This is a genomic window from Nocardia pseudobrasiliensis NBRC 108224 (assembly GCF_001613105.1).
GTDB lineage: Bacteria > Actinomycetota > Actinomycetes > Mycobacteriales > Mycobacteriaceae > Nocardia > Nocardia pseudobrasiliensis.
The window spans coordinates 1-40,879 of the sequence record NZ_BDBS01000072.1 but is presented as its reverse complement, the minus strand read 5'-3'; the positions used below and the strand labels follow the sequence as shown (position 1 = coordinate 40,879).

The window sequence follows — 40,879 nt, the reverse complement described above, 5'->3', positions numbered from 1 at the left end:
CGCGGCTCCGGCCGCCGGAATCGACCCCGAGACCGCCCGGCGCGTGGTGTTCGACATCGTCGCCGACAAGACCGGCTATCCCACCGACATGCTCGAGCCCGGTATGGAGATGGAGGCCGACCTCGGCGTCGACTCGATCAAGCGGGTGGAGATCATGGGCGCGATGCGCGATCAGTACCCGGCCGTGGGCGAGGTGCCGATGGAGGAGATCGGTGAGATCCGCACGCTCGGCGAGATCACCGACTTCCTGGCCCGATACGGCGGCGGCGCGAGCGCCGGCGCGACCGTGGCGGACGCGGCCCCAAAAGCCTGATCGGGCGGTCGTTCGCACACCTCGGCGAACTGCCGGTTCCCGATCGCCTAGAGGGTGGGTTCCGCGATCGGCCGTGCGCCCTGATCACGGGGTGCGCGGGCGAGCTGTCGGAAGGTTTCGCCGCGGCCCTGCGCGCGGCGGGCTGGCAGATCCGCGACGGCGAATCGAGCGATCCGCTCGATCTGGTCGTCTGGTTCGCACCGACGAATCCGGCCGACGACGTCGCCGCGGTCGCGGCCCTGACCGAGGTCATGCTGCTGGCGCAGCGCACCAGGCCCGTCCTGGAACAGGCCGCGCCCGACGGCCGGGCCGCGTTCCTGGCGGTCACCCAGTTCGACGGCGCGTTCGGTCTGACCGAGGTCGCGGCCGACGAAAGGGCAATCCTCGGCGGCGTTTTCGCCCTGGTGAAGACCCTCGGAATCGAAGCGCCGGCGCTGTTCTGCCGCGGCGTCGACGTGTCGAGCGAGCAGGACGTGGATGATCGCGTGGCCCAGCTGATGGGCGAACTCTACGATCCACGCACCGAACTCACGCAGGTCGGCTGTGCCGCCGGTGGGCTGCGTCGCACGCTCGAGTTCATCGAGGATCATCCGGGTCCGATCATCGACGCCCCCGAGGTCGCCGAACCCGGACCCGGGGATCTGCTGGTGTTCACCGGCGGCGGCCGTGGCGTCACCGCGGCCTGCGCGGTCGCGGTCGCGGCCCGCTTCCACAGCGGCCTGCTGCTGCTGGGCCGCACCGAACTCGCCGACGAACCGGAGTGGGCCGCAGGGGTTCCGGATGCCGAGTTGATGAAAGCGGTGGCCGCGCACCGCAAGTCGACCGGACAATCCACCACGCCGCTGGAACTGCGCGATATCTCCGGAAAGCTGCTCGCGCAGCGCGAGATCCGGGCGACCCTGGCACAGATCGGCGCACACGGCAGCGCGGTGGAATATCTCGCGGTGGATGTGAGTGATGCCGACGCCGTCCGCGCGGCACTGGCCCCGTATCGGGATCGGATCACCGGAATCGTGCACGGGGCAGCGGTATTGGCCGATCAGCTGATCGACGGCCTGACGACCGAGGCGATCACGAAGGTGCTGACCACGAAGATCCACGGCTGGTCCGCGGTGCTCGGCGCGATCGACGCCGACCGGCTGCGCTTCGCGGTCATGTTCGGTTCGGTGGCGGCGACCTTCGGCAATCGCGGTCAGGCTTCCTATTCGGTGGCCAACGACGCGCTCAATCATCTGGCCTGTGCGCTGAAGTCGCGGCATCCAGCGGTCGCGGTGACCTCGATCAACTGGAGTGCACTGGCCGGTGGCATGCTCCGGCCCGAGCTGCAGAAGTTCCTGCTCATGCGCGGTATCACCCCGATCACGCTGGAGGAGGGCGGTGTCCTGTTCGCCGAACAGCTGACCGCGCCGCGCTCCCGGGACGTGATGTGTCAGATCGGGCCGTGGCCGCCCGCGCCACTGGAACTGCCCGATGCCGTGGTACCCGGCCGGGAGATCCGGATCAGTCGGGATATGCGGCCGATCGCGGAGAGTCGGGCGCTGGGCGATCACAAGGTCGACGGCTATCCGGTGCTGCCCGCGACGGTCGCCCTGGGCGCCATATTCGATGTGGTCGGGCAGACCCATCCGGGTATGGACATCCGCTCGGCGCGAGATCTCAAGGTGCTCAAGGGACTCGTCTTCGATTCGCCCGCGCCGCGGTTGTACTTCACCATCCGCGATGTCGGACCGACCGAGGTGTCGGTACTGGTCACCGACGAGACCAAGCGGCCGCGGTATCGCGCGACCGTCAGTTCGGTTCTCCCGGAACCGGATTCGTTCACCGTCGACCACTACACCGACCTCCCGCCGCTGACCGGCGGCGTCCCGGTGACGTGCTATGAGGACGGGACCCTGTTCCACGGGCCATCGATGCGGGGTTTGCAGGCCGTCCTCGCCGACGGCGAGCGGCTGATCCTCTCGGCCCGGCTGCCCGTACCGGATTGGGGCGGCGGCTACTGCGGCACCGATCGGTATCGGCCGCTGACCGCCGATGTGGTGGCCCACGGTACGGCGCTGCGGTCGTATCTGACCGTCGGCGTGCCCGCGCTGCCGACCGGCTGCGTCACGACCGAACTGCTCGGGCCGCTGCCCGATGCAGAGCAGATGTATCTCGTGGTGCACCGGCCCGAGGTCGCCCTGCCGCTGGTGCGCTGCACGGTCGAGGCGTGCGATCCGAGCGGCCGGGTGCTGCTGCGGTTCCGCAATATCGAATTGATCACCAGCGCAGCGCTTGTCGAGAAGTTCAAGAACGCCGAGACGAGGCAGGGCGATGGCTGAGACGTCCTCGGTGCGGATCGCCGGGACCGCGTGGCGGCAGTCCGCCCCGGACGGGGACGCGACCCTGTCGGCGGTCGGCGATGCCGCATTGGCCGACGCGGCCGGATTCCACTCCGATGCCGTCGCGGTCCTGTTCGCCGGCGTCGATATCGAATCGGCGTGGCGGTTCGCGGACGAACGCGGCCTCATCGGTCCGGTCGAGGCGGTGCCCGCCGGGGCGGATCGGACGGTCTCGCTGCTGGACCGGGCCCGGACTTTATTGTCCGGCAACAGGTTCGATGCCGTCCTGGTCGGCGAGGTCGGATCCGGCGAGGCGGCGGCGGTGGTACTGACCCACGCCGACGAGCAGCGCTATGCCCTGCTGGATGCCGTGGCCATCGCGACCGGCTTCGACGCGGTCGGTGTGGCCGCCCGAACGGCCCTGCGGCAGGCCGGAATTCGGCCCGCCGAGGTCGGCTGGCTGGGCCTGTGCGGCGTCACGGACACCGCCGAACTGGCGGCGGCGTATCCGGCAGAGGGTCATCCGCTCTCGACCGTGGTCGGCGCGCCCGCGCGCACCGTACTCGCGACCGTGGTGGCGGCCGCGCGCAGCGCCTACGCGGCCATGCTGCCCGCCACCCCGCCGGAGCTGAGCATCCGAGCGGCGGAGGAAATCCCGACCGCGCTGTGCCGCACCGAGGACGGGCAGCCGTGGGTGTGGCGGGGGCCGAGCGGCCGTCGCCGCGCGGCGGTCGCGGCCTACGACGGTTCGACGGCCGTGCATCTGGTGCTGTCCACGACCGCCTCGAAAGGTCGGGACGTACCGATCGATTGGATCGCGGGCGGCGGCCCGCTGCTGCTGGTACTGACCGGCGACGGCGGTCCGGAGCTGGCGCAGGCCGCGCGAGATCGCCTGGCCGAGTTGGCCGATGGCGTCGACGCGCTCGAACTGTGCCGCCGAGCGGCCGCGGCGACCCCGGGCCGCCGCACGGCCGTTCTCGTCGCCTCCGGCGAAGCGCGGCTACGTAGCGAATTGCAGGCCGCGATTCGGGATCTGCCGGATGCCATTGCCCGGCAAGCCGATTGGCTCACACCCGCCGGCAGCTTCTGCACCGCGAGGCCGATCGGGCCGGACGGTCGGGTCGCCATGGTCTATCCGGGCACCTTCTCCACCTATCCCGGCGCGGGCCGCGATCTGCTGCGCCTGTTCCCCGTCGCGTCGACCTGGCTCGACGACAGCGGACAGGCCGAGATGCTGCGCCGCCATCTGGTGTGCCCGCGCTCGACCGCCGGACTGGACCGCCGGGCCATGAAGTACTACGAGACCGCCATGCAGGACGATGTCGCGGGCCTGCTCAGCACCGGCATCACCTTCGGCATCCTGCACACCGCGCTGATGCGGGATCTGCTCGGCATCCGGGTCGACGGGGGCTTCGGCTACAGCCTGGGCGAGTGCAGCATGCTCATGGCACTCGGGGTGTGGGATCACAGTGCGATCGTCGATCTGATCAGCCCCGCGCCCGGACTGTTCACCGAACGCCTCGGCGGGCGCAAACAGGTGGTGCGCCAGGCATGGTCGCTGCCGGAGGATATGCCGGACGAACAGGTGTGGACGGTCCAGGTACTGCTCGGCGACGCGGACGAAATCGCCGCGGCCGTAGCGGAATTCGACCGGGTGTTCATCACCCATGTGAACACCCCGCGCGAGGTGGTCGTCGCCGGTTGTCCGCGGCAGTGCCGGGCGGTCGCCGAACGCGTTGGCTGCCGATCGGTCCCGGGACCCGCCGCCCTGGTGGCGCACTGCCCGCCCTCGGAGGTCGAGGCCGAGGCGCTGACGCGGGTGGCCGACCACCCGATCATCGCGACCGAACACCCGGGCGATCTGCTGACCGCCTACAGCTACGACCGCGTGGATATCGGTGACCGGGAGCGGCTGGCGGGCCATGTCGCCGACGTCGTCTGCCGCACGGTGGACTTCCCGAGGCTCACCCGGGTCGCCTACGACCGCGGGTTCCGCTACTTCGTCGACGTCGGTCCCAGCGCCAATTGCGCACGGTGGGTGGACGATTCGCTGGCGGAGCGGCCGCATCTGGCCGTGTCGATGGATCGGCGCGGAATGTCTCAGGGATCGGCGCTCGCCCGCGCCCTCGCACAATTGGTGAGCCACGGGGTGCGCGTCGATCTGAACCAATTGCTGGGCCGGCCGCGGCCCGCCGACACATCCCAGCGCGCCCGGGTCCGGGTACGCGGCCGGAGGAGGTCTCTCGTGCGCGAGGAATACCACGACATCATCACCTTCGACGGTGTGCCGATCGGCGACTACCTCGCCACATCCGCCCCGTCGATCGATTCCGATCCGGCGCCGGCCCTGTCGGCCGCGCGCCCGGAACGCGGCCTCGGCCGATCGCCCGCGGCGGTGGCCGTGGCGGCGATCGCGCCCAGCGTGGCCGCGAGTGATCAGGCCTTCCAGACCGCGTACGCGGCGATGCGGCAACTGCTGAGCGAGCAACCGGTTGGCGCGGCCCCCGTGCCGGATACGCCCGGCGGCCCGGCGGTGCGACCGGATGCCTCGCTGTACCAGTTCATTTCGCGGGTCGTCGAGATCCGCGGTGATCGCGGACGCTTCGCCCCGGCCTCGATCACCGCCGAATACGACATCCCCGAACACGCCTGGTACACCCTCGACGGCGTCATCCCCGCCGCCATGGTCGTCGAGACCACCCAGTGCGTGCTCACCCTGCTGCGACACCTCGGCCTCGATATCGGCGACGGGAAGGTCTACCGGCTGCTGTCCGCCGATCCGATCTTCCACGACCGACTGCCCCGCGAGGGGCAGACGCTCCGATTCCGTGCCGAGACAACCCGATTCGAGACGCGCGGCAGCGGTCTGCTGGTGTATTTCACCTTCCGATGCCATGCCGGTGACACCCTGCTCATGGAGATGGCCGAGGCCTGCGCGGGCATCGGAACCCCCGCCGAACTGCTGACCGGACGCGAATCCGCGAAGGGCGTCCGTGGCAAGCGCGAGCGCGTGGTCACGATGGGCGCGCCGTTCAAACCCCTCGAGCGCACCGATCGGGTGAGCCTGCTGTCCCAGGACGTGGACCTGCTCACCAAGGGTGAGCTGGGAACGGTATTCGGACCGAATTGGGATCAGCGGGCCGACGGCTGCAATACCTCGATCCGCCTGGCCCCCGGCGGCATTCGCATGCTCGACGACGTCACCATGATCGACCGGCTCGGCGGTCCGCGCGGTATCGGCGAATTGACCGCGCGGCGGACCGTCGATCGCAACGGCTGGTATTTCCACACGGGCGCGCCGGGCGACGATGTGCTGCCCGCGACGCTGGTGGCCGCGGGCGCCGCGCAACTGCTGCAGGTCTATGTGATGTATCTGGGCCTGCATCTGGTGTTCCCGGACGGTGAATTCCAGCCCGCCTACGACCTGCCCCGCCGAATCCTCGCCTTCGGGCAGGTGACCCCGGATATCCGCACGATCTCCTACCGGGCCGAGATCACCGACATCACCCTGGTGCCCCGCCCGGCCGTCTTTGCCGATGTCACCGTCTACGCCGATTTCGAACCCATCATGCGGATAACCGATCTCGCCGTCCAGGTTCGGGAGCGGCCGGGCACGGCCAGCGGTGCGGCCCCCGACGGCGCGGTGCAATTCCTCGGGCGGCGCAATCACGAGGGCGAGGTGAGTATCGGCACCGAATTCCATCTCGCCCACTCCGCGCGCGGCGAGGCGTCCACCGCACTCGGACAGGATTTCGCCCGCTTCAACGATCGCGTCATGCCGCGACTGCCCAACGGAATCTTCCAGTTCGTCGATCGCATTCAACGCCTGCCCGCCACGCGGGGCGAATTCGGCCGGGGCATCGAGCTGGTCACCGAATTCGACGCGGCGCCGGAGGACTGGTACTTCAAGGACAACGGATCGGCGAGTATGCCGCACTGCGTCCTGATGGAAACGTCGCTGCAGTCGGCGATTCTGCTGGGTGTGCAACTCGGCGGGCCGCTGTGTCTCGAGAACGAGCCGGATGTCTACGTCCGCAATCTGGACGGCGTGGCGACCGTATTGCGGCCGATGGATCTGCGCGGCAAGACGATTCGGCAGGAATCCATCCTGCAGATGCATCAGAGCGTGCCCGGCGCGGTGCTGGAGAAATTCTCCTATCGGCTGTTCGCCGACGGCGAGCTGTTCTACGAGGGCGAATCGCTGTTCGGATTCTTCAGCGCCGACGCGCTCAGCCGTCAGGTCGGGCTCGACGCCGGCAAATATCAGCCGCCCTGGCTGGCGGAACATCCGAATCCGCCGGGTGCGCACGCCGTAGCCGTTCGATCCGACGATCGCTGGTTCCAGCCGCAACCGGGCACCGGGCTGCGACTGGGTGACGGCCATCTGCGAATGATCGAGAACGCCACCGTGGTTCGCGACGGGGGGCCGTTCGGTAAGGGCTACGTGTACGGCACCCGGGTGATCGATCCCGCCGACTGGTATTTCGCCTGCCATTTCCATCGGGATCCGGTGATGCCCGGATCGCTCGGCGTCGAGGCGCTCATCCAGGCCCTGCAGCTGTATGTGATCGACAGCGGTATCGCTGCGGATATGGGACCGGTGACCTTCGAACTGGCCGTCGGCGTGCCGATGAGCTGGCGCTATCGGGGGCAGGTCGATCAGGGCGATCGAGAAATGCCCTTCGACGTCAGCGTGAAGGAGATCCGGCGCGAACCGGATCGACTGCTGATCATCGCCGATGCCAATGTCTGGAAACCCGGACTGCGCATCTATCAGCTCACCGATATCGCGGTCGAGGTCCGGCCGGTGGCTCGCTAGGGAGAAAACTCATGCTCGACGAAGGTCTCATCACCACCGCCGTGGGCGATCGGCCACTGGTCGCCGCGCAGTTGGCCATGCAGCGCAGGCTGCTGGAACAGCTCGATCGGGTCGCGGGCCGCTCGTCCGCGAAATCCGACGATGTGCAGTCGCCGGATTCCCCGCTGTACCGATTCGTCTCGCGGGTGCTCGAAATACACGGTGAGCCGGGCAGATTCGAGCCGCCCGCCTCCATCACCGCCGAATACGACATTCCCGAACACGCCTGGTACACCCTCGACGGTGTGGTCCCGGCCGGTGTGGTCATCGAAACCACCCAGTGCGTGCTCGCCCTGCTCGAGCATCTGGGCGTGAAAGTCGGTACGGGACAGGTCTATCGGCTGCTGTCGGCCGATCCGGTCTTTCACGACCGGCTGCCACGCGAGGGTCAGAAAATCGTGTTCCGCGCGGAGGCCACCGGATTCGAAGCCCGCGGTGACGGCCTGCTGGTGCACTTCACTTTCGAATGCCACGTGGACGGCGTACTCGTCATGGAAATGACCGACGCCTGCGCCGGTTACGGCATGCCCGCCGAATTGCTCTCCGGCCGCGCGGAACTGGCCGATACTCGCGGGCAGCACAGGCGCGATCGCCGAGCCCCGACGAAATTCAAACCGTTGGAACGCACCGATCGGGTGAATCTGACGGCCGAGGATATCGATCTGCTCACCCGAGGTGAACTCGCCGCGGTGTTCGGGCGCTACTGGGACCAGCGGGCCGATGGCTGCAATCGGTCGATTCGCCTCGCCACGGGCGGTATCCGCATGATCGATGAGGTCACCACGATCGACCGGTTCGGCGGCTCCCGCGGATTCGGCGAGTTGATCGCGACGCGGGCCGTGGATGCGAACGGCTGGTATTTCCACGGCGCGCTGGGGAGTGCCATGCCCGCGACGCTGCTCGTCGCGGGTGCGACGCAGCTGCTGCAGGTGTATCTGATGTATTCGGGTCTGCATCTGGTGTTCCCGGACGGCGAATTCCAGCCCGCCTTCGATATTCCCGCGCGCGTGGAGATTCTCGAACAGGTGACCGCGCAAACGCGCGCGATCACCTACCGCGCCGATATCACCGATTCCGCGCTGCTGCCGCGGCCGAATGTCGTCGCGGACCTCACCGTGTACGCCGACGGTCGGCCGGTGCTGCGGATCACCGATCTCGCCGTCCAGGCGCGGGAGAAGCCCGGTACCCCGATCGGCCCGGGCGCGGACGGTGTGATGCCGTTCCTGGGCCGTCGCAATCACGCGGGTGAGGCCACGCATTCGAACGAATTTCACCTCGCCCTGGCCGGGGACGGCAAATTCGCCGCGGCCATGGGTTCGGAGTTGAGCGCGGCCACCGGCGTCGGTAATCGGGTGCCGCGCACGCCCGGCGGCGACTATCAGCGGTTCGACAGAATTCAGCAATTCCGGGGCACGCCCGGGGTATTCGACGACGACGCGCTGCTGGTGACCGAATACGATTCGGACCCCGAATGGTGGTATTACCACGACAACGGGTCGACGACCATGCCGAATTTCATCTATCAGGAGATCGCGCTACAGTCCTCGCTGCTGCTCGGCTATCTGCTCGGCGGGCCCCTGCTGTTTCCGGAGGACGATCTGTTCGTCCGCAATCTGGACGGTTACGCGACCCTGACGCGGCCGGTGGATCTGCGCGGCAAGACGATCCGGCACGAGACCGTGCTGAAGACGCATCTGCCCGGTTCCGGCGTACTGCTGCAGCGATTCGGGTTCCGCCTGTTCACCGACGGTGAGCTGTTCTACGAGGGGCAGACGATGTACGGCTACTTCCCCGGTGAGTGGCTGAAACATCAGCGGGGGATGGACGGTGGCAAATATCGGCCGTCGTGGCTGGAGGAGAATCCGAATCCGCCCGGGGCGCACAGCCTTTCGATCCGATCCGACGATCGCTGGCGACAGCCCCAACCCGGCACCGGGCTGCGGCTGGCCGACGGCCGACTGCGGCTGGTCGACGAGGTCACCGTGGCGCCGGACGGCGGCGTCTTCGGTAAGGGATATGTGCACGGCGTGCGGGCGGTCGATCCGAGTGACTGGTACTTCGATGTCCACAACGATCTCGACAAGGTGATGCCGGGCACGCTCGGTATCGAATCGCTGGTGCAGGCCCTGCAGATCTTCGTACTGGACGCCGGACTGGCCGCCGATATGGGGCCGGTGCGCTTCGAGGCGCCGGTGGGCGTTCAGGTGCGCTGGACCTATCGGGGGCAGGTCGAGATTCACGACAAACAGATGAGTTTCGACCTGAGCGTCAAGGAGATTCGCCGGGAACCGGGACGGCTGCTGGTCGTCGCGGACGCGAATGTCTGGAAGCCGGGTCTGCGTATCTACGAGGTCAGCGATGTCGCCGTGGAGGTTCGCCCGAGCGGTCAGGGCCTGGAGGAGGCAGCTTGCGTAACCACGCAAGGCCCCCGATCGGGCGACGTCCAGCACAGCCCGAGCGGTCAGGGCCTGGAGGAGGCAGCTTGCGTAACCACGCAAGGCCCCCGATCGGGCGAGGGCCAGCACAGCGCGAGCGGAGAGGTGGTGTCGTCGTGACCGTCGAGGCGATCGCGGAGCGCACAGGCTCCGAAACCGTGGATCCGTATCCGATTCTGGGCCGCCTCGACGCGCCCTGCTATGTCGTCGAGGGTCCCGACGGCATCGCGCTGAGCAACGATCCGCCCGCTGCCGGGGCCCGGATGCTCACCGTGGCCGCGCCGCTGCCGCCGGAACGGCTGGGCTCCAGCGCGTTTCGTGACGCGCACGGGGTCCGGTACGCGTACATGTCCGGTGCTATGGCCGGAGGTATCGCCTCCGCGGATCTGGTGATCGCCATGGCTCGGGCGGGATGTCTCGGATCGCTCGGCGCGGCCGGGCTTTCCGTCGATCGCGTGGAGGCGGCGCTGGAACGTTTCGCCGCGGAGATTCCCGGTCTTCCCTACTGCGTCAACCTCATTCACAGCCCGCACGAATCGGCCATGGAGACGGCGCTGATCGAACTGCTGCTGCGCCGCGGCGTCGGATGTGTGGAGGCCTCGGCGTTCATGGACCTCACGCCCGCCCTCGTACGCTATCGAGTGGCCGGCCTGTCGCGGCGACCCGACGGCGGAACCGATATCGCCAATCGCGTGATCGCCAAGGTGTCGCGCGCCGAGGTGGCCGCCAAGTTCCTGGAACCCGCGCCCGAAACCCTGGTCGCCGAACTGCTCTCGGCCGGATTGATCTCCGGCGCACAGGCGGAGCTGGCCGCGACCGTGCCGATGGCCGACGACATCACCGTGGAGGCCGATTCCGGCGGACATACCGATCGCCGTCCGCTGGCGGTGATCGTGCCCGCCCTCGTCGCCCAGCGCGACGCGATCCAGCGCGAGCGTCGCTACGCGCGGCAGGTGCGGGTCGGCGCGGCCGGTGGGCTCGGCACGCCCGCCGCGGTCGCCGCCGCCTTCGCCCTCGGCGCGGACTATGTCGTGACCGGGTCGATCAATCAGGCGTGCGCCGAATCGGGAACCTCCGACGCGGTACGCACACTGCTGCGCGCGGCACAGGTCAGCGACTGCGAGATGGCCCCTGCCTCGGATATGTTCGAACTCGGCGTCGATGTCCAGGTCCTCAAGCGGGGCACCATGTTCGCGATGCGGGCCAAGCATCTGTACAACCTGTATCGCGGCTACGACGGAATCGACGCGCTGCCCGCCGCCGAGCGGGACAAACTCGAGAAGCAGATCCTGCGCCGTCCCGTCGAGGAGGTCTGGGCGGACGTGGTCACGCATTTCCAGCAGCGGGATCCGGCCCAGGTCGAGCGCGCGACCGGGGACGCCAAACGGCGGATGGCCCTGATCTTCCGGTGGTATCTGGGTCTGGCGTCGCGGTGGGCGAGCACCGGCGCGGCCGATCGAGTGGCCGATTACCAGATCTGGTGCGGGCCTTCGATGGGCGCGTTCAACGAATGGGCGAGCGGCACCTACCTGGAACACGATCGCCGCGCGGGAGACGTCGCGATGCACCTGATGCGGGGCGCGGCCTACAGTGCGCGCGTCAATCAGCTGACCCTGCTCGGTGTGGGACTGCCCGGACGCCTGCGCCACTATCGACCCGAGGGGCCGATTATCGCGGGGGTGGCGTGATGGCGATCGCGCAGGCGCACATGGATATTCGCGACGGCGGCGCGAGCTGGTCGCGGCGGCGGGCGCTGCTGGCCGTGCTGGCCTGCTCGATACCCGAATTCATGGTGGCGCTGGACAATCTGGTGGTCAGCAATGCGCTGGTGCCGATTTCGCGCGGCCTGCACGCCGATGAGGCGCAGCTGCAGTGGGTGGTCAATGCCTACACGCTGTCGTTCGCCAGCCTGCTGTTGACCGGGGCCGCGCTCGGGGATCGGTTCGGCCGTCGGCGCGTCTTTCTTGCCGGGCTCGCGCTGTTCATGGCCGGATCGATCGTGTGCGGGCTGTCGGGCACGGTGCAGATCCTGATTCTGGGCCGGATCATCCAGGGTGCTGGCGCGGCCGCGGCGATGCCGTTGTCGCTGACTCTGATCGCGGAGTCGGTGCGGCCGGAAAAGCGCAGTGCCGCGGTCGGATTGTGGAGCGCGATGACGGGTCTGGGCACCGCCCTGGGTCCGGTCATCGGCGGGGCGATTACCCAGGGCCTGGCCTGGCAGTGGATCTTCTGGATCAATATTCCGGTCGGTGTCGTCGCGTTCGCGCTGATCGTGGCGGCGGTGCGGGAGAGCGAGGGCCCGGACAAGGCATTGGATCTGCCGGGTGTGGTCATGGGCGGCGGTGCGGTGCTGCTGACGGTGTGGGCGATCGTCAACGGCCACCGCTACGGCTGGGGTTCGCCGCTGATCGATGGGGCCTTCGTCGCGGCGGCGGCGCTGCTGATCGGGTTCGTGCTCTGGGAGCGGCGCACCCCCGATCCGCTTCTGCCGCTGCGGTTCTACCGGATCCCGAGTTTCGTACTCAGCAATGTGGTGTCGGCGACCATGTACTTCGGACTGTTCGGGGCGATCTTCCTGATGGTGCAGTATCTACAGACCGCGTTGGGCTACAACGCGTTCGAGGCGGGCCTGCGCACGCTGCCGTGGTCGCTGGGTCCGCTGATCGCCGCGCCGCTGGCCGGTCTGGTGACCGATCGGGTCGGCGGCGGGCGCTTGATGGCGCTCGGCATGACCCTCGACGCCATCGCCCTGGGCTGGCTGGCGCTGATCGGGCGCGCGGATCTGCCCTATACGCATGCGATTCCGGCACTGGTGATCGGCGGCATCGGGATGGGCATCGTATGGACGCCGGTGACGGCGGTGGTGCTGGCCTCGGTCCGCCCGAGCGAACAGGGCAAGGCCTCCGGCGCGAACAGCACCGTGCGCGAGGTGGGCGGCGCGCTGGGCATCGCGGTGTGCACGTCGGTGGTAGCGCACTATTCGACGCCGATTCATTCCTTCGCCGATATCGGCATCTCGTTCAGCAACGGTATGCGTCCGGCGCTGTGGCTGTCGGTGTGTGTGCTGCTGGTGGGCGCCGCGGCGGGAGCCGCGATCCCACGACGTATCAACCAACCTCAGGAGGTGCGCCAGTGACGGTCGACGAATCTCGTTGGGACGCGATAGTTGTCGGCGCGGGTCTGGGCGGGCTGTCCAGCGCCGCGTATCTGGCCGCGGCCGGACAGCGCACCCTGTTGCTCGAGCGCTACAAGGTGCTGGGCGGTTTCTCGCATGTGTTCCGCCGACAGGGCAAGTGGGAGTTCGATATCGGGCTGCACTACATCGGCGACTGCGGTCCCGACGGTCTGACCTCGCGCGTACTGCGGGGGCTGGCGCTCGAGGAGCGGATCAACTTCCGCCGATTGGACCGCGACGGCTACGACATCGTGCTGGGTCCGGACTTCGAATTGAAGATTCCACAGGACTGGGATGCCTACCTGGACAATTTGATCGCGGCCTTCCCGAAGGAGGAGCGCGCGCTGCGCCGCTATATCTCGATCGTCCGCAGGCTGGGCAGCGGCGTCGACCGCAGTCGTGCCTCGGCCTCGCTGCGGGGTGAGTTCGGGGCCTGGCGGCACGCCGGCGCTGCCGCGGCCTGGCGCTATGTGCCGCACGGGGCCCTGCTGACCGCATGCGGTTTGAGTCCCCGTGCCATACAGGTGCTTTCGCAGTACGCGGGGGCCTACGCCTCGGCCCCGACCGCCGCGCCGTCGGGACTGCACGCCGGGTTCATGGACACCTTCATCTCCGGCGGCGCGTGGTATCCCGAAGGGGGCGCGCAGTCGCTGGCCGCCAACTTCGCCGATGTCATCCTCACCCACGGCGGCGAAATTCGCACCGGCGCAAGCGTTGCGGAGATTCGGATCGAGGGCGGGCAGGTGTGCGGCGTGCGGCTCGAGGACGGTGAGATCCTGCACGCGCCGGTGGTGGTGTCGGATATCGATATCAAGAAGACCTATCTGGATCTGGTCGGTCGTGACCATCTGCCGTGGCGGCTGGCCAGGCGGGTGAATCGCTGGAAGATGGCGACGCCGTATCTCGGCACCTATTTCGGGCTCGAACTCGATCTGCGCCAGCAGCGCAATGCCAACTACTACGTCATTCCGAGCTGGGAGGATGCCACGAGCGTCCGCAACCTCTCGCGGATCATTCCGGATCTGGCGACCGATGCCCAGCGGCGCGTGCCCGAGGAGTGGGCGCGCGATCACGCGGCCAGGATGCCGGGCATGGTGTTCTCCGGGACGACCCGGGATCCGGGGAATTCGCGGTCCGCTCCGCCCGGCTGGGGTGCGGTGGAGGTGCTGTCGATCGTGCCGCCGGTGGGGCCGGTGTGGGGTATCGAACCGGAGGAGCTGGCCGACGGTTCCTACAGTCGGTCGGGCCGGTATCAGGAGCTCAAGGAGATCCTCATCGAGGGCATGCTCGATCGGGTCGAGCGGGTCTATCCCGGTGTGCGGCCGCTGGTCCGGTTCCGCGAGGCCGCCACCGCGGCAACGCATTACCGCTACACCGGAACCCAGAGCGCGGCCGGTCTGCAGTTGCGACCCAGTCAGTTCGGGATGTTCCGGCCGCGATCGGCCACTCCGATCCGAGGACTGTTCCTGGCCGGGGCGAGTACCGCCTGGGGCCCGGGCACGCTCGGCGCGATGCTCAGCGGAATGCATGCCGCGGGTGCGATTCTCGGGCGCGATCTCGACGCCGAAATACAGGCGGGCCTGGTGCTCGCCGACCGCGGACGGCTGGGTGCGTATCGCGACGCCGATCCGCTGCGGGCCAGCCGCGGGTTCGGCCGCGCGGTTACCGAATCGGCCTCAGGAATTCGGTGAGCACGCGAGCGACCTCGGCGGGGCGCTCGACATTCGGGGAATGTCCCGCGCCCTCGATGATTTCGACGCGGGCCCCGGCGGCGCGATAGCGCGCGGCGGCGATGTGCCAGGCGTAGAACCGGTCGCGATCGCCGTGAATGACCAGGGTCGGCAGGCCCAGGGTGCGGACCTGGACGTCGAGTGGGCGGGCCGCCAATCTGCGCCGTCGCTCGACCAGGACCGTGCGGGCCATCCGCGGGCTCATCGCTCGATGGTCGAGCACGCCCTGATCGGGGTGGTCGAAGGCGTCGATGAGGTCGAAACCCCGTGCGACGCCGTAGCGCAGGCCGATTCGGACGAAGGCGGGCAATGCCATTCGATGCAGCACCGGGCCCAGGATGCCGTGCCCGAGCAGGCCGTTGCCCGGCGGGAAGCGGGCGTGATCGTAATCGGGGGCCTGGTCCACCAGGATCACCTCGCGAACCCGATCGCTGCGTTCGGCCGTCGCCAGCGCCACATCCGCGCCGAACGAATGGCCCAGTACGGCAACATCTTTCAGGTCCAGGGCGGTGATCACCGCGGCAACGGCCGCGCCCTGCGAGGGCGCGTCGAGGCCCAGATCGCCGCCGGTGTGGCCGTGGCCGCGCAGATCGAGCCGGACCACCTGGAACCGGGGGGTCAGCAGCGGGGTCAGCCGGTCGTACCAGTGCAGCGAACCGGCGAAACCGTGCAGCAGCACAATGGTTTTCGCGGTCGGATCGCCGTCGCGGCGCAGATGCGCCCGGGTGTCGCCGATATCGACGAATTCGCCGATCGGGGCGCGGGCGGGCGGGAAATTCAGCACGGTTCGCTGTAGGCCAGTACCACGCGGTGGAACAGATCGACGCGCTGTTCGCGCGCGACGGTGCTGTCGGGTTCGAGCAGGCACTGGGTGGCGGTGCCGTCGTGTACGGCCACCAGCGCCCGGCCCAGTGCGGCGGTATCGGTCACCCGGCGGCCGACCAGGCGTAACAGGGCCTCGACCATCGGCAGCAGCGCCGCGGAGATCGCCTCCTCGCGGGCGGCCATGGTCCGGCGCAGTTCCGGATTGCGCAGGGCGTGGGCGGTGAATTCGTAGGTGATGCGAATCCACTTGTCGTCCAGGGGGACCGTGCGTAACGCGCGCTCGACGCCGTGGCGTAGATCGATCACCTCACCGGCGTGTGTCTCGTCGAGTAATGCGGTCACCTCGCTCAGCATGCGTTCGGAGCGCTGCTCCCACATCGCCAGGAACAGTTCCTCGAGGGAGGTGAAGTTGGAATAGAACGCGCCGCGGGTGTAGCCCGCGCGTTCGCAGATCTGCTCGACGGTGCAGCGTCCGAAGCCCTCGGCGGCGAAGGCGTCGAAGGCCGCGTCGAGTAGTCGCTGGCGCGTCTCGGCGCGGCGCTTGGTCATGCGCACGCCACGCTGTGCGGTCGGCCGATCGGCCTCGGTGGACGTCGCCATGCGCAAGTCCTCTCCATCGGAGATCGAATACATGAGCGTATCAAACCTCGGTTACGCTGATTTCGTGGATGTTCTCAGCGACACCATCGCCGCCGTGCGCACGGGTAGTCCGGCCTCCGGCCGGTTCGTCCGGCACGCGCCCTGGGGCCGGCGGTATCCGCTCGTGCCCAGTGCCGGATTCCATGTGGTGCTGCGCGGGGCGTGCTGGTTGCTGACGCCGGAGCGGGAGCCGGTGGCGCTTGGGCCCGGGGATGTGCTGTTCATGCCGCGCGGTGCGGCGCATGTGCTGGTCAGCGATCCCGAGGCCGCGGTGACCGAGATCGCGATGCCGGGTGAACCGCGCGAGCTCGAGGGGCCCGGCGAGCGGACCGAATTGCTCTGCGGCGCATATGAACTCGGTCGACGGCATCCGCTGCTGGACGGGCTGCCCGAATTCGTCCATCTTCCGGCGCATTGCGATGATCCGGCCTTGCGCGGTGCGGTGGGACTGCTGAGCGCCGAACTCGCGCGACCGCGCCCGGGCGCGGACGCCGCACTGCCCGCGCTGCTGGACATGCTACTGCTGTTCATTCTGCGCGCCTGGTTCGAACTGCCCGAAAGTCGCGGCGGCATGGGGGTTTTCGACGATCCCGCGGTGGCGGCGGCGCTGCGGGCGATGCACGAGGATCCGGCGCGTCCGTGGACCGTGCCGGAGCTGAGCGCGGTCGCGGGGGTTTCGCGGGCGACGCTGGGGCGGCGGTTCACCGCGACCGTCGGGGAGGCTCCGCTGGCCTATCTCACCCGGTGGCGCATGCTCACCGCGGCCCGGCTGCTGCGTGAGACCGATGCGGGTCTGGCGGCGGTCGCGCGCCGGGTCGGCTACGCCTCGGAATTCGCCTTCGCCAAGGCGTTCAAGCGCGAATTCGGTCAGGCGCCCGGACAGTATCGCCGCGCCCAGGCCCGGCCGGCGGCCTAATCTGGAAGTCATGACCACAGGCTGGCGTCGGCGCACCGGGCCGATCGGCGTGCTCACCGGGGCCGGAATCTCCACCGACTCCGGCATTCCCGATTTCCGCGGCCCGCGCGGCGTGTGGACCGAGGATCCGATCGCCGAACTGCTGTCGACCTATCAGAACTACGTCGCCGATCCGGAACTGCGCCAGCGCGCCTGGCTGGCCCGCCGCGACAATCCGGCCTGGCAGGCCCGGCCCAACGACGCGCACCGCGCACTGGTCCGCCTCGCCGAACAGCGCGAGGTTCGCATCATCACCCAGAACATCGACCGCCTGCATCAGCGCGCCGGTTCCGCGGACGAATCGGTGGTCGAGATCCACGGCAATATGTTCGACGTGGTCTGCATCGGCTGCGACTACACCTCGACCATGGCCGCCACCCTGGACCGCGTGGCCGCCGGCGAACCCGACCCGCCCTGCCCCACCTGCGGCGGCATCCTCAAGGCCGCCACCGTCATGTTCGGCCAGCAGCTGGTCCCCGAATCCATCTGGCTCGCAACCGATATCGCCCGCACCAGCGATATCTTCCTCGCCATCGGCACCTCCCTACAGGTCGAGCCGGCGGCTTCCATGTGCGCGGTAGCCGTGGAAGCGGGCGCCGACCTGATCATCATCAACGCCGACCCCACCCCCTACGACCACTACGCCACCGAGGTCATCCACGACCCGATCGGCGCCGCCCTACCCAAACTGGTCGACGAGATACTGACCGTCAGCTGAACGGGCTTTTCGGGCGGTCCTGGAGGACGCCGTCGATGAACAGGTCGACCTTTTCGTTGTAGAAGCAGACCAAACCCGCTACCTTCTGGCTTTCGGGGAGGGGTGTGCGGTAGAGCCAGACGAGGTCGGGGTAGTCGGCGTCGCCGATTCGGATGGTGAAGTATTCGGCGGTGCCCTTGTAGGGGCAGGAGGTTCGCGTGGGGGAGGGGGTGAGCAGGTCCATGCGGACGTCGGTCATGGGGAGGTAGTAGCGCGGGGGGAGGCCGGTTTCGAAGAGGATGTGGGGAGCGTGGGATTCGGCGACGGTCTGGCCCGCGATGGCCACGCGGACGTGGCGGGAGCTGGTGAGGACATCGACCCGGGTGTAGGGGTTGCGGGGATGGACGTAGACGGGCTCGTCCTCCTCGAACCATTCGTCCATCAGGTTCCAGTCCAGGCGGACCAGGTCGCGGAGCTCGGGGATGGGAGAGTCCGGATAGCGCAGGGCCGCAGCGGATTTGGTGACTCCGTCGACGAGCACGTCGTATTGGACGCCCTCACCGCGGCTGGGGGAGTGCCGGGTGGAGCCGGACGGCTCCAATTTCGCGTGGAGATCGGCGACCGGCAGGTAATAGGTTGGGTAATAAGGGCTTTCCCATACCAGCAGTGGCGTCGTACTGTCGGCCACCAGGTGACCCTCGACGTAGGTCCGGACCCGTTTCGGGCTGGGTTCGATCCGGACCCGCCCCCGATTCGTTTCGGTCATACCACCCGACGGTACTCCGGGGCCGTGAACAGGGGCTGGCTACGCTGTGACCGCAACATCTGGGCGAACAGAGGGTAACTGCATGACGAAGACGAGCGGCGCCGAGCGCGCGGGCGGACTGCGCACCGGTCTACGCCGTCGGCACATGACCATGCTCGCGATCGGCGGCGCGGTGGGCGCGGGGCTGTTCGTGGGAAGTGGCTCGGTGATCAAAACCGCCGGTCCGGCCGCGATTCTGTCGTACGCGGCGGCGGGCGCGCTGGTACTGCTGGTGCTGCGTGCGCTCGGGGAGATGGTGGTGTCGCGACCGGTCGCGGGCTCGCTGGCCGGATACGCGCGCCTGTCGCTCGGGCCGTTCGCCGGATTCGTGGTGGGCTGGCTGTACTGGTACATGTACGTCGTACTTGTCGGCGCGGAGGCGACCGCGGGCGCGGCGATTCTGGGGCAGTGGATCGAGCTGCCCGCCTGGATGCTCTCGGCCGCGCTGCTGATCGTGATGACCGCGGTCAATCTGATCTCGGTGCGCTCGTTCGGCGAGTTCGAATTCTGGTTCGCCTCGATCAAGGTGGCCGCGATCGTGGTGTTCCTCGTCCTGGGCGTGCTCTACGTGCTCGGGCTGTGGCCGAACGGCCATGCGGGACTGGACAATCTGACCGCGCACGGCGGCTTCCTGCCCAATGGCGTGACCGGGCTGCTCTCGGCGATCGTGGTGGTGATCTTCGCCTTCGGAGGTACCGAGATCGTGACCCTGGCCGCTGCCGAGAGCGCCGAGCCCGGCAAGGCCGTGGCCCGGGCCACCAGCAATGTGCTCTGGCGGGTCGGGCTGTTCTACGTGGCCTCGATCTTCCTGGTGGTGGCGATCCTGCCGTGGAATGACGCGAAGGTGCTGACCAGCCCGTTCGTCAGCGCGCTGGACAAGATGGGCGTGCCGGCGGCGGGCGCGATCATGCAGGTGGTCATTCTCACCGCGGTGCTCTCGGTGCTCAATTCGGCGATCTATGTGACCTCGCGCATGCTCTATGTGCTCACCCGCGACGGGGACGCCCCGGCCGCGCTGGTGAAGGTGAACCGGCGCGGCGTGCCCGCCCGGGCGGTGCTGCTGGGGACGGTCGCGGCGTGGTGTGCGGTGATCGCGTCCTACGTCTCGCCGGACCGGGTGTTCACCTTCCTGGTGAATTCCATCGGCGTGCTGCTGGCCTTCATGTATCTGGCGATCATGCTGTCGCAGTTGCGGTTACGGGCCCGCCTGCGCCGTGAGGATCCGGCCGCGCTCACCTTCCGGATGTGGGGGTATCCGTATCTGAGCTGGCTGGTGATCGCCGCGCTGATCGTGGTGCTGATCTCCGCGGCGGTGATGTCCTCGCTGCGCCCGCAGCTGATCGCGTCCACGGTCAGCCTGCTGGTAGTGGCGGCGGTCTATCCGCTGCGCGTGAAGTTCGGGCGCAAGCCGCCGGTGCGCGAGGTGGAGATCATTCGGCCGTAGGCGCGGCGGACACGATCGGGCTGTGATCGCGCCCGCTCACGCCTACTCGACGACCACGGCATTGGAGCCGCCGGTGGCGACCGGCGCTCGGCCGGTCCGGGCGGACCGATGGTGGATCGAATGCCCGCCCCGAATATTTACTTTACTACGCTAACGATTGTAGTGGGGGTCGTATCGGCTCAGGCGGGCCGAGCGAGCGGGCGCGGCGGGACCCCGAACAGCTGGGCGTCGGCGTGGGCGCGCTTGAAGTACAGATGCGCGTCGTGCTCCCAGGTGATGGCGATTCCGCCGTGCAGCTGGACGGTTTCGCCGACCACCGTGCCGAAGGTTCGCGTGCAGTGGATGCGGGCGGTCGCCAGATCCAGTGCCGCGGCCGGACTCTCGTCCGGCAGCGCCGCGATCGCGGTGTAGGCCGCCGAGCGGGCGGATTCGATCAGCACGTACAGATCGGCCATTCGGTGCTTGAGCGCCTGGAAACTGCCGATCGGCCGCCCGAACTGCACGCGCGATTTGGCGTATTCCACCGTCATGTTCAGGCAGTGATCGGCCGCGCCGACCTGTTCGACGGCAACCGCGACCCAGGCGATCTCGCGCAGCTTGGCGACGGCGGCGGCATCGCCGCCGAGGGCCCGGGCGGGCGCGGCGTCGAAGGTGATCTCGGTGAGTCGCCGCGTGGGATCCATGGTCGGCGCCACGGTGCGCGTGACTTCCGCTGCGGTGGCGTCGATTTCGAAGAAACCGTCGGCGGTCACCACGATCAGCGTATCCGCGATGCTGCCGTCGAGAACGTAATGCGCTGTGCCGGTGAGCCTTCCCTCGTTCACCCGTACCCCCGGCGTGTCCCAGCCCCGGGCGTCGGCCCAGCATACGGCCAGTATGCGCGCGCCCTCGGCCACCTCGGGCAGCAGCCGGGTGCAGGCCTGCTCGTCGCCGGACAGCAATACTGCCTGCACGCCCAGCACCGCGGAGCCGAGCATCGGCGGCGCGTGCAGTGTCCGGCCCAACTCCTCGACCACCACCAGCGCGGCATCGAGCCCGGCCCCGATTCCGCCGTATTCCTCGGGAATCGCCAGCGCGCCCACGCCGACCTGCTCACACAGCAGCTTCCACAGCTGATCGTCGTAACCCGGTTCGCTGTCCATCGCCCGGCGCAGCGCGTCCCGGTCGCCGTGTTTGGTCAACACGGCCCGCACGGTGGCGGCGAGTTCGCGCAGTTCCTCGGGATCACTCATGGCCGGACTCCTGTGTGATTGCGAGACGGGGATCGCAGGGCGTCGGCCACCCGGCCGCGATGGTAATCGGCTGTGCCCCAGGCGCTTCGGAGCGCGGTCACCTTGGTCAGCCACAGCGACAGGTCGTATTCGGCGGTATAGCCGATCGCGCCGTGGACCTGCAGCGCGGTGCGGGCGGCCCGGTGGGCGGCATCCGAGCACGCGATCTTCGCGGCCGAGACGTCGCGGGCGCGATCGGGACCGTCCATGGTGAGCGCGGCGCGCAGCAGCAGCGGCTCGGCCATGTCCAAGGCGATCAGCACATTCGCCAGCTGATGTTTGACGGCCTGGTACTGCCCGATCGGTTTGCCGAACTGCCGGCGCTGTTTGGCGTAGGCGACCGCGGCGTCGAGCAGCGCTCGGCCCGCGCCGAGCAGCTGCGCGGCCGCGGCCAGCGCGCCCGCGTCGAAAGCCGCGGCCAGCGCCTTCCGTACCGAATCGCCCTCGGCGACAAGGTCATCGGCGATCACATCGTAGAGGCGTCGGGCCGGATCGATCGAGTGGACGCGCTCACCGCGGTGCGCGGTGTAGAGCCGATCGTCGTCGGCCAGCAGCACCACCTCGGCGATATCGGCGTCGAGCGCGGGCAATCCCGGTTCGAAGGCGAGGGTCGCGAGTTCGCGACCCTCGGCGAGCCCGCCAAGCCATTGCCGCGCCGGGCCGTCCTCCGAAAGCCTTTGCAGCAGTGCGGGAATCGCCGCCGCGGTCTCGACCAGCGGACCGGGCACCGCGGCCCGGCCGAATTCCTGGGCCGCCACCACCAGATCGGCGGGTTGCGCGCCCATGCCGCCGTACTCCTCGGCGATCGCCAGGCTCAGCGCGCCCGCGCCCGCCAGCTGGCGGATCAGGGCGCGCCCGCCGCGATGTTCACCGGCGGCCCAGGCCCGGACGAGGCCGGGGGTACCCGCGGCATCGCACATCTTGCGCAGACTTCCGGCGAAGTCGCGCTGTTCGGGTGCTAAGGCAAATCTCATCGACAATCCGTTCGAGGGATGTTCAGCGGGGCAGGCCGAGCAGGCGTTCGGCGATGATGTTGCGCTGAATCTCGTTGGTACCGGCATAGATCGGGCCCGCCAGCGAGAACAGATAGCCGTCGGTCCAGTCGCCCGCCCGTTCGGCGGCCGGTCCCAGCAGATCCAGGGCGGTCTCGTACATGGCGATATCCAGTTCGGACCAGAACACCTTGTTCACCGAGGATTCCGCGCCCAGCTTGCCGCCCTCGGCCAGCCGGGTCACCGTGGCGAAGGTGTTGAGCCGATAGGCCTCGGCCCCGATCCAGCTGTCCACCACGCGATTCCGCGCGTCGGTATCGGCCGGATCGGCGGTATCGCGCCATAGTTCGACCAGCCGCGCGGCGGTGGCGTTGAACCGGCCCGGACTGCGCAGCGACAGTCCGCGCTCATTGGACGAGGTACTCATCGCCACCCGCCAGCCGTCGTGCGGCTGCCCGATCACATCGCGATCGGGTACGAATACCTCGTCCAGGAAGATCTCCGCGAACCCCGGTTCGCCGTCGAGCTGCGGAATCGGCCGCACACTCACTCCGTCGGCGGTGAGCGGGAACATCACGTAGGTCAGTCCGCGATGCCGCTCGGCTTCCGGATCGCTGCGGAACAGCCCGAAGGCCCAGTCCGCGAACGACGCTCGCGAACTCCAGGTCTTCTGCCCGTTGAGAATCCAGCCGCAGTCGGTGCGGCGCGCGGTGGAGCGGATACCCGCCAGATCGCTGCCCGCCTCGGGTTCGGACCAGGCCTGGGCCCAGATATCGTCGGCGCGGGCCATCCGGGGCAGGAATCGTTGCAGCTGCTCCGGGCTGCCGTGCTCGAACAGCGTCGGCGCGAGCAGGAAGATGCCGTTCTGGCTGACCCGCCCCGGCGCACCGGCCGCGTAGTACTCCTCCTCGAACAGCACCCACTCGAGCAGCGAAGCATCCCGTCCGCCATGGCTTTCCGGCCACGAGACCACCGACAGCCGCGCCGCGGCGAGGGTGTGCTCCCACTGCCTGTGCGCCTCGAAACCCGCCTCGGTATCCATCGACGGCAGCGGTTTCGCGGGCACGTTCGCGCGCAGGAACTCCCGCACCTCGAGCCGGAATCGCTGTGCGGCGGCATCGAATTCGAGATCCATCTACTTCGCACCGTCCGTCCCGGCGCTCGCCTTCATGGACTTCGCGTTCATGCCGCCCAGCGAATCGGCCCCGACCTCGGCATTGTGGGCGTGCGCGAAATGATGCAGCCCGAATACCGAATCCATCCCGGCCCGCATCCCCATCAGATCCTCGCACTGATTGACGGCCTTCTTGGTCAGCGCCAGCCCGAATTGCGGCATGGCCGAGATCTTCTCGGCCAGCGCCAAAGTCTCGGCTTCCAGATCCGCGCGCGGTACGACCCGATTGAGCATGCCCCATTCATAGGCCTGCGCCGCGGTGAAGCGGTCGCCGGTGAACAGGATCTCCTTGGCGCGCCGGGGGCCGAGCACCCATGGGTGGGCGAAGTATTCGACGCCCGGAATGCCCATACGCACCACGGGATCGGAGAAGAATGCGTCCTCGGACGCCACGATCAGATCGCAGATCCACGCCAGCATGAGCGCGCCCGCGATACACGCGCCCTGCACCATCGCGATCATCGGCTTGGGGATCTCGCGCCAGCGCCGGCACATTCCGAGGTATACCTCGAGTTCGCGGGCGAAGCGTTGATCGCCGCCCGGCCGGTCCACATGGTCCCACCACAGCGCGGCCTTGTTCTCGTAGTGCACGTGATGATCGCGGCCCGGAGTGCCGATATCGTGTCCGGCGCTGAAGTGTTTTCCATTGCCCGCCAGCACGATCACCTTGACCTCGGCGTCCTCGACCGCGCGCGTGAACGCCGCGTCGAGCGCGTAGGTCATCACCGAATTCTGCGCATTGCGGTAATCGGGCCGATTCATCGTGACGATCGCGACCGGTCCGCGCCGTTCGTAGGTGACGACCTCGCCCTCGTCGGGAATCGGATCGTTGGTCACGAAATCTCCTCACGTAGTTGCCGCTTGAGCACTTTTCCGGCCGCGCTGTAGGGCAGGGCGTCGCGGAATTCGACCCGGCGCGGGACCTTGAAATTGGCCAGACTGCCTCTGGCGTGGTCGATCACGTCCTGCTCGGACAGCGTCGAACCGGCTCTGCGCACGACATAGGCCTTGCCGACCTCGCCCAGCCGCTCGTCCGGCACGCCGATCACGGCCGCCTCCGCCACCCCGTCCAGCCGCGCCAAGACCTGTTCCACCTCGGCGGGATACACATTGAAGCCGCCGCTGATGTACATATCCTTGAGCCGATCGGTGATCTTCAAATAGCCGCGGTCGTCGACGATTCCGATATCGCCGGTGTGCAGCCAGCCGTCGGCATCGATCGTCTTCGCCGTGCTTTCCGGATCGTCGAGGTAGCCGACCATGACATTCGGGCCGCGCAACAGCACCTCGCCGTTGTCGCCGACGCGGAGTTCGAATTCGGCGATGGCCTCGCCGCAGGTGTTGGCGATGGTTTCCGGATCGTCGTCGGGGCGGCACATGGTTCCGAATCCGGCCGATTCCGACAGGCCGTACGCGGTCACCACCACATCGAATTCCAGCTCCCCACGCATTCTTTCGATCAGCACCACCGGTACGGTGGCCGCGCCGGTGACCGCCACCCGCAGGCTGCTCAGGTCGAATTCGCCGCGGCGCGGATGGTCGAGGATGGTCTGGTAGATCGTCGGTGGACCCGTCAGTACCGTGATCCGCTGGTCGCGCACCATCCGCATGGTTTCGGGCACATCGAAACTGGCCTGCGGCACGATGGTCGCGCCGGTGACCAGGCAGGCGAGCATGGCCGCCTTGTAGCCGAAGTTGTGGAAGAACGGCGGAATCACCAGATACGCATCGCCCCGGCGCAGCGTCGCCCGCTCGACCCAGGCCCGCACGACGCTCAGCGCCTGTCGGTGCGCGACGAGGGTGCCCTTACTGCGGCCGGTGGTGCCGGAGGTGAACAGGATGTCGGAGATATCCTCGGGCCCAACCGATTCCCCGCGCGCGACAACCCGATCGATCGGTACGGACGCCCCGAGGCCGGACAGGTCGGACCAGGCGAGGGCGTCGTCGGGTTCGCTCGGAGCGTCTCCGGGAATCAGAATCACCGTGTCTATGGCCAATTTCGGCGCGGCGGAACGCAATTCGGCCAGCCGATCCCGTCCGAGGAACGAGCCCGATACGAACAGCGCCCTCGCGTCCACCCGTTCGAGGACGTCGAGGGCCTCCTCGGCCACGTACCGGGTGTTCAACGGCACCAACGCCGCCCCCGCGTACTGCGCGCCAAGCGCCGCCACCACCCAGTGCCAGGTATTGGGAGCCCAGATGGCCACCCGATCCCCGCGCTCGACCCCCCGCGCGATCAGCGCCGCGGCCGTCTCGCGCACCGCGTCGAGCAGTTGCGCCCAGCTCAGGCGCGTAGCACCGTCGCTGATCGCGATGTCGTCGCCGAATTCGCGGGCCGCCTCGCGCAGCGCGAGCGGGATGGTCTGGACCAGGGTCGTCACGGTCGTCCTCGATCGGTTAACAAGCAAGTGCTTGGTAGGTTACTCTACCGGAGTGAGTGTGATCCAGACCCCGGATTCCGACACCTCGGATGATGCCCGCTTCCGCGCCGACGTGCGGGAATGGTTGACGGAAAACCTCGATGGACGGTTCCGGGAGCTGCGTGGTCTCGGCGGTCCGGGCCGCGAACACGAGGCCTTCGACGAGCGGCTGGAATGGGATCGCCACCTGGCCGCGGCCGGATGGACCTGCCTGGGCTGGCCGAAACGCTACGGCGGGCGCGAGGCGACGCTGCGCCAGCAGGTGATCTTCCATGAGGAGTACGCGGCCTCGAACGCCCCGAGCCGGGTCTCGCATGTGGGCGAGGAACTGTGCGCGCCCACCCTGCTGGCCTTCGGCACCGAGGAGCAGAAGCAGCGCTTCCTGCCCGGTATCCGCTCGGTCACCGAACTGTGGTGCCAGGGCTACTCGGAGCCGGGTGCGGGTTCGGACCTGGCGGCGGTGACGACCTCGGCGCGACGCGACGGTGACGAGTGGGTGATCAACGGTCAGAAGATCTGGACCTCCCTGGCGCATCTGGCGGACTGGTGTTTCGTGCTGTGCCGCACCGAACCGGGCTCGTCCCGCCATCACGGACTGTCGTATCTGCTCGTGCCGATGCGGCAGCCGGGGATCGAGGTGCGTCCGATCGTGCAGATGACCGGCACGGCCGAATTCAACGAGGTGTTCTTCGACAATGCCCGCACCGCGGGTGATCTGGTGGTCGGCGCGCCCGGTGACGGCTGGCGGGTGGCCATGGGCACCCTGACCTTCGAGCGCGGCATCTCCACCGTGGGCCAGCAGATCCGCTTCGCGCGGGAGCTGTCGAATCTGGAGGCGGTCGCGAAAGGCAATGGTGCGCTGGATGATCCGATTCTGTCCGATCGATTCGATCAGGCGTGGGTCGGCCTGCGGGTGCTGCGGGCGCATGCGCTGCGTACCCTGGAATCGGCGCACGCGACCGTCGACGCGCGCACGGCCGCCGGACAGGCCTCGGTATCGAAACTGCTGTGGGCCAATTGGCATCGCGGCCTGGGCGAGCTGGCCATGGATGTGCTGGGCGCGCCCGGAATGATCGCGCTGCCCGACGATCTCACCGATTGGCAGCGGCTGTTCCTGTTCAGTCGCGCCGACACCATCTACGGCGGCTCGAACGAGGTGCAGCGCAACATCATCGCCGAACGCGTGCTCGGACTGCCGCGTGAGGCTCGTTAGGAAGGATCAGCCGTGACAGACCTCTCCGTCGCCCCGCAACCGATTCCGGGCCACGGCCTGCTGACCGGCAAGGTCGCCGTGGTGACGGCCGCGGCGGGCACCGGCATCGGTTCGGCCACCGCCCGGCGCCTGCTCGACGAGGGCGCCGATGTGGTCGTATCCGATTGGCACGAGCGACGTTTGAAGCAGACCGAGGAGGAACTGGCCGCGGCGTTTCCGCAGCGGCGGGTGAGTTCGGCGGTCTGCGATGTGACCAGCTCCGAACAGGTCGACGGACTGGTTCGGGCGGCGGCCGAACGATTCGGCCGCATCGACGTCATGATCAACAATGCCGGATTGGGCGGGGAGACACCGGTTGTCGATATGACCGACGAGCAGTGGGACCGGGTGCTCGACATCACGCTCACCGGCACGTTCCGCTGTACTCGCGCGGCGCTGAACTATTTCCGCTCCGCCGGGCACGGCGGGGTGATCGTGAACAATGCCAGCGTGCTCGGCTGGCGCGCGCAGCATGGCCAGGCGCACTACGCCGCGGCCAAGGCCGGTGTGATGGCGCTCACCCGCTGCAGCGCCGTGGAGGCCGCGGCGCTGGGCGTGCGAATCAACGCGGTCGCGCCGAGCATCGCGCGACATCCGTTCCTGGACAAGGTGACCTCGGCCGATCTGTTGGATCGACTGTCCGCGGACGAGGCGTTCGGGCGCGCGGCGCAACCGTGGGAGGTGGCCGCCACCATCGCCGTACTCGCGAGCGAGTACACCTCCTATATGACGGGTGAGGTTGTGTCGGTGAGCAGTCAGCGGGCCTGAGAGTTCGTCTCGGCGTGGCGACTCGCGGCGGCCGAAATTGGGTGGCGCCGACCACCGAGAGTTGTGCAATCCTGAGAGTGGCCGGTTCCCGAATTTCGAAGGGACCACGACCCATGGGTCTGGACCATCGTCAGGAAGACAACGAAGAACTGGAACTAGAGCTGGTACGCGAGGTGGTACTGGCCCGTCGGCGCTTGGACAACATCGTGCTCGCCGCCCTGACGTTCGGCGCCGAATTGCTCGACCACTCCTCGGAGTGCGCGACCGCCATGCGCGCCGCGCAGATCCTCGAGGAGCATGCGGTGGACGAGGACGATGTCGCGCGCGATCCGCGAGGCGCACTGCGCGAGGACATGGCCCGCGATCGCCTGCGCGCGCAGCGCATCGGCATGGTGCGCGAACCGGGAGGTCCCGAGACCGAGAGCGATCGCCGTCGGCGGAAACAGGGTGCGCTGCTGCGCGAGGTGCGCGCCGATCTACTCGAGGTGGTCCGGCGCTGCCGCAAATTCAGTTTCGATCGGGTGGCCTTCGCCGACGGCATCGCCGAGGGCCTGTGCGCGGCCACCGACAAGCTGGTCATCGGGGCCGATATGGAGACCTATCGCGCCTGGCAGCGCGGAATGGTTTTGAAGATCAGCGAGGAACCCACCCCGGGCGGCCCGCCGCGCGCCATGGCCACCGTCGACGCGGGACCCGGCCGCGGTTCGCTGACCGTCGAATGGGACAGCTGTGAGCGGCGATTGGCCCTGGTGGCCCGCATGGCCCGGGCGGGGGTGTCCCCGGTGGTGATCTGCGATCGGCTGCTCGCGGATCTGTCGGTGTCGTCGCCGCTGCGATATTCGCATCGATAGGACCGGCCATGGACCAAGCAAATGCTTGGTTGTATTATGGCCGGGTGACCGCACCCGAGACCTCGAAATCCGCACGTCGTAACGAGCTGCTCACGCTGGCCGCCGGTTTGTTCGCCGAGCGGGGGCTGCGGGCCACCACGGTCCGGGATATCGCCGACGCGGCCGGAATTCTATCGGGGAGTCTCTATCATCACTTCGATTCCAAGGAGTCGATGGTCGACGAGATCCTGCGCGGATTCCTGGACGATCTGTTCGGGCGCTACCGCGAGATCGTGGCCTCGGGCCTGTCGGCGCGGGATACGTTGGAGGCGTTGGTGATCGCGTCCTACGAATCCTTCGATCGCTGGCACGCCGCGGTGGCGATCTATCAGGCCGAGGCCAAAAGGCTCAGCGGCACCGAGCGTTTCGAATACATCGCGGAGTACAACCGGGAGTTCCGCGAGCTGTGGCACAACGTGCTCACCCGGGGCGTCGAGGACGGCAGCTTCCGCCCCGAACTCGATGTGGAGCTGGCCTTCCGATTCCTGCGCGACACCGTCTGGGTGGCCGTGCGCTGGTATCAGCCCGGCGGCCGCATCACCGTCGACAGTCTTGCCAAGCAGTATCTGACCATCGTGCTCGACGGGCTCACCATCCCGGAGGCACAGTCTCCCTAGGAGTTTCACATGTCCGCACCGTCCACCCGCCGATCTGCCCCGCTGCGGGAGGCGTACGTGATCGATGCCGTACGCACCCCGATCGGTAAGCGCGGCGGGGCCCTGTCCGGTGTGCATCCGGCCGATCTGGGCGCGACCGCCCTGCGGGGTCTGCTGGGCCGCAATCCGATCGACCCGGGCCTGGTCGACGACGTGATCTTCGGCTGTGTCGACGCGATCGGGCCGCAGGCCGGAAATATCGCGCGCACAGCGTGGTTGGCGGCCGGGTATCCGGAGGAGGTTCCGGGTGTGACGGTGGACCGGCAGTGCGGTTCGAGTCAGCAGGCGATCAACTTCGGCGCGCAGGCCATCATGAGCGGCACCGCCGAGGTGATCGTGGCGGGCGGCGTACAGAATATGAGCGCGATTCCGATCTCGGCGGCCATGCTCGCGGGCCGGGAGTACGGCTTCGAGTCGCCGTTCGTCGGCGCGCAGGGCTGGGATCACCGCTACGGCACCGGCGAGGTCTCGCAGTTCCGCGGCGCGCAGCTGATCGCCGAGAAGTGGGATATCAGCCGCGAGGATATGGAGCGCTGGGCGCTGCGCAGTCACGACCGCGCGCGAAACGCCATCGCGCAGGGCCGGTTCGACCGCGAGATCGTGCCCGTCGGCGAGTTCTGGATCGATGAGGGCCCGCGCGAGACCAGCCTCGAGAAGATGGCCACGCTCAAACCCCTCGGCGAGGGCAGCCCGCTGACGGCCGCGGTGGCCAGCCAGATCTCCGACGGCGCGAGCGCGACGCTGCTGGCCTCGGAATGGGCGGTCGCCGAATTCGGACTCACCCCGCGCGCCCGCGTCCACCATGTCAGCGCCCGCGGCGCCGATCCGATCTTCATGCTCACCGCGCCCATTCCGGCCACCCGCTGGGCGCTGGCCAAGACCGGGCTGAGCATCGAGGATATGGATGTCATCGAGATCAACGAGGCCTTCGCCCCGGTGGTGCTGGCCTGGTTGAAGGAGACCGGGGCCGATCCGGAACGGGTGAATGTGAACGGCGGCGCGATCGCCCTGGGCCATCCGCTCGGCGCGACCGGCGCGAAACTGTTCGCGACCCTGCTCAACGAGCTGGAACGGGTCGACGGGCGCTACGGCCTGCTCACCATTTGCGAGGGCGGCGGCACCGCGAACGTCACCATCATCGAGCGCATGCGCTGAGGCCGCCCTCTACGATCGAATTGTGAAGGTTCTGGGTGCTTGCCCGCTGGACTGCCCCGATGCCTGCTCCTGGGTGGTGACAGTGGAGGACGGGGTAGCCGTCGGGCTGCGGGGAAACAAGGAGCATCCCGTCACGCGCGGGGCGCTGTGCGTGAAGGTCAACCGGTATCTCGAACAGGTCGGCGCGCCCGACCGGATCCGCTATCCGATGCGGCGGGTCGGCCGCAAGGGCGAGGGCCGATTCGAGCGGATCACCTGGGAGCAGGCGCTCGACGAGATCGCCGAACGCCTGGGCGCGATCACCGCGGAGTTCGGCGGCGAGGCGATCTGGCCGTTCCACGGCACCGGCAGCCTGGGATATATCCAAGGGCAGGAGGGCTTTTCGGGGCGGCGGTTCTTCAATGCGCTCGGCGCGTCGCTGCACGATCCCACCATCTGCTCGGTGGCGGGCACGGCCGGGCTGAAGTACACCCTCGGCACCTCCGGCGGTATGGATCCGGAGGATTTCGCGAAGTCGAAGCTGATCCTGCTGTGGGGCACCAATCCGCTCAGCTCCGGACACCATCTGTGGAAATTCGTGCAGGACAGCGGAGCGTATCTGGTCGCGATCGATCCGGTGCGCAGCCGCACGGCCGAGCGCTGCGACGAACATCTCGCGCCGCTGCCCGGCACCGATGCCGCGCTGGCGCTCGGGCTGATGCATGTGATCGTGTCGATGGGTGCGCAGGACGACGAATTCCTCGCCGACCACACCGTCGGATGGCCCGAATTCCATAGCCGCATCGCCGAATTCACACCCGATCGGGTCGCCGAGATCACCGGGCTGGATCGCGAGCAGATTCTGGCGCTGGGCGAGCGCATCGCGCGTACCCGCCCGACGGCCATCCGTGCGTCCCAAGGGATGCAGCGGCACGCGGGCGGCGGGATGGCGTTGCGGACGTTGGGCTGTCTGCCCGGGGTGACCGGCGACTGGGCGATTCCCGGTGGGGGACTGCACTATTCGACCAGCGGACACTTCCAGCTCGATCTGCCCGAACTGATCCGCCTGGATCTGCTGCCGAATCCGGTACGCACACTGTCGATGACGCGGCTGGCCGAGGGGCTGCTCGACATCGATGATCCGCCGGTCAAGGCGTTGTTCGTGATCGCCGCCAATCCGGTCGGCTCGAATCCGCAGCAGGGCCGGGTGATCGAGGGGCTGCGGCGGGAGGATCTGTTCACCGTTGTGCTGGAACACTTCCCGACCGATACCGTCGACTACGCCGATATCGTGCTGCCCGCGACCATGCAGCCCGAACATCTGGATGTGATCGCGGGCTACGGCCATCTGTATCTGGTGTGGAACGAACCGGCCGTCGAACCGCCGGGGGAGTGCCTGCCCACCACCGAGACCTTTCGCCGCCTCGCGCGGCGGATGGGCCTGACCGAACCGGCGCTCTACGATTCCGACGAGGAACTGGCCCGGCAGTTGCTGAAGGGCTACGACCTCGAACGTCTGCGCAGCGAGGGCTATCTGAAGGTGGAACCCGGACCGGTCCCCGCGGACAAACTCCTGTTCGTCTCCGACCGCGCCGCCGCGGCCGGGCACGATTCGCTGCCCGGCTACACTCCGCCCGGCGATCCGGGGTCGGGTCTGGTGCTCATCTCCGCCGCGTCGCACCACTTCCTGAACACCACCTTCGGCTCCAATCCCGAATTGCGCCGCCGCGCGGGCGATCCCACGGTGACCGTGCATCCCGATGATGCGGCCGCCCGCGGAATCGTCGACGGCGCACCGGTTCTCGTGGCCAATGCGCGCGGCAGCTTCGAGGCCCGGGCCGAGGTGTCCGATCGGGTGCGTCCGGGTGTCGCCGCGACCACCAAAGGCCGCTGGGCGAAACTGTCCGGCGGCAGCACCGTCAATGCGACCATCGCCGAGCGCGATGCCGATTTCGCGGGCGGCGCGGTGTTCCACGACAATCGCGTGGAGATTACGCCTCGCCCATAATTTTTGAACGTTCGGTCCAGTTCTTGTAGCATACGACCATGGGCAGGGCGAAGGAGTTCGATCCGGACGTCGCATTGCGGGCGGCCATGGAGCTGTTCTGGCGCAAGGGTTACGAGGCTACGTCGATACAGGATCTGGTCGAACATCTCGGACTCGGCAAGGGCAGTATCTACGGCGCCTTCGGCGGTAAGCGCGAGCTGTTTCTGAAGGCGGTCGAGCGCTACTCCGCCGATGGTCGGCTGGGTCTGCTCGATCGCGTCTCCACCCCGGAATCGCCGCTCGAGGGCGTGCGTGAACTGGTGCGCTGGTATGCCCGGGATTCCTTGGCGGACAACGATCGCAAGGGCTGCCTGATGACCAATACCGCCGTGGAGCTGCCCGGGGACGAGGCGGCGGTGCGGGTGGTCGCGAATGATCTGGACACCATGGAGACGGTGCTGACCGGTGCGCTGCTGCGCGCTCGCGCCCACGGTGAGCTGGCGGCCGACCGGGATCCGGCCGCGATCGCCCGCTTCCTGGTGACGCTGCTGCAGGGTATTCGCGTGGTGGGCAAGACCGCGCTGCGCGAACGGCTGCTCGGCGACGCCGTCGAACAGGCCCTGGCCGTCCTCTCCTGATTCGCGCCGCCGCGGAGGCGGTCTCTTTGTCATGCCCATTTTCTTGACCGAACGTTAAAGAAAGAAGTGTCATGAGCACGACCGGCATCCCGACCGACGCCGAACTGGCGGCCACCCTCGACGGCGATTTCGTCAGCGCGTACGCCGAGGTGAACGGCATTCGCCTGCATTACGTCACCGGCGGCGCGGGCGAACCGCTGATCCTGCTGGGCGGCTGGCCGCAGACCTGGTGGCAGTTCCGCAAGGTGCTGCCCGAACTGGCCCGGCGTTTCCGGGTGACCGCGGTCGATCTGCGCGGTATGGGCGGCTCCGACAAGCCCGCGTCCGGTTACGACAAGCGCACGATGGCCCGCGACATCCACGAGCTGACAACCCATCTCGGCCACCGGTCGGCCTTCGTCGCGGGCCACGACATCGGCGCGGCCGTGGCCTACCACCTGGCGGCCGCGTACCCCGAGACGGTGCGCAAGCTGGTCACCATGGATCTTGGCGTGCCCGACGAATCGTGGCTGCGCATTCCCATGCTGCCCGGCAGCGACGAACAGGTCAGCGCGCTGGCGCACGGCCGGGGCGGCTATCCCTGGTGGTTCGCCCTCAACCAACTGCGCGAACTGCCCGAAAGGCTGCTCGCGGACCGCTTCCGGTTGATCGTCGACTGGCTCTACGGCCATATGCTGCTCGATCAGTCCGCGGTCGAGGAGCAGGCCCGCGCGATCTACGCCGCGGCCTACGATGCGCCGGAGGCGATCCGCGCCGGAAACGGCTGGTACCAGACCATGCGCCAGGACGTCGCGGATCTGCGCACCTACCCGAAGGTGACGCTGCCCATCCTGACGCTGTCCGGTGAGGAGTCCTATCCGCAGTTGCGAGAGCAGATGGCGGACAAGGGAACCGATGTGCGCGTGGTGGCCGTCGAGGGCAGCGGGCACTACATCGCCGAGGAACGGCCCGAGACGGTGGTGCGCGAACTGGTCGAGTTCATGCGCTGATCACCGGAGTGCGGCCACCGCGTCGATCCGGGCGATCGCGTCGTCGACAATGCGATCGATGAGTTCGGCGACGGTCGGCAGGTCATCGATGATGCCGGTGACCTGACCCGCCGCCAGCACGCCCGCCTGGGTATTGCCCTCGACCAGACCGGCCCTGAGCAGCATGGGGGTATTGGCGGCCATGACGACCTGGGACCAGCTGAGGTCCTTGGTCTTTCGCATGGTCAGCCCGTCGCGGACCATCGTGGACCACTTCATACCCGTCATGCTCCTGAACCTGGCGGCATTGGCGACCGCCGCGGCCAGGCCGCGCCAGCGGCCCGAATGTTCCAGGCGATCGACCAGTTCGGTGTTGAGCACCCGGTGCGGCATACCGTCCACCTTGAGCGAGACCACCGTGTCCTGGAGGCCGCGGCGCAGATATTCCTGTTTCACCGCGTCCGGAACGGTGCTCTCGCGGGTGAGCAGGAAGCGGGTGCCCATCGCGACGCCCGCCGCGCCGTAGGACAGCGCCGCCGCCAGGCCGCGGCCGTCGAAGAAGCCACCGGCGGCCACCACGGGAATGTCGACGGCGTCCAGCACCGACGGCAGCAGTAGCGTGGTGGCCACCGGGCCGGTATGCCCGCCGCCCTCACCGCCCTGCACGATCACCGCGTCCGCGCCCCAGGACGCGACCTTCACCGCGTGTTTGGCCGCGCCGATCGACGGAATCACCACCACCCCGGCGTCTTTGAGCCGCGCGATGAGCTCCTGCTTGGGGGCCAGCGCGAACGAGGCGACCCGCACGCCCTCCCGGATGAGCAGTTCGATGCGCTCGGTCGCGTCGGTGGCGTCGGCGCGGATGTTCACGCCGAAGGGTTTGTCGGTCTCGGCCTTGGTCTTGGCGATCGCCGTCTCGAGTTCCGGGTAGGTCATGGTGGCCGAGGCCAGAATGCCCAGGGCGCCGGCCTCGGCGGTGGCGGCGACGAGGCGCGGGCCCGCCACCCAGCCCATGCCGGTCTGCACGATCGGATGTTCGATGCCCACCAGTTCGGTGAGCGGGGTTCGCAACCGGGTGGTCACGCCGGGACCTCCTTGTCGCGAATGCCCTTGGGATCCAGCACTGTTCGGATGAGTCGCAGTTCCTCCTCGGTGGGCCACCGGGTGGTCCGCGCGGTATCGAGGCCGGCGATCTCGAAGGAGGTGTTGGCGGCGACCTCGTCCGCGGTCACGCCCGGATGCAGCGACAGGGCCCGCAGCGTGTGGTCCGCCCCGCCGAAATCGAAGACGCCGAGATTGCTCACCACGCGGTGCAGGTGATGGAAGCGGTAGGCGGGATTGTCGGGATCGACCTTGTCGTAACCGATTCCGGAGACGATATCGACCCGATCGCAGAACACCCGCGCGGTGTGCCGGGGGACGAAGTAGCTGGTGGGGTGGTTGATCGTATTGCCGGGTGCGCCGCGGACCCCGAACATCTGGCGGGTCGGATGCTGCAGCGGTCCGAAGGCCGACAGGTTCTGGTTGCCGTGCCGGTCGATCTGATTCGCGCCCATGACCACGTGGCGACGTCCGGAGGCGACCACGTCGAAAACCCTGCCGAACGGAATCCAGCCCTCCACAGGGGCTTTCGCGCCCAGGGCGGGCACCTCGGCCAAGAACAGCGCCTCGCCGTCGGACAGCACCAGGTCCGGTTCGAAGGTCAGCCGGGCCAGTCGCGCCCCGATGGTCGGAATCGGCGACATCGGGCTGGCCATGATCTCGCCCGCGCCGCGGAAGATCTCGGCGCAGGCGATCGCGCACACCTCGGCGCGGGTCGCGGTGGTGGTGTCGGTCATTTCGCCTGCTCCTCGCCGAATTCACGGACGGCCGTTTGATATTCGTCCTCGCTGACATCCAGATAGCGGGCCTTGAATTCCGCCCAGGATTGCGGATCTGCGGCCGCGGCGACGTAGTGACGCTGGAACCGCTCGTCGCGGCCGTAGCTGCCGGAGAAGGTGAAATGCGCGCCGCCCGGGGCCTCGACCACGCCGTCGACCATCATGCGATTGAGCAGAATCGACTGCGGAGCAACGGCTTTGACCAGTTCGTCGGTCTCGACCAGGCGGTCCACCGACAGGTAGCGGCGCTGCGCGGCCAGGCAGAACAGGTCGTCCATATACGGATCGATGCCGGTGTAGGCGGCATTGCCGTGTTTGTCACCCAGGTCCAGATGGACGAATGCCACATCCAAAGTCAGTGCGGGCATGGCGATCAGCGTTTCGGTGCGCCCGTCGGCATCGGGATAGGGCGAGCGCACGGTCTGCAGTTCGCCGTCCCAGAAGGTCGGGACATCCGAGCCGAGCCCGGCCCGGATCGGCAGGAACGGCAGCCGCGCGGCCGCGGCCTGCAGGCCGCATTTCACCATGCCCTCGTCCATTTCGCGCGCCACGAGCTCGCCCGAGGTGCGCGCCTTGGCGAACCACGGATCGTAGAAGGGCGCGGAATCCAGGGAGACGAAGCCGTAGTAGGCCCTGCGCACCTTGCCCGCCGAGCACAGCAGTCCCAGATCCGCGCCGCCGTAGGTGACCACGGTCAGATCCGTGACATCCGATCGCAGCAGCGCTCGGACCAGAGCCATCGGCTTGCGTCGCGAGCCCCAGCCGCCGATGCCGATGGTCATACCGCTGCGTAGTTCGCCGACGACCTCGTCGAGCGTCATTCGCTTGTCCCGCACGGTCACTTCCCCTCTCGCTTCGCCGCGAGGTCCTCGTCGAACCGGGCGCGTATCTCGTCGGCGACCCCGGCCAGATTGAGCTCGAATGTGAAGCCCTGCTCGAATCGGTAACTGCGGTGCACGTCCTGGACATCGATCCCGTTCAGCGCCCGCTTGGCCGCCCGGATCACCCGCCCGTCCTTGGCGGCGATGTTCTTGGCGAGTTCCAGTGCCGCGGAATCCAATTCGGCCCGCGGCACCACCTTGTACACCGAACCGAAGTGATGCAGCTGCTGTGCGCTCACGGTGCTCGCGGTGTAGAACAGCGTGCGCATCAGATGCTGCGGCACCAGGCGGGCGAGATGGGTCGCCGCGCCGAGCGCCCCACGTTCGACCTCGGGCAGGCCGAAGGTGGCGTCGTCGGACGCGATGATCACATCGGCATTGCCCACCAGGCCGATTCCGCCACCCAGGCAGAAGCCCTGCACCGCGGCGATCACCGGAACCTGACATTCGTAGATCGCCGAAAACGCGTCGTAGCAACCGTGATTGGCATCGATCAGGGCGTTGTGGCCCGAATCGCGCTGAATCTCTTTGATATCCACGCCCGCGTTGAATCCGCGGTTGTCCGCGCGCAGCACCACCACCCTGGTCTCCGGATCGCGCCCGGCCGCGCGGACCGTATCGGCCAGTTCGAACCAGCCGGCCGTCGGCAGGGCGTTGACCGGCGGGTAGTCGATCGTGACGACCTCGATGCCGGAGCTCTCGGTGTGACGGTTGATGCCCATCGCATGTCCATTCGTTGGCAAAACAAGCAAGTGCTTGGTAGGTTAGCACGGTGGCAATCGAAGTGGACCTCTCCGGCGCGGTCGTTCTGATCACCGGCGGGGTGCGGGGCGTGGGCGCGGGTATCAGCCGTGTATTCCTCGATGCCGGGGCGACCGTGGTGACCTGTGCCCGCCGTCCGGCCGATGCGCCGATCGAGAGTTCCGGCCGCACCGCGGAGTTCCTGAGCTGCGATGTCCGCGACGGCGATGCGGTGCGGGGACTCGTCGACGCGGTGGTCGAGAAGTACGGACGGCTCGATCATGTGGTGAACAACGCGGGCGGCGCCCCCTTCGCCCCCGCCGCGACCGCCAGCCGTAACTTCCACGCCAAGATCGTCGAGCTCAATCTGCTCGCGCCCCTGCTGGTTTCGCAGGCGGCCAATCACGTCATGCAGGACCAGTGCGGCGGCGGCTCGATCGTGATGATCTCGAGCGTCAGCGGGCATCGCCCCTCGCCCGGCACCGCCGCCTATGGCGCGGCCAAGGCGGGTCTGGACAATCTGGTCGCCTCCCTGGCCGTGGAGTGGGCGCCCAAGGTTCGGGTGAATTCGGTCGTGGTCGGCCTGGTGCGCACCGAGAGCAGTCATCTGCACTACGGCGACGAGGCGGGCGTGGCGGCCGTGGCCGAGACCGTTCCGCTCGCCCGGCTCGCTTCGCCGGAGGACATCGGCCGCGTCGCGGCCTTCCTGGCCTCACCGCTCGCGGGCTATGTCAGCGGCGCGGCGCTGACGGTGCACGGCGGCGGCGAACGTCCTGCGTTCCTGGCCGCGGCCACCGTCAACGATCCAGCAGCACAACGGAAATGAGAGCAGTGGACATGGCTGAGAAGATCTGCGCGGGCCGCACCGTCATCGTGACCGGGGCGGGCCGCGGCATCGGCCGCGCGCACGCGCTGGCCTTCGCCGCCGCCGGGGCGAATGTGGTGGTCAACGATCTGGGCGCGGAGCTGAACGGGGTCGGGCGCAGCGACTCCCCGGCCGCGCAGGTGGTCGACGAGATCATGGAACTGGGCGGCAAGGCCGTGGTCAACGGCGACGATGTGGCCGACTTCGCCGGTGCGAAGCGGATGATCCGCCAGGCCGTCGACACCTTCGGTCGCCTGGACGTACTGGTCAACAATGCCGGGATCGTCCGCGACCGGATGCTGGTCAACCTGGACGAACAGGAATGGGACGCGGTCGTGCGCGTCCACCTCAAGGGGCACTTCGCCACCATGCGGCACGCGGCGGAGTACTGGCGCGCCGAGGCCAAGGCGGGCCGGTCCGTCGACGCCCGCATCATCAACACCAGCTCCGGCGCGGGTCTGCAGGGCAGTGTCGGGCAGGGCAATTACGCGGCCGCCAAGGCCGGTATCGCCGCGCTGACCATCACCGCGGCCGCCGAGTTCGCCCGCTACGGCATCACGGTCAACGCCATCGCCCCCTCCGCGCGCACGCGGATGACCGAGGCCGTCTTCGCCGACATGATGGCGAAACCGGAGGACGGCTTCGACGCCATGTCCCCCGAGAATGTCTCCCCGCTGGTGGTCTGGCTCGGCAGCGCCGATTCGGCCGGGGTGACCGGTCGGATGTTCGAGGTCGAGGGCGGCAAGGTCGCCCTCGCCGACGGCTGGCGGCACGGCGTTCCGGTCGATCGCGGGGCCCGCTGGGAACCGGCCGAGCTGGGTCCGGCGGTACGCGAGCTGATTGCCAAGGCGGCCCCGCCGGAGGCCGTTTACGGGGCTTGATCAGCTGGTCACCGGCGTAGCCGCACCCCTCGCGGCCATATTGCCGGGCAACTGCCGAACATAACGATCCATCGAGCCGTCGGTATCGAATAACCTTGTGCGACCGGCGATAATCGATGGTGATCCGGAACCGCGTCGAGGCGGTTCGGTGCAGGTGGGACGCTCATCCTCGATCGTCGATCGCGCCTCGTTACCCGCTTCGCGGTGTGATGTATTCCGCGTGGCGATAGTGGGTCAGCTCACACGCCCGCCCTGCGCGAGCAAACAATTGGCAGTTATGATGATCGACATCCGTCAAAAGTCCCGGGAGTAGGCGCCGGGATGAAGATCTGCGCTTCAGGTGGGATGAGGGGAAGGCTTGGCGCATGACCGTTGGTCGCGTAGCGCGCGTGCTCGTAGTGGCCGGAATCGTTGCCGGTTGCGGCTCCCTCGGGTCGTTCGCGGCGCAGGCACAGCCCAACGGCGCCTGCCCGCGCTGTGCCATCGACGGCCCTGACAACGGCACCCCGCTGAGCATCCCCGGTCGGACGGGTTCCGCCGATTCCCCGACTCCGCGCGATCCCGCGAGCGTCGCCGGTCAGACCGGATCCGCTCAGTCCACGCCCGCCGCCGCGGGCTTCGCGGGCCTGGCGGCCATACTCGATCCCGGTTCGGCCGGACTGCTCGGGACCGGCTCGGCCGGCGCCCTGGCCACGGGTTCGGCCGCGGTCGGATCCGCGGCCACCGGTTCGGCCGCGGTAGGTTCGGCGGCCGTCGGGTCCGCGGGCGCGGGGACCGGCTCCGCGGTCGGTGGAACCGGTTCGGCCGCAGTGGGTTCCGCGGGCTCGACCACCGGTTCGGCATTGGCCGGTACGGGTTCGGCCGCACTGGGCACCGGTTCGGCCGCGGTCGGATCGGCCGGGGCCGCAACGGGTTCCGCGCTGCTCGGTACCGGGTCGGCGACGGGTTCGGCGCTCGCCGTACTGTTCGGCACCGGTTCGGCAACCCTGCTGGGCACCGGTTCGGCCACCGGATCGGCGCTGGCCACTCTCTTCGGAACCGGTTCGGCCGCAGTGGGTTCCGCCGGAGTCGGATCCGCCGCGACCGGATCCGCCGCCACCGGTTCGGCGGCCGTCGGTTCGGCCGCGGTACTCTCGCCGCTGCTGCTTCTACTTCTGCTGCAACCGGTTCCGGTGCCGCCGCCGTTTGTACTGGCGCCGCCGCTGGCGATTCCGCCGGTGCCCGCCCCACCCGCGATTCCGGCGCTACCCGCCGTCGCGCCGCCCGTTCCCGCACCGGTCGCCGCGC

Annotated in this window: 32 protein-coding genes and 1 pseudogene; 21 read left to right on the top strand and 12 right to left on the bottom strand. The window is 68.3% G+C overall.

Annotation, left to right across the window (positions count from 1 at the left end; genetic code table 11):
* The 7 genes from NP4_RS37930 to NP4_RS37900 all read left to right on the top strand — a co-directional run.
* Positions 1–313, top strand: a 313-nt coding sequence (locus NP4_RS37930; protein ID WP_156524975.1) for a phosphopantetheine-binding protein, incomplete at its 5' end; no start/stop codon positions are given.
* A gap of 251 nt (positions 314–564) precedes the next feature.
* Complete coding sequence (locus NP4_RS37925; protein WP_082876586.1) at positions 565–2,631, top strand: SDR family NAD(P)-dependent oxidoreductase; 2,067 nt, start codon at positions 565–567, stop codon at positions 2,629–2,631.
* A complete protein-coding gene (locus NP4_RS40500) occupies positions 2,624–7,450 on the top strand; it encodes a hypothetical protein (protein ID WP_082876585.1) in 4,827 nt (1,608 codons plus the stop codon). The genes NP4_RS37925 and NP4_RS40500 overlap by 8 nt, the downstream gene beginning before the upstream one ends.
* An 11-nt stretch (positions 7,451–7,461) precedes the next feature.
* Positions 7,462–10,044 (top strand): hotdog family protein, encoded by a 2,583-nt coding sequence (locus tag NP4_RS37915; protein WP_068008920.1) that lies wholly within the window; start codon positions 7,462–7,464, stop codon positions 10,042–10,044.
* On the top strand, positions 10,041–11,612 hold the full coding sequence (locus NP4_RS37910) for a PfaD family polyunsaturated fatty acid/polyketide biosynthesis protein (RefSeq protein ID WP_245997864.1): 1,572 nt from the start codon (positions 10,041–10,043) through the stop codon (positions 11,610–11,612). Before NP4_RS37915 ends, NP4_RS37910 begins: the two co-directional genes overlap by 4 nt.
* Positions 11,612–13,060, top strand: a complete 1,449-nt coding sequence (locus NP4_RS37905; protein ID WP_114755644.1) for an MFS transporter — start codon at positions 11,612–11,614, stop codon at positions 13,058–13,060. Before NP4_RS37910 ends, NP4_RS37905 begins: the two co-directional genes overlap by 1 nt.
* Positions 13,057–14,790, top strand: a complete 1,734-nt coding sequence (locus NP4_RS37900; protein ID WP_068008917.1) for a phytoene desaturase family protein — start codon at positions 13,057–13,059, stop codon at positions 14,788–14,790. Before NP4_RS37905 ends, NP4_RS37900 begins: the two co-directional genes overlap by 4 nt.
* Here NP4_RS37900 and NP4_RS37895 read toward each other — a convergent pair.
* Both NP4_RS37895 and NP4_RS37890 read right to left on the bottom strand, forming a co-directional pair.
* On the bottom strand, positions 14,762–15,613 hold the full coding sequence (locus NP4_RS37895) for an alpha/beta fold hydrolase (RefSeq protein ID WP_211335869.1): 852 nt from the start codon (positions 15,611–15,613) through the stop codon (positions 14,762–14,764). The two genes, NP4_RS37900 and NP4_RS37895, sit on opposite strands and share 29 nt — an antisense overlap.
* Complete coding sequence (locus NP4_RS37890) at positions 15,607–16,254, bottom strand: TetR/AcrR family transcriptional regulator (RefSeq protein ID WP_068008942.1); 648 nt, start codon at positions 16,252–16,254, stop codon at positions 15,607–15,609. Before NP4_RS37890 ends, NP4_RS37895 begins: the two co-directional genes overlap by 7 nt.
* A 64-nt stretch (positions 16,255–16,318) precedes the next feature.
* Here NP4_RS37890 and NP4_RS37885 point away from each other — a divergent pair, with 64 nt between their 5' ends.
* Together NP4_RS37885 and NP4_RS37880 are read left to right on the top strand one after the other, a co-directional pair.
* Entirely contained in the window at positions 16,319–17,209 is an 891-nt protein-coding gene (locus NP4_RS37885) for an AraC family transcriptional regulator (RefSeq protein ID WP_068008939.1), read from the top strand.
* Positions 17,210–17,219: 10 nt separating this feature from the next.
* Positions 17,220–17,966 carry an SIR2 family NAD-dependent protein deacylase gene (locus NP4_RS37880; RefSeq protein WP_068008914.1) on the top strand — a complete coding sequence of 249 codons (747 nt, stop codon included), beginning with the start codon at positions 17,220–17,222 and terminating at the stop codon, positions 17,964–17,966.
* On the opposite strand, the gene NP4_RS37875 is transcribed toward NP4_RS37880, so the two are convergent.
* Positions 17,959–18,711 carry a DUF427 domain-containing protein gene (locus NP4_RS37875; protein ID WP_068008910.1) on the bottom strand — a complete coding sequence of 251 codons (753 nt, stop codon included), beginning with the start codon at positions 18,709–18,711 and terminating at the stop codon, positions 17,959–17,961. The genes NP4_RS37880 and NP4_RS37875 overlap by 8 nt on opposite strands.
* 82 nt (positions 18,712–18,793) lie before the next feature.
* Between NP4_RS37875 and NP4_RS37870 the strand changes: the two genes are divergently transcribed.
* The gene (locus NP4_RS37870; RefSeq protein ID WP_068008908.1) at positions 18,794–20,194 is read left to right on the top strand and encodes an amino acid permease; all 1,401 of its coding nucleotides are present in this window, start codon (positions 18,794–18,796) and stop codon (positions 20,192–20,194) included.
* A 179-nt stretch (positions 20,195–20,373) separates the two neighbouring features.
* On the opposite strand, the gene NP4_RS37865 is transcribed toward NP4_RS37870, so the two are convergent.
* From NP4_RS37865 to NP4_RS37845, 5 genes are read right to left on the bottom strand one after another with little or no spacing between them, the layout of a single operon-like run.
* Positions 20,374–21,426, bottom strand: coding sequence for an acyl-CoA dehydrogenase family protein (locus NP4_RS37865; RefSeq protein ID WP_068008904.1), 1,053 nt, complete (start codon positions 21,424–21,426; stop codon positions 20,374–20,376).
* Complete coding sequence (locus NP4_RS37860; protein WP_068008901.1) at positions 21,423–22,439, bottom strand: acyl-CoA dehydrogenase family protein; 1,017 nt, start codon at positions 22,437–22,439, stop codon at positions 21,423–21,425. The genes NP4_RS37865 and NP4_RS37860 overlap by 4 nt, the downstream gene beginning before the upstream one ends.
* 22 nt (positions 22,440–22,461) lie before the next feature.
* Entirely contained in the window at positions 22,462–23,592 is a 1,131-nt protein-coding gene (locus tag NP4_RS37855; RefSeq protein WP_068008898.1) for an acyl-CoA dehydrogenase family protein, read from the bottom strand.
* Positions 23,593–24,468: an enoyl-CoA hydratase gene (locus NP4_RS37850; protein WP_255285630.1), complete on the bottom strand. Its 876-nt coding sequence runs from the start codon at positions 24,466–24,468 to the stop codon at positions 23,593–23,595.
* On the bottom strand, positions 24,465–26,012 hold the full coding sequence (locus NP4_RS37845) for a FadD3 family acyl-CoA ligase (RefSeq protein WP_068008895.1): 1,548 nt from the start codon (positions 26,010–26,012) through the stop codon (positions 24,465–24,467). The genes NP4_RS37850 and NP4_RS37845 overlap by 4 nt, the downstream gene beginning before the upstream one ends.
* 52 nt (positions 26,013–26,064) lie before the next feature.
* Here NP4_RS37845 and NP4_RS37840 point away from each other — a divergent pair, with 52 nt between their 5' ends.
* The 8 genes from NP4_RS37840 to NP4_RS37805 all read left to right on the top strand — a co-directional run bounded on the left by NP4_RS37840 (position 26,065) and on the right by NP4_RS37805 (position 34,365).
* Positions 26,065–27,264 (top strand): acyl-CoA dehydrogenase family protein, encoded by a 1,200-nt coding sequence (locus NP4_RS37840; RefSeq protein ID WP_068008892.1) that lies wholly within the window; start codon positions 26,065–26,067, stop codon positions 27,262–27,264.
* A gap of 12 nt (positions 27,265–27,276) precedes the next feature.
* The gene (locus tag NP4_RS37835; protein ID WP_068008889.1) at positions 27,277–28,071 is read left to right on the top strand and encodes an SDR family oxidoreductase; all 795 of its coding nucleotides are present in this window, start codon (positions 27,277–27,279) and stop codon (positions 28,069–28,071) included.
* Positions 28,072–28,184: 113 nt separating this feature from the next.
* On the top strand, positions 28,185–28,922 hold the full coding sequence (locus NP4_RS37830; protein ID WP_068008887.1) for a hypothetical protein: 738 nt from the start codon (positions 28,185–28,187) through the stop codon (positions 28,920–28,922).
* A gap of 8 nt (positions 28,923–28,930) precedes the next feature.
* A complete protein-coding gene (locus NP4_RS37825; protein WP_114755646.1) occupies positions 28,931–29,578 on the top strand; it encodes a TetR/AcrR family transcriptional regulator in 648 nt (215 codons plus the stop codon).
* Positions 29,579–29,620: 42 nt separating this feature from the next.
* Positions 29,621–30,772 (top strand): acetyl-CoA C-acetyltransferase, encoded by a 1,152-nt coding sequence (locus NP4_RS37820; RefSeq protein ID WP_068008928.1) that lies wholly within the window; start codon positions 29,621–29,623, stop codon positions 30,770–30,772.
* A gap of 22 nt (positions 30,773–30,794) precedes the next feature.
* Positions 30,795–32,759, top strand: a complete 1,965-nt coding sequence (locus NP4_RS37815; protein ID WP_068008884.1) for a molybdopterin-containing oxidoreductase family protein — start codon at positions 30,795–30,797, stop codon at positions 32,757–32,759.
* Between the two features lie 38 nt (positions 32,760–32,797).
* On the top strand, positions 32,798–33,376 hold the full coding sequence (locus NP4_RS37810) for a TetR/AcrR family transcriptional regulator (RefSeq protein WP_068008880.1): 579 nt from the start codon (positions 32,798–32,800) through the stop codon (positions 33,374–33,376).
* Between the two features lie 71 nt (positions 33,377–33,447).
* Positions 33,448–34,365 carry an alpha/beta fold hydrolase gene (locus NP4_RS37805; RefSeq protein WP_068008875.1) on the top strand — a complete coding sequence of 306 codons (918 nt, stop codon included), beginning with the start codon at positions 33,448–33,450 and terminating at the stop codon, positions 34,363–34,365.
* Here the strand turns inward: NP4_RS37805 and NP4_RS37800 are convergent, their stop codons facing one another.
* The 4 genes from NP4_RS37800 to NP4_RS37785 are packed head-to-tail and all read right to left on the bottom strand — an operon-like array spanning position 34,366 to position 37,827.
* On the bottom strand, positions 34,366–35,427 hold the full coding sequence (locus NP4_RS37800) for an NAD(P)H-dependent flavin oxidoreductase (protein WP_068008871.1): 1,062 nt from the start codon (positions 35,425–35,427) through the stop codon (positions 34,366–34,368).
* Entirely contained in the window at positions 35,424–36,182 is a 759-nt protein-coding gene (locus NP4_RS37795; protein ID WP_068008868.1) for a CoA-transferase subunit beta, read from the bottom strand. The genes NP4_RS37800 and NP4_RS37795 overlap by 4 nt, the downstream gene beginning before the upstream one ends.
* Positions 36,179–37,045, bottom strand: coding sequence for a CoA transferase subunit A (locus NP4_RS37790; RefSeq protein ID WP_068008925.1), 867 nt, complete (start codon positions 37,043–37,045; stop codon positions 36,179–36,181). Before NP4_RS37790 ends, NP4_RS37795 begins: the two co-directional genes overlap by 4 nt.
* A 17-nt stretch (positions 37,046–37,062) precedes the next feature.
* Complete coding sequence (locus tag NP4_RS37785) at positions 37,063–37,827, bottom strand: enoyl-CoA hydratase family protein (RefSeq protein ID WP_068008867.1); 765 nt, start codon at positions 37,825–37,827, stop codon at positions 37,063–37,065.
* A 50-nt stretch (positions 37,828–37,877) separates the two neighbouring features.
* Here NP4_RS37785 and NP4_RS37780 point away from each other — a divergent pair, with 50 nt between their 5' ends.
* From NP4_RS37780 to NP4_RS43135, 3 genes and pseudogenes are all read left to right on the top strand, one after another.
* Positions 37,878–38,672 carry an SDR family oxidoreductase gene (locus tag NP4_RS37780; protein WP_373863903.1) on the top strand — a complete coding sequence of 265 codons (795 nt, stop codon included), beginning with the start codon at positions 37,878–37,880 and terminating at the stop codon, positions 38,670–38,672.
* Between the two features lie 11 nt (positions 38,673–38,683).
* Entirely contained in the window at positions 38,684–39,592 is a 909-nt protein-coding gene (locus NP4_RS37775) for an SDR family oxidoreductase (protein ID WP_068008862.1), read from the top strand.
* 365 nt (positions 39,593–39,957) lie between these two features.
* Positions 39,958–40,879 (top strand): annotated as a pseudogene (locus NP4_RS43135) (hypothetical protein); the annotation flags it as partial.

What these genes read in the sequence shown, in the direction of transcription:
- NP4_RS37925 (WP_082876586.1), top strand. Translation starts at nt 565, where the DNA reads ATGCTGCTGGCGCAGCGCACCAGGCCCGTCCTGGAACAGGCCGCGCCC.
- NP4_RS40500 (WP_082876585.1), top strand. Translation starts at nt 2,624, where the DNA reads ATGGCTGAGACGTCCTCGGTGCGGATCGCCGGGACCGCGTGGCGGCAG.
- NP4_RS37915 (WP_068008920.1), top strand. Translation starts at nt 7,462, where the DNA reads ATGCTCGACGAAGGTCTCATCACCACCGCCGTGGGCGATCGGCCACTG.
- NP4_RS37905 (WP_114755644.1), top strand. Translation starts at nt 11,612, where the DNA reads ATGGCGATCGCGCAGGCGCACATGGATATTCGCGACGGCGGCGCGAGC.
- NP4_RS37890 (WP_068008942.1), bottom strand. Translation starts at nt 16,254, where the DNA reads ATGGCGACGTCCACCGAGGCCGATCGGCCGACCGCACAGCGTGGCGTG.
- NP4_RS37880 (WP_068008914.1), top strand. Translation starts at nt 17,220, where the DNA reads ATGACCACAGGCTGGCGTCGGCGCACCGGGCCGATCGGCGTGCTCACC.
- NP4_RS37875 (WP_068008910.1), bottom strand. Translation starts at nt 18,711, where the DNA reads ATGACCGAAACGAATCGGGGGCGGGTCCGGATCGAACCCAGCCCGAAA.
- NP4_RS37870 (WP_068008908.1), top strand. Translation starts at nt 18,794, where the DNA reads ATGACGAAGACGAGCGGCGCCGAGCGCGCGGGCGGACTGCGCACCGGT.
- NP4_RS37865 (WP_068008904.1), bottom strand. Translation starts at nt 21,426, where the DNA reads ATGAGTGATCCCGAGGAACTGCGCGAACTCGCCGCCACCGTGCGGGCC.
- NP4_RS37860 (WP_068008901.1), bottom strand. Translation starts at nt 22,439, where the DNA reads ATGAGATTTGCCTTAGCACCCGAACAGCGCGACTTCGCCGGAAGTCTG.
- NP4_RS37855 (WP_068008898.1), bottom strand. Translation starts at nt 23,592, where the DNA reads ATGGATCTCGAATTCGATGCCGCCGCACAGCGATTCCGGCTCGAGGTG.
- NP4_RS37830 (WP_068008887.1), top strand. Translation starts at nt 28,185, where the DNA reads ATGGGTCTGGACCATCGTCAGGAAGACAACGAAGAACTGGAACTAGAG.
- NP4_RS37825 (WP_114755646.1), top strand. Translation starts at nt 28,931, where the DNA reads ATGGACCAAGCAAATGCTTGGTTGTATTATGGCCGGGTGACCGCACCC.
- NP4_RS37810 (WP_068008880.1), top strand. Translation starts at nt 32,798, where the DNA reads ATGGGCAGGGCGAAGGAGTTCGATCCGGACGTCGCATTGCGGGCGGCC.
- NP4_RS37805 (WP_068008875.1), top strand. Translation starts at nt 33,448, where the DNA reads ATGAGCACGACCGGCATCCCGACCGACGCCGAACTGGCGGCCACCCTC.
- NP4_RS37795 (WP_068008868.1), bottom strand. Translation starts at nt 36,182, where the DNA reads ATGACCGACACCACCACCGCGACCCGCGCCGAGGTGTGCGCGATCGCC.
- NP4_RS37790 (WP_068008925.1), bottom strand. Translation starts at nt 37,045, where the DNA reads ATGACGCTCGACGAGGTCGTCGGCGAACTACGCAGCGGTATGACCATC.
- NP4_RS37785 (WP_068008867.1), bottom strand. Translation starts at nt 37,827, where the DNA reads ATGGGCATCAACCGTCACACCGAGAGCTCCGGCATCGAGGTCGTCACG.
- NP4_RS37775 (WP_068008862.1), top strand. Translation starts at nt 38,684, where the DNA reads ATGGCTGAGAAGATCTGCGCGGGCCGCACCGTCATCGTGACCGGGGCG.